The sequence below is a fragment of the Streptomyces sp. SD15 genome (genome assembly GCF_054462255.1).
In genome coordinates, this window is record NZ_JBTLMO010000001.1 from 342,349 (window position 1) to 398,993 (window position 56,645).

Below are 56,645 nucleotides of genomic sequence, written 5' to 3' on the forward strand. Positions count from 1 at the left end.
AGGAGGCAGGAGATGACGCCGGGGCCGCTGCCCGCGTCCACGATCAGCTCGGGATCGGGCCGCTGCTCCCTCAGCCAGGCCGCCGCCTCGGTATACAGGGGGGTGAACAGTTCCGCCTCCTGCTCCAGCATGGGGAGCATCTCGGCGAAGTCCATGTAGGTGTGGTCGTGGTGACCGTGATCGTGACCGGGATTGTGATCGTGATCGTGCGTGTGCGACATGGTGGCGAGCCTCTCGTTCCGGGTGTGGACAGCGTGCTCCGCCACTCCCGGAAACGGCCAGTCGTATTGCGTAAACAGCAAATCGCTCCGACGGTGAAGCGACAGTGGAACGCGACTGCTCGGCGGTGGAGTTCGCGAACCGCCGGGGGTCGGCCCAGGAGGCTGACCCCCGGCGGATCACCAGGTCACACGGTCACCGTCACACGGTCACGGTTACAGCGGCGGATAGGCGTTCGTCATCAGCTGCTGGAACTGCGCCGAGAACCAGTGCCCCGACAGCGGAGAGTTCGGCAGCGCACCGGACATGTTGTTCCCGTTGCGGGGGTTGCCCGTGTACGTCGGGTCGCACATCCGGTCGAAGCCCTTGCCCTCGTCGTTCGGGATGGCCGAGCTGGAGCCGTCGGACTCGCCCGGGGGCTTCATCCAGACGTAGGCGTCGATGCCGGTGGCGGGGGCTGCCTGGGGGCGTTCACCGAGGCCGGCACCGGACTGGTTGCACCAGTTCCCCATGTGGATGCGGCGGTCGTAGCGTCCGCCGTCGATATAGGTGTCGACGCTGGTCGTCGCGCCCGGTCCGGCGGGCCGCGCCGTCCCGCCCCAGCCGTTCCTGGAGGTGTCGATCAGCATGCCGATGCCGGAGTTGAAGCCGACCGAGACGAGCTGGTTACGGAAGGCCTGGGCGAAGGACAGCTCGTCGACGTAGCGGTTCCAGTCGACCCACTTGGACTGGCGGACGGAGGTGCCGTTCACCGAGTCGTTGATGGTGAAGTTGTTCTCCTTCAGGGCGCTGTAGTTGGCGGTGTTGGTGATGAAACCGTGCACGTCGTTCACGGTGGCGCCCTCGGCGGTGGCCGCTTCCTTCATCACGTTCGCGCTCGGGCCGAAGTTGTCGTCCCAGCCGATCCAGCCGTGGTGCCCGGCGTCGATGTAGTTGTAGACGTTGGGCACGTCACCCAGTTCGCCGAGCGCGTAGCCGACGCCCTTCACGTAGTTGCCGTTGGCCTTCATCACGTCGCACTCCGGGGTGGCCGTCGGGCTGCTGCCGGTGTTGGTGACGAGGTTGGGCAGCGAGTCGATCTCGATGGTGGTGACGATCCGCAGCGAGGCGTACGCGGGGTCGGCGAGGATCGCGGCGATCGGGTCGATGTACTGGGTCTTGTAGCGGTCGATCTCCGTCGGTCCGAGCTCGCCGTTGGACGCGAGCGCCGCGCAGTCGCGGCCCGGCAGGTTGTAGATCACCAGCTGGACGACGAGTTCGCCGGAGCCCTTCTGCTCCAGGGCCTCATCGAGATGGTCGCGCAGGCCCATGCCGCCGTTGACACCGTTGATGGCGGCGATCCGGTCGAGCCAGACGCCGGTGGGCTGGTTGGAGATACGGCTGCCGCCCGGCTCTGCGGCGGCCTTCGCGGACCACTCCGGGTTCACATACACCTTGGCACCGGAGTACGGGTTGTCGACCCGTGGGCCGCTCGGGTCGGGATCGGGATCACCGCCGCCTCCGTCGTCGACGTTGCAGGTCACCCCGTCGAGTGTGAAGGTGGTGGGCAGGGCGTTGGTGCCGCTGTACGAGGCGTTGAAGCCGAAGCTGACCGAACCGCCGGTCGCCAGCGTCCCGTTGTAGGACTCGTTGGCCGCGGTGACGGCCGTGCCGCTCTGGCTGATCTTCGCGTTCCAGCCGCTGGTGACCTGCTGGTTCCCGGCGTACGACCATTTCACCGCCCAAGAGCTCTTGGCGGCGCTGTTGTTGGTGACGGTGACGGCGGCGGTGAAGCCGGTGCTCCACTGGTTCTGCACCTTGTAGTCGACGGTGCAGGGGACGGCGGCGATGCCGGTGTCCGCGGGGACGGCCGCGGCAGCGGTGCCGGTGCCGCCGGCGAGCAGGGCGAGTGCCGCTAACAGGGCTGTTCTGGTACGGCTCATGAGTGCGGGTTCCTCTCTGTTGGAAACTAGGACCTGTCCGGTCGATCACGGTGGAGGAAAGCAGCGGTGCCTTTCCGATGCCGGTGAGCGGGGTGTGGTGCGTGCAGCTGCAAGGCGGACTTGGGGGAGTCGGCAACCGACGACAACGCCGCAGATGTGCGTGCCCCACCCCGCGTCTCCGCCGTGATCGACCGGACAGGGCCTAACCGTTGAGGGCGCGCAAGTGGTCGCGCAGCCCGATTCCGTACGACGTGGGGGTGCCGTCGTAGCTGGAGATCAGGGACGGCCCGGAGGAGCAGTCCCAGGTGTTCCAGGTCCAGCCGAGGTAGGAGAGCCCTCGGTCGTCGAACCACTTCATGACGGTGTCGGTGAAGGAGTGGGAGCAGGTGTTCTCGCCGATCTCCCCCGCCACGAGCGGGACTTGAGCGGCCACCGGGGCGAGCGTCGAGTTCCAGCAGCTCTCACTGGCGCAGGAGTTGAAGTTGTAGACGTGGTACGCGGCGGCGAGATTGCCCGTCGGGTCGCTGGGCTTGTACGTCAGCCACTGACTGAGGTCGTTCGCGTACGCGAGCCCGCCGGCCAGGATCAGGTTCTCGGCGCCGGTGCCGCGCACCGCGTCGACCAGGTCCTGCATGCCGGCCACCTCGTATCCGATGCCTGGGCAGCTGCCTCCGTCCTTCCAGCACGTCCACGCCTGGGTGGTGGTGGACGTCGCCCGGTCCGGGTAGGGCTCGTTGAACAGGTCGAACACGACGGCCCGGTCGTCCTTGAAAGTGCTGGCGACCGAGGTCCAGAAGGACGGGGTGTACTGCATGTTGGGCATCGGCTTCTGGCAGCTGGCGTGCACGTCGGAGCAGCCCGACGAGTTGCCGGTGTACTGGCCGTAGGACCAGTGCAGTTCGACCATCGGCGTCATTCCGTGCGCCTCGACCTTCGCCACCAGGTCCTTGACGGCGGCGATGTAGTTGGCGCCCGCGTACTCCGGCTTGATGTTGGACAGGCCCAGCCAGCACTCCTCGTTCAACGGAATGCGGACCGTGTTGGCCTCCCAGTCGGCGATGGCCTTCACCGACGCGTCGTCGACCGGGCCGTCCCACATGCCGCGGCCCTGGACGCACATGAACTCGCCGCCGGAGCGGTTGACGCCGAGCAGCCGTCGGGTGGCCCCGGCGGAGTCCACCAGCTTGTTGCCCGAGACGTGCAGCTCGGGCGCCTCACCTGTGGCCGGCGGCTCGGTCGGCGAAGGCGTGGGCGTGGGAGACGGCTCCGTGTCCACATTGCAGGTGGTGCCGTTGAGCTTGAAGTTCGTCGGCGCCGCGTTGCTCCCCGACCACGAGGCCAGGAAACCCGCACCGACGCTCGAGCCGGAACCCAACGAGCCGTTCCAGCTCTCATTGGCCGCGGTGACCGTGGTGCCGGACTGGGACCACTTGGCGGTCCAGCCCTGGGTGACCTTCTGGCCGCCCGTGAAGTCGAAGGTGAGACTCCAACTGCTCAGAGCGGCCATGTTGTTGGTGATGCTCACGGCGCCCTGGAAGCCGGTGTCCCACTGGCTCGTGACGGAGTACTCGACCGTGCACGCGGGTGCGGCTCCTGAAGCCGTGACGACCGGCGCGATCGCGGTGCCCACGAGGGCGACCGCGGCGCCGACCACTAAAAGACCTGAACGAGGCGGGTGTCGCATGAGCGACTCCTTGCAGCTCGGGCACGTCGTGACGGACGCGCCGACTGATGGAATCGCTCCCACTGGTGTCAGTGAAGCTAGCGCCAAGTGTCGGTAAAGGACAGAGGAGTTGCACTGTTGATCAATCGAACAAATTCGACTCTTCAAGCACCTTGACCCCTTCGACCCCCCTCCTCAATATGGGAGCGCTCCCACTGGTTCAAAGCTTGTTGCTGCTCCGCCCCCCTTCTCCGAGTCGCAAGGAGGAACCAGCACATGCACCCCAGTTCCAGAAGGAGACGCCGCGCACCCTTATCCGGATCGCCTCCAGGGCGGCTCTGGACCGCCGTGGTGGTCGCCCTCGCCCTCCCCCTGTCCACGCTCACCACTCTCGCGACCAGCGCAACTCCAGCTCAGGCAGCCGCAGTTCAGTGCAACGTCGACTACAAGGCCAACGACTGGGGCTCGGGCTTCACCGCTGAGCTGACGCTCACCAACCGGGGCACGGACCCGATCGACGGCTGGACCCTGACGTACGACTACACCGGCAACCAGACGCTCACGAACGGCTGGAGCGGCACCTGGTCCCAGTCCGGCAAGACGGTCACCGCGAAGAACGCCCCGTGGAACGGGACGATCGCCGCCGGGGCCGCGGTCACCACCGGTGCCCAGTTCACCTACAGCGGCACCAACACGGCGCCGGCCACCTTCGCCGTCAACGGCACGACCTGCGTCGGAGCCCATCAGCCGCCGATCACCGTACTGACCAGCCCCACCGCGGGCGCGACCTACACCCAGGGCGCCGCCGTCCCGCTGGCCGCGACCGCCGCGGCCGCCGACAACGCGACCATCAGCAAGGTCGAGTTCTACGACGACACGACCCTGCTGGGCACGGACACCAGCTCCCCGTACACGCTCTCGGCCAATAGCTTGACCGTGGGCAGTCATTCACTGGTCGCCAAGGCGTACGACAGCCTGGGCGCGTCGGGAACATCCACACCGGTCGGCATCACGGTCGCCTCGGGTCCCGCCGTGGTGACAACGCCGACCCAACTCGGTGTTCAGCAGGGCAAGTCGGGCACGTTCGACGTGAAGCTGTCGACGCAGCCGACGGCGAACGTGACGGTGAGCACGGCCCGCACGGACGGCAACACGGGTCTGTCCGTCACCAGCGGGTCCAGTCTCACCTTCACCCCGTCCAACTGGAACACGGCCCAGCCGGTGACCATCACCGCCGACGCCTCCGGCACCGGCACGGCGACCTTCACGGCCTCCGCGACAGGCCACGCCAAGGCCACGGTCACCGTGACGGAACTGGCGGCGTCGAAGGCGTACGACGCCCGATTCCTGGACCTCTACGGCAAGATCACCAACCCGGCGAACGGCTACTTCTCCCCCGAGGGCGTCCCCTACCACTCGGTGGAGACACTGATCGTCGAGGCGCCGGACCAGGGCCACGAGACGACGTCGGAGGCATACAGCTACCTGATCTGGCTGCAGGCCATGTACGGGAAGATCACCGGCGACTGGTCGAAGTTCAACGCCGCGTGGACGACCATGGAGACGTACATGATCCCCACGCACGCCGACCAGCCGACGAGCTCCTTCTACAACGCCTCGAAACCGGCGACGTACGCCCCCGAGCTGGACACTCCGAACGAGTACCCGGCGAAGCTCGAACCCTCGGTCTCGGCCGGCTCGGACCCGATCGCGGCGGAGCTGAAGAGCGCGTACGGCACGGACGACGTGTACGGCATGCACTGGCTGCAGGACGTCGACAACGTCTACGGCTACGGCAACTCGCCCGGCAAGTGCGAGGCGGGTCCGACGGACACCGGCCCGTCGTACATCAACACCTTCCAGCGCGGCGCGCAGGAGTCGGTGTGGGAGACGGTTCCGCAGCCGACCTGTGACGCCTTCAAGTACGGCGGCACGAACGGCTACCTGGACCTCTTCACCCGGGACGCGTCGTACGCCAAGCAGTGGAAGTTCACCAACGCGCCGGACGCCGACGCGCGGGCCGTGCAGGCCGCGTACTGGGCCGACGTGTGGGCCAAGGCGCAGGGCAAGGGCGGCGATGTGTCGGCGACCGTCGGCAAGGCCGCGAAGATGGGCGACTATCTGCGCTACGCCATGTACGACAAGTACTTCAAGAAGGTCGGCAACTGCGTGGGGCCCTCGACGTGTCCGGCCGGCACCGGCAAGGACGCCTCGCACTATCTGATGTCCTGGTACTACGCCTGGGGTGGCGCCACCGACACCTCGGCGGGCTGGTCCTGGCGCATCGGCTCCAGCCACACCCACGGCGGCTACCAGAACCCGCTTGCCGCGTACGCGCTCAGCTCGTACGCGGACCTGAAGCCCAAGTCGGCGACGGGGCAGGCGGACTGGGCCAAGTCGCTGGAGCGGCAGATCGAGTTCTACCGCTGGCTCCAGTCGAACGAGGGCGCCATCGCGGGCGGCGCGACCAACAGTTGGGCGGGCCGCTACGCGACGCCTCCCACCGGCACGCCGACCTTCTACGGGATGTACTACGACCAGCAGCCGGTCTACCACGACCCGCCGTCCAACCAGTGGTTCGGCTTCCAGGCGTGGTCCATGGAGCGGGTCGCCGAGTACTACCAGCAGACGGGGAACGCGAGCGCGAAGGCGGTCCTCGACAAGTGGGTGGACTGGGCGCTGTCCAAGACCACGATCAACCCGGACGGCACCTACCAGATTCCCTCCACGCTCCAGTGGTCCGGTGCCCCGGACACCTGGAACGCCTCAAGTCCGGGTGCCAACAACGGACTTCATGTCACCGTCGCCGACTACACGAACGACGTCGGGGTGGCGGCCGCGTACGCCAAGACCCTGACGTACTACGCCGACCGCTCCGGTGACACGCAGGCGGCGACGACGGCGAAGGCGCTGCTCGACGGCATGTGGGAGCACAACCAGGACGCGCTGGGCATCGCCGTCCCGGAGACCCGCGCCGACTACAACCGTTTCGACGACAACGTGTACGTGCCGAGCGGTTGGAGCGGCACGATGCCGAACGGCGACACGATCAACTCCTCCTCGACCTTCGCCTCGCTCAGGTCCTTCTACGAGGACGACCCGGCCTGGTCGAAGATCGAGAGCTATCTGGCGGGCGGAGCCGCGCCCTCCTTCACGTACCACCGGTTCTGGGCCCAGGCGGACATCGCCCTCGCCATGGGCTCGTACGCGGAGCTCCTCGAATAGTCCCCGCCAGGCCCTTTTGGGCCTGGGGCTCCGTGTACCGGGCCGGGCGGTTCCTCATCCGCACTGAGGGCCGCCCGGCCATCGTGCCGTTCTCCTCAAGAGAGGACCCCCCACCCGTGCGAAGAACCCGTATCCTCACGGCCGTGCTGGCGCTGGCCGCCGGCTTACTGGCGGGCAGCCCGCCCGCCCTCGCCGCGAGCACCCCGAAGGCAGCTCTCGCCGCCGACACGTACACCTGGAAGAACGCCCGGATCGACGGCGGCGGCTTCGTCCCCGGCATCGTCTTCAACCGCTCCGAGAAGAACCTCGCCTACGCCCGTACCGACATCGGCGGCGCCTACCGCTGGGCGGAGTCGACGAAGACCTGGACTCCCCTGCTCGACTCGATCGGCTGGAACGACTGGGGCCACACCGGAGTGGTCAGCCTCGCCTCGGACTCTGTCGACCCGAACAAGGTGTACGCCGCGGTCGGCACGTACACCAACAGCTGGGACCCCGGTAACGGGGCCGTGCTGCGTTCCTCCGACCGGGGCGCGAGCTGGCAGAAGGCCGACCTGCCCTTCAAGCTGGGCGGGAACATGCCGGGCCGCGGCATGGGCGAGCGGCTCGCGGTCGACCCCCACAAGAACAGCGTGCTGTATCTCGGCGCGCCGAGCGGCAAGGGTCTGTGGCGTTCGACGAACTCGGGCGCTTCGTGGTCGCAGGTGACCAACTTCCCCAACGTCGGCAACTACGTGCAGGATCCCACCGACACCAGCGGCTATGCCTCCGACAACCAGGGCATCGCCTGGGTCACCTTCGACGAGTCGACGGGTACCCCCGGGAACGCGACCCAGACCCTCTACGTCGGGGTCGCCGACAGGGACAACGCGGTCTACCGCTCGACGGACGCGGGAGCCACCTGGTCCCGCCTGGCGGGCCAGCCCACCGGCTATCTCGCCCACAAGGGTGTCCTCGACGCCACGAACGGCTACCTCTATCTCGCGTACAGCGACAAGGGCGGGCCGTACGACGGCGGCAAGGGCCAGCTGTGGCGGTACGCGACCGGCACCGGGACCTGGACGAACATCAGCCCGGTCGCGGAGGCCGACACCTACTACGGCTTCAGCGGGCTGACCGTCGACCGGCAGCACCCCGGCACCGTGATGGCGACGGCGTACAGCTCCTGGTGGCCGGACACACAGATCTTCCGCTCCACGGACAGCGGCGGCACCTGGACGAAGGCCTGGGACTACACCTCGTACCCCAACCGCTCGAACCGCTACACGATGGACGTCTCGTCGTCGCCGTGGCTGACCTTCGGCGCGAACCCCTCACCGCCCGAACAGTCCCCGAAACTCGGGTGGATGACCGAGGCGTTGGAGATCGACCCGTTCAACTCGGCCCGGATGATGTACGGAACGGGCGCGACGATCTACGGTACCGAGAATCTGACGAACTGGGACAGCGGCGGCCAGTTCACCATCAAGCCGATGGTGCAGGGCCTGGAGGAGACGGCGGTCAACGACCTCGCCTCTCCGCCGTCGGGAGCCCCGCTGCTCAGTGCGCTCGGTGACATCGGCGGCTTCCGGCACACCGATCTCACCAAGGTGCCGTCGATGATGTACACCTCGCCGAACTTCACCTCGACGACCAGCCTGGACCACGCCGAGTCGAACCCGAACACGGTGGTGCGCGTCGGCAACCTGGACTCGGGTCCGCATGTGGCGTTCTCGACGGACAACGGCGCCAACTGGTTCGCGGGCAGCGACCCTTCGGGCGTGAGCGGCGGCGGCACGGTCGCGGCGGCGTCCGACGGCAGCCGCTTCGTGTGGAGCCCGGCGGGCACCGGTGTGCAGTACACGACGGGCTTCGGTACGTCCTGGTCGGCGTCGAGCGGCATCCCGGCGGGCGCGATCGTGGAGTCGGACCGGGTGGACCCGAGGACTTTCTACGGCTTCAAGTCGGGGAAGTTCTATGTCAGTTCGGACGGCGGGGCCACCTTCACCGCCTCCGCGGCGACCGGCCTGCCCAATGGCGACAGTGTGCGCTTCAAGGCGCTGCCCGGCACGAAGGGCGACGTCTGGCTGGCGGGCGGTGCGAGCGACGGGGCGTACGGCCTGTGGCACTCGACGGACGGTGGCGCCACCTTCGCCAAGTTGTCGAACGTCGAACAGGCCGACACGATCGGCTTCGGCAAGGCGGCGACGGGAGCCTCGTACCAGACCCTGTACACCAGCGCGAAGATCGCCGGCGTACGCGGCATCTTCCGTTCCACGGACAAGGGCGCGACCTGGACCCGCATCAACGACGACACCCACCAGTGGGGTTGGACGGGCGCGGCGATCACAGGTGACCCTCGGGTGTACGGCCGCGTGTACGTGGCGACGAACGGCCGCGGGGTGATCTACGGTGACTCCTCCGACAGCGGCGAAGGGGACGGCGGCACGGATCCGACGCCGACACCGACCGGCGCCTGCGCGGTGACGTACACCATCACCAACCAGTGGTCGGGCGGTTTCCAGGCCGATGTCCAGCTCAGCAACACGGGGACGGGCGCTTGGTCGGGCTGGTCCCTGAACTGGACGTTCCCGAACGGACAGACGGTCTCCCAACTGTGGAACGCGGACTACACGCAGTCGGGTGCGGCGATGACGGCGAGGAACGTCGGCTGGAACGGCAACGTGGCGGCGGGTTCGTCGGTGAGCTTCGGATTCACCGGAAGCTGGTCGGGATCGAACACGGAACCGACGGCTTTCCAGCTGGGCGACCAGACCTGCACGGTGAGTTGAGCTCCGAGGGCGCGCGTCGTTTCCAGGAGCCGCAGAGCCGGTGCGAGGAGAGCCGACCGGGTGGGTGCGTGCCGCATGAACGAGGCACGCACCCACCGTCGTTCACGGCGTGTAGACCGTCGGCCGCGGTGCCGTCGGCATGCCGTTGCCGAGGAAGAAGCTCGGGTGCGGCGGCTGGTTGTAGGCGGTGTTTTGCCAGGCCAGACCCGTGCGGTACATCGTGTCGTGCAGCAGGGTCGTGATCTTCGTGCTGGTCTCGTACGGCGTCGAATAGATCCTCAGTGCCGTGTTGTCGCTGGTCGGCCAGACGACCTCCTCGCGCCAGTCGCCGAAGAGGTCGCCGGACAGGGACGGTGTCGCCTTGGTGCTGTTGTTGGAGTGGACCGAGGCTCCGGTCAGCAGGCGGGTGTCCGACGACGTGCCGTACTTGTCGATGTGGGTGCCGTCGAGGAGTTCGCGGACGGTGTCGCCGTCCCACCAGGACAGGAAGTTGGCGGAGGACGGCTCCCGGCCCTTGGTGGCGCCGGCCTCGTCACGGATGGAGGTGTCGGAGGCGGACCACACCTCGGCACCGTCGTTGCCCGCGTAGATGTCCCCGGCGACTCCGCGCCCGTTGTCGCAGCAGGCCGCGAGGCTCCAGTTGACCGTACCGTTGGCCGGGTTGATGTAGAGCTCGGCCGGCTGGGAGGTCGACTCCGAGACCTTGAAGTACTCCAGGCCCGCGTGCGACGGGTCGAGGTCACCCAGGTGCTGGGCGTCGCCGTGCCCGGTCCTGGTGGTCCACAGGGCGTTGCCGTTGTCGTCGACGGCCATCGCTCCGTAGACGATCTCGTCCTTGCCGTCGTTGTCGACGTCCCCGACGGACAGGCTGTGCGAGCCCTGACCGTCGTACCCCTTGCCGGTGTTGGTCGAGGAGTTGGTGTCGAAGGTCCAGCGGCGCGTGAAGGTTCCGTTCCGCCAGTCCCAGGCGGCGATGACGCTACGGGTGTAGTAGCCCCGCGCCATGATCAGGGACGGTCGGGCGCCGTCGAGGTAGGCGGTTCCGGCGAGGAAGCGGTCGACGCGGTTGCCGTACGAGTCGCCCCAGGAGGAGACCGTGCCGCGCGCCGGGACGTAGTCGACGGTGCCCATGGCCGCGCCCGTCTGACCGTTGAACATGGTCAGGTACTCGGGCCCGGACAGCACGTACCCGCTCGAGTTCCGGTAGTCGGCGGACGAGCTGCCGATGACCGTGCCCCGGCCGTCCGTCGTCCCGTCGGCCGTCTTCAGGGCGACCTCGGCCTTGCGGTCGCCGTCGTAGTCGTACACCTGGAACTGCGTGTAGTGCGCACCCGAGCGGATGTTCCGGCCGAGGTCGATACGCCACAGCCGGGTGCCGTCGAGCTTGATGCCGTCGATGATCGTGTTGCCGGTGTAGCCGGACTGGGAGTTGTCCTTGGCGTTGGTGGGCTGCCACTTGAGGACGAAGTCGAGCGCGCCGTCGCCGTCGAGGTCGCCGACGGAGGCGTCGTTGGCCTCGTAGGTGTAGGCGACTCCATCGGGGGTGGTGCCGCCCGCGGGCGGGGTGATGGGCACGTCCTTGTATCCGGTGCGGAACTGGATCGCGTGGACGGAGTCGGCCTGCTCCACGCCGCCCACGATCGCGCGGACCGTGTAGTCGGCCTGCGCGGGCGCTCCCGCGTGGAAGTAGTTCGTGGAGCCGGTGATCGGGGTCGAGTTGACCTTCGTACCGGCTCGGTAGACGTTGAACGAGACGTCGTTCGCGTCGGTGCCGAGCCAGCGCCAGCTGACCAGGTTGCCACTGTCGGTGTGGACGCTGACGACGCCCCGGTCGAGCGCCTCGACCTGCCGGGCGGTGGCCGCCTGGGCGGTTCCGGTGCCGAGGGCGGTGAGCCCGGCGGCGATGAGCGCGGCCGTCGCCGCCATCGCCGACCCGATCACGCGTCTGCGGTGCTGCCTTTGCGGGTGCTGCACGGTGGTTACCTCCTGAGAGGACAGACTGCTTCTGTTCCCTCAGTCGCCGCCGCGGGCAAAGAAGTTGCCGCCTTTTAGCAAGCGCTCTCTACGTATACAGGCGAGCCAGCGCGGCGACGGTGCGCGCGATGCGGTTCCGCAGCTCGGCCGGCTCCAGCACCTCGATCGCCGCGCCCAGGCGCAGGAACTCGTCGTGGGCATGGTCGACGGACTCGATGGGGACGGTGGCACGGGTCCAACCGTCCGCCTCCGTACGGCCGTTGGTCTCGACGGCACGGGCCGCCGGACCGGTGAGCCCGGTTCCCGGCGCCACCCGGACCACCGCCTCACCGCGGTGCAGCCGGTCATGGAAATCTCGTTGGTACGCGGTCCAGTACGCGGCCAGATCGAAGTCGGCGGGACGGGTGAACTCCTCGCCGAAGGTGGCGAGTTCGAGGATCTGGTCGACACGGAACGTACGTGGTCCGGGTCCCGCCACGGCGTACCAGCGGCCCGCCTTCAGGACGAGGCCGTACGGTTCCAGGCGGCGCTCCACGTCGGTGGGTTCGCGCCAGCGGCGGTACCGGACGTGCAGGACGCGGCAGTTCCATACGGCGTCGGCGACGGCGGGGAGATGCGGGGTCACGTCGGCGTCCGCGTACCAGCCGGGCGCGTCGAGGTGGAAGCGGCCGCTGATCCGGTCGGCGTGCTCACGCAGCTCGCGCGGGAGGGCGGCGCGCACTTTCAGCTGGGCGGCGGCAAGCACCGACCCGAGGCCGAGCTCGGCGGCGGGGCCGGGGACGCCCGCGAGGAAAAGGGCCTCGGCTTCGTCGGTGGTGAGGCCGGTGAGGCGGGTGCGGTAGCCGTCGAGGAGCTGGTAGCCGCCCGCGTGGCCCGCGTCCCCGTACAGCGGGACGCCCGCCGCGTGCAGCGACTCCACATCCCGGTACACCGTCCGCACCGACACCTCCAGCTCGTCGGCGAGCTGGGCGGCTGTCATGCGGCCACGGGTCTGCAGGAGCAGCAGGATGGACACCAATCGGCTGGACTTCACTGACACAGGATGTCAGTGAAGCGGGCCTAGCGTCCTGCCATGCCGTTCACCGAGAAACTCCTGACCGCGCCGCCGCCCATCGAGGTGGCGGGGCGGCACATCAAGCGCTACCACGTCACCGCGGACCCGGCCGGGATCGCGCCCGACGTCGAGCGGGCGGCGTACGCGATACTGCCGAAGCTGCTCCCGGAGCCGGACGGCACCCCGCCCGCGACCTTCGTCGTGCTGCACCGGGGCGGCGACGACGGCGCATACCTCAACGCGTACAGCTGGGTGTGGGACAACGTCCTGCACTTCCGGGGCGCGGCGGCGGGCCAGCCGGTGCTGGGCTGCCCGGACCGGGACCCCTCGCACTTCGTCACCCCCGACCTGCCCTGGATCGGCTGTGTCTGGGAGCTGCCGCCGATCCTGCACGAACGCGACGCCTGGGTGCGGCACATGCTCGCGCCCGACACCCCCGACCTCGACGCCTACCTCGCCGACTCGCTCCCCGACGGCACGACGGGAGACCGCTCATGAGCACCGCACACGACTTCGACTTCCTTCACGGCGAGTGGGACGTCCACCATCGCCGTCTGACGGACTTCCTCGATGCCGACAGCGGCTGGGAGGAGTTCTTGGCCACAAGCCGCTGCTGGAGCCTGTTCGAAGGGGCCGCGAACATCGACGAGTTGACGGTGCCGGGTCAGGGATGGGCGGGGCTCACCCTGCGGCTCTTCGATCCCGCGGCGCGGCAGTGGTCGCTGAACTGGTCCTCCAGCCGCAGCGGGAAACTGTTCCCGCCGGTGGTCGGGCGGTTCGAGCCCGACGGGCGCGGCGTGTTCCTCGGGGACGACACGCACGCCGGGAAGGACGTGCGGGTGCGGTTCGTGTGGTCGGGGATCTCGGCGTCCACGGCCCGCTGGGAACAGGCCTTCTCCGTGGACGGGGACAAGACGTGGGTGACCAACTGGGTCATGGAGTTCACCCGGCGGAAGGCGTCCTGAGCGCGCGGGATCGGGAGGCTCAGGCCCTAGGGGGCTTCTGATGGATCTCCGCGGCGTCGCGACGCCCGGCACGCCCTCTCGCCGCACCGGACAAAAGCCCTAGTAGCTCCGCTACGAGGGCTTCCGCCCGGCACGCCGAGAGCACGCACCGAACGCCGCTCCTTCTCCCACGGAGATCCATCAGAAGCCCCCTAGCGGAACGCCCGCAGGGTGAACTCCGGTTCCGGGCGGGGTGCGTCCGGGTGCGGCAGCGCCTCGATGCGGTCGGAGAGCGCGGTGCCGCCGGCCGCGTGGACGACTCCGCCGCGGACGCGGCGGGCGAAACGGCGTGGGATCCTCCCCTGCCCCTCGCAGCAGGTGAGCGGGGTGTGGTGCGTGCAGCTGCAAGGCGGAGGAGGGAGTCGACGCGGAGCGATGGGGGTCCCCCCGCGCGAGCGAAGCCGAGCGTGGGGGAGAGTGACGACAACGCCGCAGATGCGCGCACCAGACCCCGCTCACCTGCGCCGACAAGGCGGAGCACGGCGTCCGCGGCCGCGGCGGCCCGGGGTTCACCGCTCGTAGTCCAGCACAGGAGTCAGCTTGCACCGTGATCCTGAGAGAGTGCCTCCACCCTGCGGGCGAGATGGAAGTCGAGCTCGGTGACGGCGCCGCCGACGCTGTGCGTGTTCACGGTGAGGGAGACCGTGTTGTAGCCGAGGGTGAGGTCGGAGTGGTGGTCGAGCTCCTCCTGCACCTGCGCGATGTGCACGACCATCGCGGTCGCCGCGAAGTGCGAGGCGAGCCGGTAGGAGCGGGCGAGGCGGTCTCCGTCCAGCGACCAGCCGAGCAGCTCCGTCAGCCGCTCCTCGATCTCCTGTTGCGACAGCGGTTCGACGGGCATGGCCTCGCTCCTTTCCTACGTCTTACGCTCTACGGTGCGACTGATCTTCAGCCTGCCACAGGGTGGCCGCCCGGTCGCGGCAACGATCAGCGCCGTACGCACTCCGTGGCGAAGTCGTCCGCCAGTGCGGCGATCTGTGCGCGGCCCTCGACCCGCTCCAGCCAGTCGTGCGGAAGCCCGTGGTCGCCGTGGCGGGCGCCCAGGAGGTTGCCGCAGATGGACCCGGTGGAGTCGCTGTCACCCGAGTGGTTCACGGAGAGGAGGAGGGCGTCGCGGACGCGGGGTGTGGCAAGGGCGCAGTACACCCCGATGGCCAGGGCCTCCTCGGCGATCCAGCCGGCGCCCAGCGTCTCCACCTTCTCGGCGCCGGGGTCACCCTCGCCGGCCAGGTCCAGGGCGCGTCGCAGGGCGGCCGTCGTCTCCTCGTGACCGGGGTGCCGGGCCAGCAGGCGCATCGCGCGCAGCACCGCGCCCTCCAGGGAGTCACCTGCGACCAGATGGACGACGATGGCGGCCAGAGCGCCGGCGGCGTAGTAGCCGGTGGGATGTCCGTGGGTCATCTGGGCGCAGCGGGCGGCGAGGCCGAACGCGAAGTCGTCCGACGCCGGGGCGAGCCCGAAGGGCGCCGAGCGCATCACGGCGCCGCACCCCTTGGAGTCGGGGTTGATCCTTCCGGGCGGGCCCAGTTCGAGGAGCGGGTCGGGGACGTAGTCCTCCTGCGCGAGCCCGGAGAGACAGGCGTTGCCGGGGGCGCGACGGGCGTACAGCCAGGATTGGGCGACGAGACCGCCGGTGGGGCCGGCGTACGTGCCGGACCCGTGGGCGGGTGTGCCGGCAGTTCGCGCAACGGCCATCGCGCTCGCCTCCGGTCCCGGCTTCTGTTGTGTGTGCAGCCAGCGCTCGTACGCCCACCGTGCCAGCCGCGCCGCGCCGCCGCCGATTCCCTTGAGGCGCTCGCGCCGGTGGGCCTGGGCGACGGCTTCGGCGGTGAACAGGGTCATCTGGGTGTCGTCGCTGACGCGCCCCACGACGCCCTCGCCGTCGGGCACCAGGCCCGTGACGCCTTTGGGGCCGTGGTCGACGCGGATGCGGTCCAGGGACGCGAACTCGATCGGGTAGCCGAGCGCGTCACCGATCGCCCCGCCGAGCAGACAGCCGCGCACGCGTGCCCGGTAGACGGCCTCGGCCTCCCAGGACAGGCGACGGTTCCACAGGTCGTTCACGCACCACTCCCTCGACTACGGTCCTCGTATGGCCATTGTCGCGTCCGGTCCCAGCACGCCCCCAACCAGCCCTGCCGGCAAGGGCGTCGGCCCCCTGCTGCGCGGCTGGCGGGAGCGGCGTCGGGTCAGCCAGCTGGAGCTCGCGTCGCGAGCCGGCTCCTCGGCCCGGCACATCAGCTTCATCGAGACCGGCCGCTCCCGCCCCAGCGAGGAGATGGTGCTGCGTCTGGCCGAACACCTCGACGTCCCGGTGCGGGAACGCAACGCGCTGCTGCTGGCCGCCGGCTACGCACCCCACTACCCGGAGACCCCGCTCGACGACCCGTCGATGGAGGCCCTGCGCCAGGGCGTGGAGCGGCTGATCCAGGGCTACGAGCCCTACCCGGCGCTGGTGGTCGACGCCACGTACACCGTGCTCGCCGCCAACCGGGGCATCGCCATGCTCCTGGACGGCATCCCCGAGTCGCTGCTCGCGCCGCCGCTCAACGCGATGCGGCTGACGCTGCACCCGGAGGGTCTGGCGCCGCGGATCCGCAATCACCGCGAGTGGCGCGACCACCTGCTCGCGCAGATGGAGCGCCAGATCGCCCTGCACCGCTCCGAGCCGCTGCGCGCGCTGTACGAGGAGGTGGCGGCGTACCCGGTAGGAGATCCGGATCCGACCGAAGAGGCAGCCAACGAGCCGACCGCCTATTTCGCGCTGCCGATGCGGATCGAGCACGAGGGTCGGATCCTGTCCTTCACGTCGTCGATCTCCACCTTCAACACCCCCATGGACGTGACGGTCGCCGAGCTGGCCATCGAGACGTTCCTGCCCGCGGATCCAGCCACGACCAAATACTTTCAGTCACTCGTCTCTTGACGGAGCGTCGCTGATCCGTTTGAGTCAATGCTTCCGTCGGACCCATGAGAGTCCGAGGGGAACATGACACACTGCGCGGAGTTTTTCGGCGCGTGGGGAGGGCGTTGCGTGAGTGAGCGGCGGGCTGCGCCCACCGTGGGTCAGGTGGTGCTCGGGCGGCGGTTGCAGGAGTTGCGCGAGGCCACCGGGCTCAAGCGCGAGGAGGCCGCGCGTGTGCTGCGCGTCGCCCCGGCGACCGTGCGGCGGATGGAGATGGCGGAGGTCTCCCTCAAGATCCCGTACCTGCAAGTGCTGTTGACGACGTACGGCGTGGCCGACGACGAGGTCGCCGCCTTCGTCGCGCTGGCCGAGGAGGCGAACCAGCCGGGCTGGTGGCAGCGGTTCCACGACGTGCTGCCGGACTGGTTCAGCATGCACGTCAGCCTGGAGGGAGCCGCCCGCCTGATCCGGTCGTACGAACCGCACTTCGTGCCGGGGCTGCTGCAGACCGAGCAGTACGCGCGCGCCGTGCTGAAGGCCGGGACGGTGGGACAGGCGGGGCCCGACGCCATCGAGCGGCATGTGACACTGCGCATGACCCGGCAGCAGCTGCTGCTGGGGCGGGAGAATCGGCCCCGTCTCTGGGTGATCATGGACGAGACCGCGCTGCGGCGGCCCGTGAGCATTCACGGCGAGGTCATGCGGGACCAGATCGACCGGCTCCTGGACGAGATGGAGAGCGACGACATCACGCTCCAGATCGCCGAGTACGCGAGCGGCCCGCACCCGGGGACATACACGTCCTTCGCTCTGTTCCGCTTCGCCGAGCCGGAACTGCCCGACATGGTCTACAGCGAGTATCTGACGGGCGCGCTCTATCTCGACTCGCGCCGTGAGGTGGCCATGCACCTGGAGGTCCTGGACCACATGGCGGCCCAGGCCGCCTCCGTCCCGCGCACCAAGGACATCCTCCGCAAGCTCCGCGACGAGTACTGAGCCGCAGGGCCGCGGCCCTGCCCCCGTACGCCCGCGGCCCCTTCACGTGCCGGTCGTGCCGCCTCTCGCCTCCCTCTCGTCGTCGATGATCTCCGCGTCCACCACGCCTTCCTCCTCGGCCGGGGTGTGCTCGGCGGGCGGCTCCTCCCGGGGGGTCTGCTGGGTCTGCGCGTACATCGCCTGGCCCATCTTCTGGCTGACGGTGGCGAGTTTCTCGACGCCGGCCCGCAGGGCGGCCGTGTCGGTGGCGGAGTCCGCCAGGAGGCGCTTCAGGTCGGCGATCGCGGACTCGACCTCCGGTTTGGTGTCGGAGGGTATGCGTTCGTCGTTGTCGCGGATGAACTTCTCGGTCTGGTAGACGAGTTGCTCGGCCTGGTTGCGGGTCTCCACCGTCTCCCGGCGCTTGCGGTCCTCCTCCGCGTACTGCTCGGCGTCCCGCATCATGCGGTCGATGTCGTCCTTGGGCAGCGCCGAACCGCCCGTCACCGTCATCTTCTGCTCGCGGCCGGTCCCGAGGTCCTTCGCGGAGACGTGCATGATTCCGTTGGCGTCGATGTCGAAGGCGACCTCGATCTGCGGGACCCCGCGCGGCGCGGGCGGCAGACCGGTGAGGTCGAAGACGCCGAGCTTCTTGTTGTACGCGGCGATCTCGCGCTCGCCCTGGTAGACCTGGATGCCCACCGAGGGCTGGTTGTCCGCGGCGGTGGTGAAGATCTCCGAACGCCGTGTCGGGATCGTCGTGTTGCGCTCGATGAGCTTGGTCATGATGCCGCCCTTGGTCTCGATGCCGAGGGACAGCGGGGTGACGTCGAGGAGCAGCACGTCCTTGACGTCGCCGCGGATGACGCCCGCCTGGAGCACGGCGCCCACGGCCACCACCTCATCGGGGTTGACGCCCTTGTGCGGGTCCTTGCCGGTGAGCTCCTTGACCAGGTCGGCGACCGCGGGCATCCGGGTCGAGCCGCCGACCAGGATGACGTGGTCGATCACGGCGATCTTCACGCCCGCGTCCTTCACCGCCTGGTGGAAGGGGGTCCTGCAGCGGTCGAGCAGGTCGGCGGTCAGCTCCTGGAACTGAGCTCGCGTCAGTCTCTCCTCCAGGTGCAGCGGGCCGTCGGCGGTGGCGGTGATGTAAGGCAGGTTGATGCTGGTCTCGGAGGAGCTGGACAGCTCGACCTTGGCCTTCTCGGCGCCCTCGCGCAGCCGTTGCAGCGCCATCTTGTCGTGGCCGAGGTCGATGCCGTACGACGCCTTGAAGCGTTGCGCGAGGTGTTCGACGATCCGCTGGTCCCAGTCGTCGCCGCCGAGCCGGGTGTCGCCGTTGGTGGCCTTGACCTCGATGACGCCGTCGCCGATCTCCAGGAGCGAGACGTCGAAGGTGCCACCGCCCAGGTCGAAGACGAGGACGGTCTGCTCCTCACCGCGGTCGAGCCCGTACGCGAGGGCGGCGGCCGTCGGCTCGTTGATGATCCGCAGAACCTTCAGGCCCGCGATCTCGCCGGCCTCCTTGGTGGCCTGGCGCTGGGCGTCGTCGAAATAGGCGGGCACGGTGATCACGGCGTCCGTGACGTCCTCGCCGAGATAGGCCTCCGCGTCCCGCTTCAGCTTCTGCAGCACCCGCGCCGACAGCTCCTGGGCGCGGTAGCGGGTGCCGTCGACGGAGCCCTGTTCGGGAAACCGCCAGCTCGCGTCGCCCATGTACCGCTTCACCGAGCGCGCGGTGCGCTCCACGTTCGTCACGGTCTGCCGCTTGGCGACCTCACCGACGAGCACCTCGCCGTTCTTGGCGAAGGCCACCACGGAGGGTGTGGTGCGCGCACCCTCCGCGTTGGCGACGACGGTGGGGTCGCCGCCTTCGAGGACGGCCACCACCGAGTTCGTCGTACCGAGGTCGATCCCGACCGCACGTGCCATGTCCGTCCCCTTCCGCCAGGGCGCTGCCCACTCTCAGCACAAAACTTGAGTGCCCACTTGTCAATGGGGCGTGCCCCCGCGCGGGCCTGGACATGACAGTGCCGCGCCCTCCCGGGGAGAGAGCGCGGCATGGGGTACGGACGCGCGTCAGGCGAGCTTGGCCGACAGGGTGATCGTCGTGCCGGTCAGGGCCTGGCTGACCGGGCAGCCCTTCTTCGCGTCCTCGGCCGCCGCGACGAAGCCGTCGTTGTCGAGGCCCGGCACCGTGCCCTCGACGGTGAGGTGGATGCCGGTGATGCCCTCGCCGGGCTGGAAGGTGACGTCGGCGTTGGTGACGAGCTTGGTGGGCGGGGTGCCGGCTCCCGCAAGGGCGTGCGACAGCGCCATGGAGAAGCAGCTGGAGTGGGCGGCCGCGATCAGCTCCTCGGGGCTGGTCTTGCCGTTCGCGTCCTGGGCCCGCGACGCCCACGTCACCGGCTGCTGGCCGATGCCGGAGGAGTCGAAGGTGACGACGCCGTTGCCCTCGAGCAGGTTGCCTTCCCACACGGTGTGTGCGGTGCGCGTGGTTGCCACGATGAATCCCTTCGATGAGGTCCCGTTTTCGGGGTCCGTATCCACCATCCGATCACACCTGGGCTCAGCGCACCCGGAAGACCGGTCCGCGCGCGGTGAACGGGAGCCGCGCGCCCTGCGGAAACAGGTACGCGTGCTCGCGCCGCACCCGCAGCACGTCGCACCAGCCGTCCGTGATCACCAACACGGGCGCATCCGGCGGGAAGCCGTCCGCGCGGTGCAGCAGGTCGATGCCCGGCCGCAGGACCGTACCGCCGCGGCCGCGCACCCGAACCCTCCCCCAAGCTCTCGACTCCGCTCGACCAGGGGGCGCCCCCATGGCGCTCTCCGTGACCGGCAGACAGCCCGCGTCGTGCGGCGCCGCCTCGCAGAACACGACGCGTGCGGCCGGCACGTCCACGGGTGGATGCCGTTGGCGGCAGCCCAGTTGAGCCAGTCCTTCGGCGACGCCTCCAGATGCACATGGGCGAGGCGGTTGATGAGCGCGGAGGCGATCGGGCGGGCCAGAGCGTTGTCCGTCGCGCGGTTGCCCGCGCCGATCACGATCGAGCCCGCGGGCAGCTCGTAGTTGCCGATGCGGCGGTCCGGGATCAGGGAGTAGAAGGCCTTCTGCACTCCGGCGTCGCCGCGTTCAACTCGTCCAGGAACAAGCAGTACGGCTCGTCGCGGGCGATCGCCTCCGGCGGGCAGAACACCGAGCGCCCGTCGCAGATCTGCGGGACGCCGATGAGCCGGGGCTCAGGCGGCGCGCTCGTCCGAGCTCACCGGCAGCGGCACTTGGGGTCCGTCGCACTCGCGCAGCCAGCGCCGCAGCACCTGGTGCACCTGCTCGGCGCCGACCAGTTCGGCTTCGTCCTCGACCGGCGCGGACAGCGCCACCGGCGACAGCAGGAAGGGGCGTCCCTGGGGGCCGCCGAGGCCGCCGTGCGAGCCGATCTGCTCCTCGAAGGCGAGGACTTCGCCCTCCTTCGGGTCGTACCAGGAGTTGACCATGATGTCGGCGACGTGCGGGAAGGAGTGCGTCCGTCGTACGGCCGCCGCGGCACCCGGGCCGAAGTCGGCGAGCGGCCCCGGGTGCTCGTCGTCGAGCTCGTCCACCGACGCCTCCGCCCCGTGCGCACCGAGCACGAGTCCGCCGTGCTCCTCGCTGCGCACGAGCACGAAACCGACGCCCGGATGGTTGGCGAGCGTGGACAGCAGCGCGGGGTGGCGCCGGTCGATCTCCTCCCGGCTCATCCGGTGCGGCACATCGGGGAAGGAGATCAGCCCGAGGTTTCCGGAGGCCAGCACGATGGGCTCGGAGCGGCGCGAGGGGCGGTGCCGCTCGCCGCCCTCCTCGACGGGCCTGCGCAGCGCGGCCCGCACCGCCGCCCGCGCCTCGGCTCCACTGTGCGTGCGCTGCGCCTTGCGCGGTACGGGCAGCCCACAGCCGGCCCGGACCAGATTGCCGAGGCTGAGGCCGTAGCGGGTCAGGAAGGTCTCGCCGGGGCTCTGGCCATGGTCCGACAGTACGACGATCCGGTACGGCCGCGGGGCGTGCTCGGCGACCTTGGCGATCAGCGCGAGCGAACGGTCGAGCCGCTCCAGCACCTTCTCGGCGTCCCGGCCGCACGGCCCCGAGTGGTGCGCCACCTCGTCGTACGCCACCAGGTCCGCGTAGATCGCGTTGCGCCCGGCCAGCATGTCGCCGATCACCGCGGCGGCGACGACGTCCCGCTCGACGACGGTCGCGAAGGCGCGGACGAAGGGGTACAGCCCGCCGCGGCTGACGCGTGGCCGCCGCTTCTTCAGCCGGGCCCGGACGGACTGGCCGATCTCCCGGAAGACCTCGGCGACGAAGGACATGGCCGTACGGACGGCGTTGGCGGGATCGCAGAAGTACGCGAAGTAGCCCGACCGGGAGCGGTTCTCCTTGCCCCGTCGCGCCGCCATGGACAGCACGAGGGCCAACTGGTCGGCGCCGCCGCTGAAGAGGTTGCCGCGGCTGGCGCCGTCGACGGTGAGCAGTCCCCCGTCGCCGGTGTACTCGATGGCCCGGCGCTGGAGTTCGGCGGCGCTGGAGGGACGGTTGCAGACCATGACCTCGTGGCTGTCCTTCTCGTACCACCGGAAGGCCGGGATGTCGTGATTGCTGCCGTGCAGGATGCCGAGCTGGCTGGCGCCGGTCTGACTGGACCAGTCGGTGCGCCAGGGGGTGAGCCGGTGCGTGGGGCGTCGGTTGAGGCGGTCGCCGTCGAGCCATCCCGCCACGGTCGGCATGAGCCCCTTGCCGACAGCTCCCTCGAGGACGTCGTGGCCCACACCGTCGAGCTGGAGGAAGACCGAGCCGGGGGTCACGGGCCCGGCCTGTCCGGCGCCGCGCCCGCGGCGCCGGTCGGCGAGCCGGTAGAGCCTGCGCCGGTACGCGTCGTCGTCCCGTACGGCGAGGGCGCCACCGGTGGCCGAGGCCACGGCGGACATCACGGCGGCGACGACCACGGCGGTCTCGGGCGCTGCCTCGCCCTGTCCGGAGGGGGTGACGCGCAGCGCGACCAGCAGCAAGGAGCCGTTCAGGAAGAAGACGAGCAGCCCGAGCACGAGCGCGGGCACCAGGAGCAGCGCCCGCACCAGCAGCGGCCACACGAGGGACGACAGCAGACCGAAGGCGCCCGCGCCGACGGCCGCGGTGATAGCGATCTGCGTGGCGCTGTCCCCGTCGTCGGACTGCAACTGGAAGTCGGGCAGCGCACCGGCGAGGACAAGCATCGTGACCGTGGACACGGCCCACACCGCGATGCTCCGCCAGACTCCGCTGAGGACCCGCCGCCAACGCCCTCCACCCACGCCCTGTCCACCTCACGTCCCGGCCCGCCCGGTCCGCGTGGCCTGTTCCCACCCTGTCACAACGTGCGGGCAGGGCCTGATGTCCCCGTCACCACGTGCGGGGAGAGCCTGATGTCCCCGTCACCACGTGCGGGCGGATCTCCCCCGGTCACGGTTCAGCGGCCGTCGTACCCCGCGGTCGGCATCGACAGGCGGCGATGGACCCGGGCCTTCATCTGGGCGTCGTACGACGGTTCCGCGCTCCCGACCGTCTCGATCCGTACGCCGCGGCGGGCGCACTCGGCGGTGAACTCGTCGACAGAGGCGAGGGCTCGCTCCAGGACGCGGTGACTCGGCGCGACGAACAGGTCGACGAGGCCCGCCTCGACATCGGCCCACAGGGTGTGATGGTCGGGGCGCAGACCGCGGACGAGCAGCTCCCGGGTGACGACATAGCCGCGCTCGGCGGCCCAGCGGGCGCACATCGCGTGCTGGCTGCGGGAGTCGACGAGGAAGGGGTCCACGTCGAGTTCCTCCAGGGGCGTCAGGCTCGCGATGGTCGTGACGCGGACTGTGGTGGGCATGGCGGAGGCGCTGCGCGCGTTGGTCATGGCGTCCCCCTCACCTCCGGGTTTCGCCGCCGACCCTACTCCTGCCCGTAGGCTCGGGGGGAGTCGCGCGAAGGAGGCAAAGAAGTGCCGGTGCAGATCACCTGGTGGGGGCACGCCACCTGCACGCTGGCGGACTCCGGCACACGCGTGCTCACCGACCCGCTCTTCGCACGCCGGCTCGCGCATCTGCGGCGCAGGCGCGGGGCGCCGCCCCCGCCCGAGGCGGCGGTCGCGGACGCGGCATTGGTCTCGCATCTGCACGCCGACCATCTGCATCTGCCGTCCCTGCAGCAGCTCGCGCCGGGCACGCTGCTGCTCGTGCCCAAGGGCGCGCCGCTCGCGGTGCCCGCACTGCGCAGGCTGGACCATCTGCGGCTCACCGAGGTCGCACCCGGGGACCGGACACAGGTCGGTGACCTGGTGGTACGTGCCGTATCGGCGCGGCACGACGGACGGCGACTGCCGGTCGGACCGCACCGCGCACCCGCGCTGGGCTTCGTGATCGAGGGCGAGGCACGCACGTATTTCGCCGGGGACACCGGTCTGTTCGAGTCGATGGCCGAGGAGGTCGGACCGGTCGACGTGGCGCTGCTGCCGGTCGGCGGATGGGGACCGTTTCTCGGCGAGGGGCACCTGGACGCGGGGCGGGCCGCGCAGGCGCTGGCCCAGCTGATGCCGAGGAGCGCGGTGCCGGTGCACTACGGCACGTACTGGCCGATCGGGATGGACGGCGTGCGCCCCCATGAATTCCATGCGCCGGGCGATGAATTCGTGCGCCTGGCCGCCGAGTATGCGCCCCAGGTGGCGGTGCACCGACTCGAGCATGGCGAGAGCGTACGGCCGGAGGTCGCGCGGTGACACTGCTGCCCGCGTTCTCCGCGCTGTCCGCCACGAGCGCGACCCCGGTGATATTCGTGTCGGCCACGGGGGCGGCCGTGACGCCGGAGAGCACCCAGCAGGCGATCGGCTATCCGTCGCTGTTTCTGCTGGTGCTGATCGGCGCGCTGGTGCCAGTGGTGCCGACGGGGGCGCTGGTGAGTTCGGCGGCCGTGGTGGCCTTTCACCAGACGGCACCGTTCGCGCTGCTGCTGGTCTTCTTGGTGGCCGCGCTCGCGGCGTTCCTCGGCGACGTCGCGCTCTACTGGCTCGGCCGGCGCGGCATGGGTTCCAAGAACGGCTCACGCTGGCTGGAGGCCATCCGCGTGCGCGCTCCCGAGGAGCGTCTCGCCCAGGCCCAGCAGAAGTTGAGCGACCATGGCGTCACCGTCCTCGTCCTCTCCCGTCTCGTCCCGGCGGGCCGCATCCCGGTGATGCTCGCCTGCCTGATGGCGAAGATGCCCCTGCGCTCCTTCGCCCGCGGCGACATCCCGGCCTGCCTCGCCTGGGCGGCGACCTACCAAGTCATCGGCATCCTCGGCGGTTCCCTCTTCAGCGAACCCTGGGAGGGCGTGGTGGCAGCGGTCGTACTGACCGTGGCGATCAGCGTGGCACCGGGGGTATGGCGCAGGGTTCGCAGAACGGCGCCTGGATAGGAGCGCGGGCAACAGCGCCCCGTCAGGGGCGCGGGCTGTGACATTTTGCGGCTCCGCCGCGTCGGCGCGTCCAGGTGGTCGTGGTGGTTGTGGCTGATGACGACCGCGTCGATGCGCGGCAGCGCGCTCCAGGCCACGCCGACCGGCGTGACCCGGGCCGGGGTGCCGAGGAGGACGCCGGATCGTCGCCGTCCTGCGTGCTCGTGCTCGTGCTCGTCGTCGACTGGGACTGCTGCGTCATCGAGGAGGCTCCCATCGCTGAGCGTCGTCGCGGAGATCGTCGAACACCGACCCCAGGAGGGTCAACGCGCGTTGCATCTGCGGCAGTTCCAACGGTGTGGGAGACGTGAGGCATTCCTCCCGCTCCTCATCGGTCGCCCCGAGCAGCGGCCCCGTCCCCAGCCGCACCCGAAGCGCCCCGAGGTCGTCCCCGAAGCGGTGGCCGCCCGGCGCGGGCATACCGAGCCGGGCGGTGAGGAAGTCCTCCAGTTCCTGTGCGTCGCCGACGTCGTGCGCGGTGAGCGCGGAACGCAACGGGCCGAGATCCACGTACAGATGTCTCCCGGCCTGCGGCGGCCGCGCGAGGGCCCCGGCGCCGACCACCGCGCGGTGCGCGGCGATGGCCACGCGCGCGTGCAGGCGTACCGCGGCCGTCAGTCGTTCGGTGATCCCGTCGGGCTCGCCGAGCGCGTACCCGGCCGCCGCGGCGACCGGTTCGGCGACCCGGGCGCCCAGCGCGGTGAGAACGTCGAGGACGCGGGCGCGCAGCCCGGCGCCCGCGTCGGTGTCCGGGAAGCGGGCCACGGCGGCGGGCCAGCTCTCCGGCAGGAAGGCACCCGAGAGGTCCGTGACGACGGTGACCTCGTCGGGGAGCATCTCGGCGGGGCTCAGCAGCACGGTGTCGTGCGGCTGGTGCAGGGTGTCGCGCCAGGTCTCGTCGCTGACCACGTGCAGTCCCTCGCCCATCGCGGCCTCGACGGTCTCGTGCACCACCTCGGGCGGCGCGACGGTGGCGGTCGGGTCGTCGGCGACGGAGAGCACGAGCAGGCGCGGGTCGCCGCCTTCGGCACGGACTCTGCGGACGGTCTCCAGGAGAGCGTACGGATCCGGCAGGCCGCCGCACTCCGCGGGCGTCGGGACATGGAACGCGGACCTGCCGAGCAGGCGGACCTGCGGAGCCCACCACGCGGCGCAGGGGCGCGGCACGAGGACGTCGCCGCCGAGTGCGCCGGTCAGCGCGAGGAGCAGTGCGGGGGCGCCGGGGGCGGCGACCACCCGGTCGCGTTCGGCGGCGAGGCCCCGTCGGGTCCAGTAGCCGCAGGCGGCGTCGAGGAGCGCGGGGCCGCCGCCGGAGGGCGCTGCCTCGGCGCGGTCCGCAGCCGCGGCGAGTACGGCCCGCAGCTCCGGCAGCACGGGCAGGCCCTGATCGGGAATCGGCGGGCCGTAGCGGACCGGCCCGTGCCCTTCCGGAACCGTCCGCCGCATAGGTGCCTCCGCGCAGTCCGTGGTGCCGTGCCCTGTCGCCAGTGCGTTCACTCAGTGTCCCGTGCCGTGCCTTCGTCCCTCGTACGGTCCCGGCCGCGCCCGTCACCGGGTCAGCGGTCGGCGGACGCGCGCTTGTGGAGCACGCGGTGGACGGCCGCGGCCAGCGCGCCCGCGATGAGGACACTTCCGGCGACCAGGGCCGGGACGGACCCGGTGAAGGCGGCGCCCTCACCGGCGCGCACCCCGTACTGGACACCGACGGGACGCTCCTCCGTGCCGGGACGCTCCTCCGTGCCGGGACGCTCCTCCATTCCCGGTCGCTCCTCCGTGCCCGGTCGCTCTTCTGTTCCGGGACGCTCCTCCGTGCCCGGGCCCTCCTCCGTTCCCGGGCCCTCCTCCGTTCCCGGGCCCTCCTCCGTTCCCGCTCCCTCCTCCGTTCCCGCTCCCTCCTCCGTTCCCGCTCCCTCCTCCGTTCCCGCTCCCTCCTCCGTTCCCGCTCCCTCCTCCGTTCCCGCTCCCTCCTCCGTTCCCGCTCCCTCCTCCGTTCCCGCTCCCTCCTCCGTTCCGGGACGCTCCACCGTTCCCGTTCCCGTTCCCGCTCCCTCCTCCGTGCCCGGGCCCTCCTCCGTTCCGGGACGCTCCTCCGTGCCCATTCCCTCCCCCGTTCCGGGACGCTCCTCCGTGCCCATTCCCTCCCCCGTTCCGGGACGCTCCACCGTTCCCGCTCCCTCCTCCGTGCCCAGCCCCTCCCCCGTTCCCGGGCCCTCCTCCGTTCCCGCTCCCTCCCCCGTGCCCGGGCCCTCCTCCGTTCCCCCTCCGGGACGCTCCACCGTTCCCGGTCCCTCCACCGTTTCTTGGGCGGCACTGGAGGGGCGCGCCACGGTGTACGAGGCGGTCCACGGCTTTTGCCGGCCGCCCGGCTCCACGGGACACACCCCGTCGACGCCCCACTCGGACTCAGGACCCACCGCGTCGGAGCCGCCGTCGGCGTTCCCGCCGGACGGGATACGGGCCGTACCTCGGTACTCCGTGAGCGCCGCACTCGCCGCACTCGCCGCGCTCTCGTTGTCCCCCGTGACCCGGCGCAGCTGGATCGTGCCCTCCTCGAAGCCCTGCGAGGTGGCGTCGATGAATTCGGGCGGTGGTTCGCCGATCGCGTCGCAGGTGACGGAGACGGTGACGATGCCGCCCGGTTCGACGGAGCGCGGTTCGACCTCCGCGCCCGGATCCGCGAACGCGGCCGAGGCGGCGGCGCCCAGCGCGACACCGGCCAGGGCTGTGGCGGTCAGGACACGGGCGGTGCAAGGCATGGGCTGGGCTCCTTCGGAGTGACTCTGAAGGGGGGCACAGCCGTCGTGCCCCCGGGCCCATCACAGCCCGCCCACCCGTCGGGCGCGCGCGGCCGGGCACCATTCGCGGGACACGGACGCCCGAGTGGGTGACATGGGGTCGGTCAGTTCGACAGGGAGACCAGTTCCCCCTCCAGGCCGCGTCCGCGCTTGTCCACGACGGCCGAGGCGACGTCGGACAGTTTGCGCTGGGTTCCCTGCGAGATGCGGCGCAGCACCCCGAAGGCCGCGTCCGCGTCGCAGCCCAGGACATGCATGACGATGCCGCACGCCTGGTCGACGACGGGCCGGGTGCGCAGCGCGGTGCCCAGCTGGTCGAGCTCGGTGAGCGCGGCGCGGTAGGAGCGGTCGCGGACCAGGCAGGTCACGGCGAGGTCGCCGAGGGCGCGGGCGGCGCCGTGCGGGGCGTCGTCGAGGGCGCCCGGCCGGAAGCTGTAGAGGCTGAGGGTCACGGTCAGGCCGGAGCGGCGGAAGGGGATCGTCACGCTGGAGCGCACGCCCGAGTCGAGGGCCATCGCGCGGTACGCCGGCCAGCGCTTCTCGCGCAGCAGGTCCGCCGAGTCGACGGGCCCACCGTGTTCCAGCGCGGCCGGTATCGGCCCGTCGCCGGAGCGGAGCTGGACCGAGACGAGTCCGGCGAGGTCGGGGTGGGTCACCGCGGCGGGCCGTTCCGGACCTTCCTCGGAGACCAGGCAACTGGCGCCGCAGCAGTCGGGTGTGCAGCGGGTGGCCTGTTCGGCGAGCTCCGACAACCGCCTTCCCTGCTCAAGTTGACCGGTGTCCTGCATGGTTCACACCTCCTCTCCCCGCACCTTCCCGCTCACCTGCGCAGAAAACGACTTCCGCGGGTTACGCTCGTCCCGCACCCGGAACCCGTCCCTCGGGTTACGTTCATCCCATGGCACAGACGGACGAATTCGGTGAAGAACTCGCGGATTTCGTACGCCGCGTGGCCGAGCTCAAGACGGCGCGTGCCGTGCCGGCCGACGACCTGCCGACGGTGCTCGACGCGGCGATCTTCGAACTCGACCATGTGGCCGGCCAGTTGTGGCCCTGGTACGAGCGCCTGTCCGCGGGCGGTCCGCCCGGCGTCGCCTCGGTCGACCGCCAGGAACAGCAGCTCCTCAAGGCCCTCTTCCAGCGGGTTCCGGTGCCCGTCGCGCTGGTGGACCGCGAGACGGTGGTGCGCAGGCTGAACTTCGCGGCGACCTCCTTCACCGGTGTCCGGGCGGGCTATGCGACGGGCCGGCCGCTGACGGGGTTCCTCGCGCATGCCGACCGCGCCGCGTTCCGCTCGCAGGCGGCGGCGGTGGCGCGTGGCGAGGGCGACCGCAGCCTCACCGTGCACGTCCAGCGACACCCCTCGGTGCCGGTGCGCGCGACCCTCACCGCGCTGCGGCCCAGCGGCGAACCCCGGACCGCCGTCCTCGTCGTCCTGCAGCCCGCGAGCTCCCGGGTGCCGCCGGACGAGAACGTGCCGGGTCCGGTGCCGAGCCTCACCGAGACGACACGGCACGCGGCGCTGATGGACCTGCTGGACGCCATGACCACGGCGCTGCTCAGCGCCCCCGCCGGGGATCCGTCCTCGGTGCTGGACCGGGCGGCCGGGGTGCTGCACGGGCGGTTCGCGGACTGGGTGGTGGCCGACTCGGGTTCGGCGCGGCTGACCCGTACGACCGTGCTGGGCCCTTCCGACGGTGCCGAAGGGGTGGCGGCGGTGGCCGCACAGGATCCCGCCGCGTGCCCTCTCGTCGTCGAGGCGGCACGCGGCGGATCCACGGCGCTGCAGGTGCGCCCCGAGGATCCGGACGCCTTCGGCCGTGACACCTCGGGCGCCCCCGTACTCGTACGCGCGAATGCGACGTCGCTGCTGTGCGTGCCCCTGATCACCGCGTCCGGCTCCGTGCGGGGGGTGTTGACGCTGTTCCGCAGCGGCGCCCGGCTGGCGTTCTCGATGGCCGAGGCACAGGCGATGGACATGATGTCCCGTCACATAGCGCTGGCGATGAACGAGCGGTAAGGGGGCGCCCCGTCAGGGGCGCGGGGAACGGCGCGACGAGCCACAACGGCCCCGCACCCTCCCCGCACCCCCTCCCCCACCCCGGCGGAGCCCCTACGCCGCGTCGCGCATGACCTCGTTGCGCAGCCGCCTGCAACTGCGGCTGATCAGCCGCGAGACATGCATCTGGGAGATGCCGAGCTGTTCGGCGATGCGGTTTTGGGTCATGTCGCCGAAGAACCGCATGTAGAGGATGGCGCGTTCGCGCTCGGGCAGGGCCCGCAGCCGGGGCTTGACGGCCTCGCGGTCGATGACGACGTCGAGGGCCGGATCGGGTGAGCCGAGGGCGTCGCTGAGTGAGTATCCGTCCTCGCTGCCCGGCAGTTCGGCGTCGAGGGAGAGCGCGGCGAAGCTCTCCAGGGCCGCCAGGCCGGTCAGGGCGTCCTCCTCGCTCATCCGGGCGTGCTCGGCGATCTCGGCGACGGTGGGCCTGCGGCCCGACACGGTCCCCGACAGTTCCTGGCCGGCGGACCGCACGCGGTTGCGCAGGTCCTGGACGCGGCGCGGCACATGGACGGTCCACATGTGGTCGCGGAAGTGCCGTTTGATCTCACCGGTCACGGTCGGCACGGCGTAGCTCTCGAAGGCGCTGCCGAGCTCGGGGTCGTATCGGTCGACGGCCTTGACCAGGCCGAGCGCGGCGACCTGGCGCAGATCCTCTAAGTTCTCGCCGCGGCTGCGGAACCGGCCCGCGAGCCGGTCGGCCATCGGCAGCCAGGACTCGACGATCTCCGTACGGAGTGCGTCGCGCTGTCGGCCCGGGGGGAGCTTGGCGAGCCTGCGGAATGCCTCCGCGGTGTCGGGGGCGTCGTCGTGCGGATGATGCTTCGCACTCACTCGATTTCCCATGGTGCCTCGTAACTCCCTTGCAGGTGCCTTGGGTTGGACGGTCACCGTGGGAGCACGCGGGGGCCCGGACGGGCACACCCGTGGCGAGGACTTCCCCGCTCCCACGGACGTGCCTCCTGTCCGAAGCACTGTGATGGCACCTGCCCCGCCGTATGCGCGGCAAACAACGGGCGCGGCACTCGTCCGCGGCGGCATGGGCCGCGGACTCGGGGGTACTGCGGGCGACGGCAGCCGATACATCCGTACCCCCGGCAGCCGGGGAACTCAGGAAAGGCCCACAGCCATGGCTGATTTCGTGAGGGAAGTCATGACGCCAGGCGTCGTCGCGGTCCGCCCGGACGCCTCGCTCGTCGAAGCCGCGCAGCTGATGCGCGCCCAGGACATCGGCGACGTCCTGGTGGCCGGCGACCACCAGGTCATAGGGGTGCTCACGGATCGCGACATCACGGTGCGCGCCGTCGCGGACGGTGCCGATCCGCTGACCGTGAGCGCCCACGCGGTGTGCACTCCCAACCCGGTGGTCGTCGGGCCCGACGACGCCGTGTCCGAAGCGGTACGGCTGATGCGCGAGCACGCCGTGCGCCGGCTGCCGGTCGTCGACGACGGGCACCCGGTGGGCATGGTGAGCCTCGGCGACCTGGCCGTCTCCCAGGACCCCGGCTCGGCGCTCGCCGACATCAGCCGCGCCGAGCCGGAGGGGTGGCCGGGCACGCCCCTCGCGTGAGCGGCACCGGGCGCGGTCGCCGCCTGTGCGAGGCCGCACCACCGGGCCCCGGCGGTGGCACCTTCCGGTACGGCGCGATGCACTGCGCCGCGCTGCGACGCGCGGGCCCGGGCGGCAAGTGCGGCCGCGCCGAAGGGGTGTTCTTCGCGCCGGTCAGTCTTCTCCGGGTCCCCGCTCCCGGGCTCCCTCGCGCGTCCGGCCCGCCGTGACCGGACGGCGTGGATGGCGGCGCAGGTACTCGCCCTCCAGCTGCGCCATGCGCAGGTTGTGGGTGCGCAGCGCGTCGTTCGAACCGTGGAGCAGCGTGTCGTGGCGCGTGCGGTGGATCGTCTCCAGCTCTTTCATCAGCTGCTGGTCGTCCAGCCGTTCAGGGTCGACTCCGGTCATCGTGATACCCCGCTCGTCGTGTCCTGCGGCGCGGTCCGGTGCCCGAGGGGGAGGCGCTGCCCCGCGGGGTACCCGAGCGGCGTCCGGGAGGGAGCCATGGATCTCGCCGTCCTCCCTCCACTCTACGAACATCCGGGGTCCCGGGCCTCCGGGAAGTGCCCGCGAGCCCAGGACTACCGGGCCCGCTCCACGCGCCGCTCGTCCCACACCGGCTCCGTCGTCTCCCGGAGCCGGCCGTCGGAGCCGAAGACCAGATAGCGGTCGAAGGAGCGGGCGAACCAGCGGTCGTGCGTGACCGCGAGGACCGTCCCCTCGTACGCCTCCAAGCCCTCCTGGAGGGCCTCCGCCGACTCCAGGTCGAGGTTGTCGGTCGGCTCGTCCAGCAGCAGGGCCGTGGAGCCCTCCAGCTCCAGCAGGAGGATCTGGAAGCGGGCCTGCTGGCCGCCCGAGAGCTTGTCGAAGCGCTGCTCGGCCTGGGCGGTCAGCTCGTAGCGGCGCAGCCGGGACATGGCGGCGCCGCGGTCCTGGGCGTGCTCGGTCCACAGGATGTCGAGGAGTGCGCGGCCCTCCAGCTCCGGGTGGGCGTGCGTCTGGGCGAAGTGCCCGGCGACGACCCGCGCGCCGAGCTTCCACTCGCCGGTGTGCGCGACGGTGCCGCCGGCGAGCAGGCGCAGGAAGTGCGACTTGCCGGAGCCGTTGGATCCGAGCACGGCGACCCGTTCGCCGTAGAAGACCTCCAGGTCGAACGGGTTCATCAAGCCGGTGAGCTCAAGTCCCTTGCAGGTGATCGCCCGTACGCCCGTACGCCCGCCGTGCAGTCGCATCCTGATGTCCTGCTCGCGCGGCGGCTCCGGAGGCGGGCCCGCCTCCTCGAACTTCCTGAGCCTGGTCTGCGCGGCCTGGTAGCGCGAGGCCAACTCGTGGCTGATGGACGCCGCCTGACGCAGATTCAGCACCAGCTTCTTCAACTGTGCGTGCTTCTCGTCCCAACGCCTGCGCAGCTCCTCGAAGCGCGCGAATCGCTCCCGCCGGGCCTCGTGGTACGTCGCGAAGCCGCCGCCGTGCACCCAGGCGTCGGCGCCGGTCGGGCTGGGCTCGACGCTCACGATCTTCTCGGCGGCGCGGGCGAGGAGCTCGCGGTCGTGCGACACGAACAGGACGGTCTTGCGGGTCTCCTTGAGCCGCTCCTCCAGCCAGCGCTTTCCGGGGACGTCGAGATAGTTGTCCGGCTCGTCGAGGAGCAGCACCTCGTCCGTGCCACGCAGCAGCGCCTCGAGCACGAGCCGCTTCTGCTCTCCTCCGGAGAGCGTCCGCACCTGGCGCCACTGCGCCTTCTCGTACGGGATGCCGAGCGCGGCCGTGGTGCACATGTCCCAGAGCGTCTCGAACTCGTACCCGCGGACCTCGGCCCAGTCGGAGAGGGCCTGGGCGTAGCGCAGCTGGGCGGCCTCGTCGTCGACGGTCATGATCGCGTGCTCGGCCACGTCGACGGCTTTCGCGGCTTCCTGGATCCGGGGCGACGCCACGGACACGAGCAGGTCCCGTACGGTCGTCTCGTCCCGGACCGACCCCACGAACTGCCGCATCACTCCCAGTCCGCCTCCGACGGTGACCGTCCCCCCGTGCGGTTTCAGCTCCCCCGAGATCAGCCGCAGCAGCGTCGTCTTGCCGGCGCCGTTGGGGCCCACCAGGGCGACGACGGCCCCTTCTCCCACCCGGAACGACACGTCGCCGAGCAATGCCCTCCCGTCGGGGAGGTAGTACTCAAGGTGCGCGGCTTCGAGGTGTCCCATGGGGAGGCATTCTCCGGGGAGGCGGGGGTACTGGGCAAACTCATATCCGGGGGCGCTCTTCGGGGGCGCTCTCCGGGGGTGTTTCCTCGCCCCCGCCGCCCCTACCCGTCCCATCCCCGGGGGCTGCCGCCCCCAGACCCCCGCTTCGGCCTGGACGGCCTCGTCCTCAAACGCCGGACGGGCTGGATATCCGGCAATCTTCAGCCCGTCCGGCGTTTGAGGACGAGCCCTTCGGGCGAAGGCGGGGGTCCAGGGGGCGCAGCGCCCCTGGCGGGGGTTTGGGGGCGGAGCCCCCAAGGGACGGGAATGGGTAGGGGCGGCGAGGGCGGAAAACCCGGTACCTTCGTGGCCACGGGGTATCCAACGCGCCTGCCCCGGAGGGGACTCGTGGGGATTGAGAGCGACCAGCTCGTGTTCGACTATCTGAGCCGCGTCGGCGACCTGGCCCAGCAGCGCCAGCTGCCGTCGGCGACCCGCATGCGGCTCGTGTCGGAGCTGCGCAACGAGATCGACCGCCGCAGGGCGAAGACCCCGGTCGACAGCCCGGCCGCCGTCCGCCGCATCCTCTCCCGTCTCGGCACCCCGGACGAGATCGTCACCGGCGCCCGCGAGGGCGCCCCCGAGGCCGGAACGGACACGCGGGCCGCCGTCCCCACCCAGCGCGCCGACGGCGAGCGCCAGGACCGTCCCAAGGGCCTGCGCCGAGTCGTCCCGAGGGCGCGCCCGGCGGAAGAACCGAAGCCCGTCCGCACCACCGCCGACGACGCCCCGTCCCCGCCGCACCTCGCGAGCACGCACGAACTGGGCGACAGCTCCGCCCCACCGGACTGGTGGCGCGTGGACAGCAGCCCGTTCGGGCTCGGCGACAGCGTGCCGGGCTTCGTCGGAGGCGTGGAGATCCCCGATCTGCTCAAGCCGCCGCCGGAGCGGAAGGACGCGGACGAGGACGACGAGGACGACGAGGACGACGCGCACGACGCAAAAGCGAGCCCGACGAAGAACCCGACGAAGAACCCGACGAAGAACCCGACGGGGAAGGCGAAGAAGGCCGCCAAAGCCGTCCCCGCCGACGAGGCCGCGCCCCGTCGTCGCCTCCCCCGCCCGGGCAACTGGAGCAACCCCCTCCTCCTGCTCGCCGCCGTCCTCCTCGTCGTGGGCGCCGTGCTCGGCAACTGGTTCGCCCTCGGCCTCGGCTGGCTCATCGCCTACGCCTCACGGCGGCTGAGCCCCGCGGAGTCGAAGTGGGCGGTCCTCGGCATGCCCGGCGTGGTGGCCATGGCCGCCGTCGTCTGGCTGTGGGGTCGTACGGACGGCCGCTGGGGCGACCCGATCGCCAAGGGCCACATGAACGACGCGGTCACGGAAACCTGGCCGTGGGTGGTGCGCGGCGCGGCGCTGGCCTCGGCGCTGTACCTGGTGTGGCGCTCACAGCGCAGACGCTGAGCAGGCGCTGAGGGGCACTGAGGGCGCACGAGGGGGCTCCGCGCAGGGGCGCGGCTGCCGGTCTCCTCCGCTGGGCACAATGGCCCTTATGCATACGACCTCGCGCCCGCTGACCGTCGGCTTCGATCTCGACATGACCCTGATCGACTCCCGCCCTGGCATCCACGCCTGCTACCAGGCGCTTTCGGCGCGCACGGGGACGTACATCGACTGCGATCTCGTCGTGACGCGGCTCGGGCCGCCGCTGGAGGAAGAGCTGATCAACTGGTTCCCGGCCGAGCGGGTGGCCGCCATCGCCGATCTCTACCGCGAGATGTACCCCGCCCACGCCATCACCGGCACGCTCGCGATGCCCGGCGCGCGCGAGGCCGTCGAGGCCGTGCGGGCGGCGGGCGGGCGTGCCGTCGTCGTCACCGCGAAGTGGGAGCCCAACGCCAAGCTGCACCTCGAGCACCTGCGCATCGACGCCGACGCGGTGGTCGGCAACCTGTGGGCCGAGCAGAAGGCGGAGGCGCTGCGCGAGCACGGCGCGAGCGTGTACGTCGGCGACCACACCGGCGACGTACGCGGCGCACGCACCGCGGACGCGTACTCCGTCGCGGTGGCCACCGGCCCGTGCGACGCGGCGGAACTGCGCACGGCGGGCGCGGACGTGGTCCTCGGCGACCTGACGGAGTTCCCGGCGTGGCTGGGCGACTACCGGGGGGCGGGGGAGGCGGCGCGGGCCTGACGTCGGCCGGCCGCGACCGATTGAAGCACCCCCGCTCCGGCCAGCAGGAAGCCGACGCCCATGAGCATGCTCAAGCCGAACATGTACGTCGGAAAGGGCGTCGTATCCAGCAGCAGTGGGGCCACGGTGACGAGTGTGGCCAGAGCTCCGATGAAGAACACAAGGGCACCGGCACGGATCAGCCGGTCCCCTGGTTCTGTGGAATTCGCTTGGGTTTTGTCACGCACCGGACCAGGGTAGTTCCCAGCGCGTAGGAACAATCCGGCGACGTCTTGTCACCGGCCTGTGGACCATTAGCCTTGGTACCGGCGGGTCAGACGACCCGCTGTAGTGCTATCCAGAGCAGTTTTCAGAGCAGTTTCCGACGAGTACGAGGACGAGGACAGACGTGCCTACCGGCAAGGTCAAATGGTTCAACAGTGAGAAGGGCTTCGGCTTTCTCTCCCGCGACGACGGCGGCGACGTCTTCGTTCATTCCTCGGTCCTGCCTGACGGAGTCGATGCTCTCAAGCCCGGCCAGCGCGTGGAGTTCGGCGTCGTCGCAGGCCAGCGCGGCGACCAGGCGCTCTCGGTGACCATCCTGGACCCGACCCCCTCCGTCGCGGCAGCCCAGCGCCGCAAGCCGGACGAACTGGCCTCCATCGTCCAGGACCTGACGACCCTTCTCGAAAACATCACGCCGATGCTGGAGAAGGGCCGCTACCCGGACAAGGCCTCCGGCAAGCAGATCGCGGGCCTGTTGCGAGCGGTCGCCGACCAGCTCGACGTATGACGTACGACGTCTTGGTGATTCTTCAGGGGAAGTTCAGCGCATCGGGGCCGAGGGGCGGCACCAGCCCCTCGGCCGCCGCGCGTGTGAGCAGACCCCGGATCGCTGCGTACCCGTCCTCGCCGAGGTCGGCCGTGAACTCGTTGACGTACAGACCGATGTGCTGGTCGGCGACGGCGGGGTCCATCTCCTGGGCGTGTTCGAGGACGTACGGGCGGGAGGCCTCGGGGTCGTCCCAGGCGGCGCGGACCGAGGCGCGAATCGTCTCGGCGAGGCCCTTCAGCCGCTCCTCGCCCAGCGAGCGCTTGGCGATGATCGCGCCGAGGGGGATGGGCAGTCCGGTGGTGTGTTCCCAGTGCTCGCCCATGTCGGCGAGCTTGTGCAGGCCGTAGTTCTGGTAGGTGAAACGGGCCTCGTGGATGACGAGTCCGGCGTCCACCTTGCCGTCCCGCACGGCCGGCATGATCTCGTGGAACGGCATGACCACGATCTCGCCGACCCCGCCGGGGATCGTGTCCGCGGCCCAGAGGCGGAAGAGCAGATACGCCGTCGACCGCTCGCTCGGGACGGCGACGGTACGGCCCGTGAGGTCGGCGTCGGCCTCCCTCGTCAGCACCAGCGGGCCGCAGCCCCGGCCCAGCGCGCCGCCGCAGGGCAGTAGCGCGTACTCGTCGAGGACGTACGGCAGCACGGCGTACGACACCTTCAGGACGTCGAGCTCGCCGCGCTCGGCCATGCCGTTGGTGATGTCGATGTCCGCGAAGGTGACGTCGGGGGCGGGCGTGCCCGGGACGCGGCCGTGGGCCCAGGCGTCGAAGACGAAGGTGTCGTTCGGGCAGGGGGAGTAGGCGATACGAACGTTCTCAGGCTCAGGACTCATGTGGGTTCCAACTCTCCAGGACGGGCGCGAGCTTCCCGAAGGCCCCGGTGAGGGCCGCGAGAGCGTCGCCGATGCGCCAGGCGGCACGGTCGCGCGGGCCGACGGGGTTGGAGACCGCGCGCAGTTCCAGTACGGGCACACCGTGCGCGGCGGCCGCCTCGGCGACCCCGAAGCCCTCCATGGCCTCGGCGAGCGCGCGGGGGTGCCGGGCCCGCAGCTCGGCGGCACGCTCGGCGGTACCGGTCACGGTGGACACGGTCAGTACGGTTCCGGCGCGTCCACCCGTCGCCGCCACGACGTCTCGTACGAGTGTTTTTGGCGGGCGGTGGTTGACGACTCCGAAACCGAGCTCGGTGACGGGGAGGAACCCGTCCACGGTCTCGGCGCCCAGATCCGCCACGGTGATCGCGTCGGCGACGACGAGGGACCCGACGGGGGCGTCCGGCTGGAAACCGCCGGCGATACCGGCGCAGACCACGAGGTCGTACGGGGCGCCTTCGAGGGCGCGCGCGGTGAGCGCGGTGGCCGCGGAGGCGGCGGCGAGGGCGGGTCCGACGCCGGCGGCCAGCAGATCGAGGGTCAGGCCGGCGGCGGAGGGGGCCGCAGGTGCCGGGGACAGCCGCTCAAGGGCCAGTCCGGGCAGCGTCACCTCATGGCGCGGGACCGCGAACGCTCCAGCCACCGCGTCCCGTTCGACCGGAACGGCGGTGGCCACAAGCACTCTCAGCCCAGCGGCAGCGATCAGGCGTCCTTCTTGAGCTTGAAGGACCACAGACCGGTCACCGTCTCGTCGCCCTCCTTGATGGAGACGAGCGTGGAGTTTCCGCTGGCGCCGTACTGGGCGTTGAAGAACACGCTCCCCGGGATCGTCCGGTACGTCTTCTTGCTGGAGTCGGTCAGCGGCTGACCGTTCATCAAGATCGTCCAGCCCTCGTCCGCGATCTCCGGATCCACGCCGAACCGCACGGTCTCGTCGGGGTCGACCGAGATGGACTTGATGTCCTTGGCCTTGAGGCACTTGGCCAGATCCGCAGCCTTCACCTCCTTGCCGTCGTTGTAGCAGTCGGTCTCGGAGCTCACCGAGTTGCTGCCGACCGTGATGGTGGCCAGCGGCGACGGCTTGTCACAGGCGGACAGGGCGAGAAGCCCGGCGGATACGGCGCCGGTGACGGCGACGGCACGACGACGGCGGCGCGCAACACTGAGTCCATTAGCGGCTCTGCCGCGGGGCAGGGAGGTCATGGCCGAAGGCTATCGGGCACGTCCAGCGCTCTCCCCACGTGGGGTGCGGCGTGCCGCGGGCGGCCCCCGCGTGGCCGTGCGTCCCGGCCCTATGACACCCGCTGCCGGGCCGGTCCTCCGTGCCGGGCGGCGCCGAGCAGTCCGCGCACGGTGGTGAGCCACCCGGTGGCGACGATCGCGGCGGCCACGGACAGGCCGAGCGTTCCGTTGAGGGGCAGCACGATGCCGATCGCGCCGCCGATCACCCAGGCCACCTGCAGACAGGTCTCGGAGCGGGCGAACGCGGACGTACGGACGGACTCCGGCACGTCCCGCTGGATCAGCGCGTCCAGGGACAGCTTGGAGAGGGCCTGGGAGAACCCGGCGACCGCCGCCAGACAGGCCACGAGGAGCGCCCCGAAGAACAGGGCGGCGGTGATCGCGGCCCCCAGCACGCACGCGACGACCGTCACGATGATGATCTCCGGAGCGCGTGACTTGAGCCAGGCCCCGCACGCCGTGCCGAGCGCGTTGCCCGCGCCCGCCGAGACACCCACTATCCCGAGCGAGACCGCCGCGCTCTCGCCGGTGAGCGGGTGCTCGCGCAGGAGGAAGGCGAGGAAGAAGATCAGAAAGCCGGAGAGGCAGCGCAGGGACGCGTTGGCGGCGAGGGCGTGCGTGACGGCCGTACCGACGGTACGCAGTCCGGGGCGTGGGGTCTTCTTCACGCGCGGCCCGTGCAGATGCTCCTCGTCCGCGGCCAGCAGCGCCTTGTCCTCGCCCTTGGCCGAGTCGACCTTGGGCGGCAGTGTGAACGACAGGAACGTACCCGCGATGAAGATCACAAAGGCGCCGTAGAGCGGGTAGCGGGGCCCGAGGGCCTGCAGCCCCGCCCCGATCGGCGCGGCGACGCCGGTGGCGAGGAGTCCGCCGAGAGTGACCCGCGAGTTGGCCTTCACGAGGGAGAACCGGGGCGGCAGCAGCCGTGGCACGACGGCACTTCTCACCACCCCGTACGCCTTGGACGCGACCAGCACGCCCAGCGCGGCGGGATACAGCTCGATACCGCCGGTGACGACCGCGCCCGACAGCAGCAGCGCGAGCATGGCCCGGGCGAACATCGCGCCCGCCATCGCGGCCCGGCGGCCGTGCGGGAGGCGGTCCAGGAGCGGGCCGATCACGGGGGCGAGGAGGGTGAAGGGCGCCATGGTGATGGCGAGGTAGAGGGCGACGCGGCCGCGGGCCTCGTCCGTGGGCACGGAGAAGAACACCGTGGAGGCGAGGGCGACGGTGATCATGACGTCGCCGGCGCCGTTCACCGCGTGCAGCTCGATCAGTTTCCCGAGCCCCGACTCGCCTGCCCCGTGCGCGTGCGTCGCCTTCCGGATTCCGCGGGCCGGGCCCGTCACCGGGAAGTGCAGGGCACGCCCTACCGCGCGGACGGATCCGGTCCTCCGGCCCGTACCGCCACTTCGGATGCTCCCCTTGTCACCACCGATACCCGTGGCTCCTTGGGGCGACCTCGCGGCTGCCACTCCGCAATAGTGCCCCGAGAAGGACGTACATAGTGCGGTTACCGCGCGTATAGCGGCCGAGTGGGGTCGCTGGGGAGGGGCGGAATCGTCGGCCGGGAGGGACGGCTGGGGTTGGTGCCAGGTGGACGAGAGAGGCGGAGGGGGCATTCCGGTCGACCGGAGAGGCCGTAGGGATCTTGTCTTGGTCGATCGAGGGGTGCGGTAGGGATTCTGGGCCGGTCGATCGAGGGATGCGGTGGGGGTCCTGTCCTGGTCGGTCGAGGGATGCGGTAGGGATTCTGGGCCGGTCGATCGAGGGATGTGGTAGGGATCCTGTCCTGGTCTACCGAGGGATGCGGTAGGAATCCTGTCCTGGTCTACCGAGGGGCGCGGCGGAGATCCTGTGCCGGTGGGCCGGGAGCCGCGATAGGGGTTCTTTCCGGTCGACCGAGGGGTTGATGGGGATCCATTCCGGCCAACCGCGAGGGTCGGGAGGGGCGATTTTCCCTCTGGTTTCCCGCCCGTCGAGACGGGTGTACGCGTGGGAAACGGCGCCGCGGACAGGCGGAGAACCCTGGCACCGAGTGCAGAAGCGCCCCGCCGGTGTGGGCCCAGGCGCCAGGAGAAGGTAGCGTGCGTAGCGCGCCTGCGGCGGTTGTTCTCGGCCGCGCGCCTCTCGGCCATCCCGCAGAATGGATGGCGTAGGTGCGCCCGAGCGCGATCGGGCGCGGACGTCGACGCGGCCCACCGGTCCGCTCCGTCCGCACCTCCGCCGAGGGATGGCGCACCCGTGAGACGGCGTAGGAGAGAAGCGATACCTGTGAGCGCAGCGACAACGCGAAGCCGCACCCCCGACCGCCTGTGCGCCGAGGCCGTCGACCTCGCGCGCGGCGCCGCCGAGGAGGCCGCCGCCCCCGGCGTCGTCGGCGAGCACGTGGAACTGGTCTCCGAGGGGGACCGCGTTGTCACGCACTTCTTCGAGTGCATGGAATTCGGGTACCGCGGCTGGCGCTGGGCCGTGACCGTCGCCCGTGCCTCCCGCGCGAAGGTCGTCACCCTCGACGAGGCGGTGCTGCTGCCCGGCCCCGACGCCCTCCTCGCCCCCGAGTGGGTGCCGTGGAGCGAGCGGCTGCGCCCGGGAGACATGGGTCCCGGCGACCTGCTCCCGACGGACGCCGAGGATCTGCGTCTGGAGCCCGGTTTCTCCGGCGAGGACGAGCCCGCGCCGAACTCCGCGGTCTCCCATGACATGGCCGAACTGGTGGAGGCGGAGGACGCGGAGGTCACCGCGGGCAGCCCCGCGAACCTGCCGGTCGCGCCGAGGCGCGGTTCGATCGCGGCGGTCGCGGAGGAGCTCGGTCTGCGCCGCGCCCGCGTCCTCTCCCGCTACGGCCTGCACGTCGCGGCCGACCGCTGGGAGGAGTCGTACGGGCCCAAGACGGCGATGGCTCAGGCGGCGCCCGCGGCGTGCGTGAGCTGTGGCTTCCTGAACCCGATCGGGGGCTCGCTCGGTCAGGCGTTCGGAGTATGTGCGAATGAGTTCTCGCCGGCTGATGGGCGTGTCGTCTCCCTCTCGTACGGCTGTGGCGGTCACTCCGAGGCCGCGGTCATGCCGAAACCGCCGCGGCCGGCTCCGCCGGTGATCGACGAAACCCGGGTCGACCCGTTCCCGCTTCGTCCTGCCGCGGACTCCGGTTCGGTCTCGATCGTGACGGACGAGACGGCGGAACTGGGCCACTCGTAGGCCGAGGCTTTTTCTCGCCCCCGCCGCCCCTACCCGTCCCGTCCCTGGGGGCTGCCGCCCCAGACCCCCGCTTCGGCCTGGACGGCCTCGTCCTCAAACGCCGGACGGGCTGAGATGCCTGGCGGGGGTCCAGGGGGCGCAGCGCCCCTGGCGGGGTCTGGGGCGGAGCCCCAGACGGATGGGACGGGTAGGGGCGGCGGGGGCGTGCAAACCCCACCCCACCCCCCGCGCGGTACCTTCATGCGGCGGTCGAGCCCAGCGTGCAGTCGCGGGCCGCGAGAAGGAGAGTGAACCCGTGAGCAAGTTCGTGCGGCCGGCACCCGAGGGCGCGGACCCGTTCGGGACGGCCCGCCTGCGACGCGGCGTGCTGGATGCCTGGGCCACCAGCCCGGCCCGGTTCCGCGAGGACGCCAACGCCGAGGAGGACCTCGTCCTCGGCGGCTACCGCGACCGCCTGGTCGTCGAGCTCGCCCAGAACGCCGCCGACGCCGCCGCCCGCGCCGGAGTGCCGGGTCGCCTCCGGCTCACCCTCCGCGAAGGCGTGCTCGTCGCGGCCAACACCGGCGCCCCCCTCGACGCGGCCGGCGTCGAATCGCTCTCTACGCTCCGCGCCTCCGCCAAGCGGGACACGCACGACACCGCCGTCGGCCGTTTCGGCGTCGGATTCGCCGCCGTCCTCGCGGTGAGCGACGAGCCTGCCGTCGTGGGCCGGCACGGCGGCGTCCGCTGGTCCCTCGCCGAGGCCCGCGAGCTGGCGGTGGACACCGCCCGCCACAGCCCGGGGCTGGGGGACGAGATCCGCCGCCGCGACAGCCATGTGCCGCTGCTCCGGCTGCCGTTCGCCGCCCAGGGCACCGCCCCGGACCCCTACGACACCGCCGTCATCCTGCCGCTGCGGGACACCGCGGCCGAGGATCTCGCGGAACGCCTGCTGCACGGCCTGGACGACGCCCTCCTGCTCGCGCTGCCCGGCCTCGAGGAGGTCGTCGTCGAGATCGGCGACACCCCGGCCCGGACGCTGCGACGCCGCACGGAGACAGCCCCCGACAGCGCGCCACAGCCCACCGAAAGCAGCACCTCCGCCCTCACCTCCACCGTCCTCCTCGAAGACTCCCGGGACGGCACCACCCGCTGGCGCACCGTCTCCCACCACGGCCCCCTGGACCCCGCCCTCCTCGCTGACCGCCCCGTCGAGGAGCGCCTGCGCCCGCACTGGTCCGTGACCTGGGCCGCACCCGTCGACGCCGACGGCACCCCGGCCCGCCCCCGTACCAGCCCGGTCGTGCACGCGCCGACCCCCAGTGACGAGCCCCTCGGCGTCCCGGCTCTCCTCATCGCCTCGCTCCCGCTCGACACCACCCGTCGGCACGCCGCCCCCGGCCCGCTCACCGACTTCCTCGTGGAGCGCGCGGCGGACGCGTACGCCGAACTGCTCGCCGCCTGGCGCCCGGTGGACGCCGGGATCATCGACCTCGTGCCCGGCCCGCTCGGCAAGGGCGAGCTGGACGGCGCGCTGCGCCAGGCGATCCTCGACCGGCTGCCGCGTACCGCCTTCCTGCCGCCCGCCATCCCGCCGGAGGAAGGCGACCAGAACGCCCCCACCGACTGGCCCGACACGGACGCCGCCCAGACCCCCGCCGCCCTGCGCCCCCGTGACGCCGAGGTCGTCGAAGGGGCGGGCGCCGAGACCGTCCAGGTCCTCGCCGAGGTGCTGCCCAGCTTGCTGCCCGCCGGGCTGGAACGCCGGGTGGAGCTGCGGACCCTGGGTGTCGCCCGCGTCCCGCTCACCGAGGCCGTGGACCGGCTGGCCGGTCTGGAGAAGGACCCGGCCTGGTGGCACCGCCTGTACGACAGCCTCGCCGGTGTCGACCCCGACCGGCTGTCCGGGCTGCCCGTACCCCTCGCCGACGGCCGTACGACGATCGGCCCCCGCCAGGTCCTCCTGCCCACCGCGGAGGGCGCCCAGGCGGCCCCCGACACCCTCGCCCGCCTCGGCCTCAAGGTCGCCCACCCGGACGCCGCCCACCCCCTCCTGGAGAAGCTGGGCGCCCTCCCGGCCACGCCCCGCGCGGTCCTCACCACCCCGCAGGTGCGCGCGGCCGTCGCGGCATCCCTCGACGACGAGGGCGGCTGGAGCGGCCTGGACGACTGGGACGGCAGCGCCCCGGACGCCGAGGAGCTCGCGGACACCGTGCTCACCCTCGTCCGTGACGCCGCCCTCGACCCCGGCGACGAACCCTGGCTCGGCGCCCTCGCCCTCCCGGACGAGGAGGGCGAACTCGCGCCCGCCGGTGAACTGGTGCTGCCCGGCAGCCCGTTCGCCCAGGTCATGCGCGAGGACGAGCTGGCCTTCGTCGACACCGAGTGGGCCGAGCGCTGGGGCGAGCAGCCCCTCGCCGCCTGCGGTGTGCTGGCCGACTTCACGCTCGTACGCGCCACCGATGTCGTCCTCGACCCGGACGAACTGGAGCCGCGCGACTCCGACTTCGCCGAACCCGACGACGCGGGTCTGCTGGACGCCGTGGACGTGTGGTGCGAGGACGTTCTGGACCGGTTGCCCCACGCGGCGGTGCCGCCGGTCGCCACCGAGATCGTCGCCGTACGGGACCTGGACCTCGTGGACGACGAGCGGTGGCCGCAGGCGCTCGCGCTGCTGTCCCGGCCGCCGCTGCGGGACGCGCTCACCCAGCCGGTGCGGATCCTGCTGCCGGACGGCACGCACGAGATCGCCCGGCCGTACACGGCGTGGTGGCTGCGCGGCCATCCCGTCCTCGACGGGCGCCGCCCCGCCGGGCTGCGCGCCGCGGGCGGCGACCCGCTCCTGCACGGCCTGTACGACGAGGCGGACGCGACCGGCTTCGACGACGAGCAGGTGCTGCGGGCGCTCGGCGTACGCACCTCCGTGGCCGCCCTCCTCGACGAACCCGGCGGCGCGGCCGAGCTGCTCGACCGGCTCGCCGACCCCGACCGCGAGGTGTCGGGCACCCAACTGCACGCCCTCTACGGCTTCCTGGCCGACCTCGAGCCCGAGCAGGTGACCCTGCCGGACGAGTTGCGAGCCGTCGTCGACGGTGAGGTGGTGGTCGTGGACGCGGCCGACGCCGTGGTCGTCGACTCGCCGGACCTGCTGCCCTTCACCGGCGGCATGCTGCTGCTCCCCGTACGGCCGTCCCGCGCCGCCGATCTCGCCGAACTGTTCCAGGTGCGGCGGCTCAGCGAGTCGGTGACCGGCGAGGTGACCTCGCAGGGCACCGAGCACGACGTACCGGAGTCCGTACGGGTCCTGCTGGGCCCCTCGACCCCCGCGTCGTACGTCGAGCACGAGGAGCTCGTCGTCGACGGCACCGAGCTCGACTGGCGGCGTACGCGGGACGGTGTCCTGCACGCGTCCACGCTGGAGGGGGTCGCGGCGGGCCTCGCCTGGGCGGCCGGGCAGTGGCCGCGCCGCTTCGAGGTGGCGGCCCTGCTGGAAGACCCGTCCCGAACGGAGGAGTTGGCGCGGGACCGCTGGTTCGACTGAGACCGGCGGCGCGCCCTGGGGTCGTACACGGTGAGGATGTACGGCCCCTCCGGCAGGCCTGTGCTGTGACCTTCGTCATACCTGTACAAAGGCTCCCCCACTCGTACAACCATTCACTCCCGTCGTAGATCTGATCACCCGAGTCAACAGACTCCACGATCACTTGGGCCCCGTACGTGACCACGAGCCGTGGAAAGACGAGCCTCGGGGCCCCATCTCGACCTGGGGAACACATGCGTATGCGTGCCACCCTCGGCGTTGTCACCGGCGCCCTGGCCCTCTCCGCCTTCGCGGTACCTGCGGCGCAGGCCGACGAGGTCGAAGGGGACACCACGATCTCGAACGTCGTGGTGAACGGCGGCAAGCCGGTCGTCGTCGGTGCGACCACGAAGAAGACCATCACCGTCAGCTTCACCGTCAAGGACGGCTCGGGCGTCGACTGGGCGCAGGCGATCCTGTACCACGGCACGGACATCGAGTCGTCCGACAGTGGTGCCGTCGCCAACGGCAGCAGTGGCCGTGCCACTTGCACCGTGGTCAACGCCACGACGTCGACCTGCAAGTCGACCTTCGACCTGACGCCGGGCTCCAACCTGATCAACTCGGTGGCCGGCGGCTGGAAGGTCTGGGCGATCGCCGCAGGCAAGGACGCCGACTACGTGCAGAAGGACAACGCCAAGAGCTTCCTGGCCCAGCGCCTGTCGAAGCTGACGGTCAACGCCTCTCCGGAGCCGGTGAAGAAGGGCAAGACCATCACGGTCACCGGTGCCCTGACCCGTGCCAACTGGGAGTCCGGCAAGTACGCGGGCCTCTCCGGCCAGTCGGTGAAGCTCCAGTTCAAGAAGAAGGGCACCACCACCTACACCACGGTCAAGACGATCAAGTCGACCACGGGTGGCGCCCTGAAGACGACGGTCACGGCGTCGGTCGACGGCAACTACCGCTACTCCTACGCGGGCATCGCGAGCACCCCGGCGGTCAGCGCCGTGGGTGACGCCATCGACGTGCAGTAATCACCGCTTCTCTCCTCTGCATCTCCAGCTCCATCTGTATCTCCATCTCCGTTTCCAGGGGGAATCCATGCGCAAGCGCACCACCACCGTTGCCCTGATAGCGTCCATCGCCGCCGCCGGAGCCGTCCTGGCTCCCGCGGCCCACGCCGACGGCGTCCAGGGCGACACCAAGATCACCAAGGTCGTGGTGAACGGCGGCAAGAACGTCGTCATCGGCGCGACCACCGTCAAGACGTTCACGGTGTCCGTCACGGCCACCGACAACAAGGGCATCGCCTCCGCCGAGATCGACCTCTACGGCCCGAACTACGGCATGCTCACCACGGCCTCCGTGAAGTGCGTCGCCGCCAACACCACGACGTCGACCTGCTCCGGCAGCTTCACCGTCGACCCGCGGGTGTACGACGTCGTGAACGACGAGGCGGGCACCTGGTACGTCGACGCCTGGGTCGACGCCAAGGGCGACGACTCGAACTTCATCTGGAAGGAGAAGGCGGGCAGCTTCAAGCTGCAGCGCGCCTCCAAGCTGACGGTCAACGCCTCTCCGGAGCCGGTGAAGAAGGGCAAGACCATCACGGTCACCGGTGCCCTGACCCGTGCCAACTGGGAGTCCGGCAAGTACGCGGGCCTCTCCGGCCAGTCGGTGAAGCTCCAGTTCAAGAAGAAGGGCACCACCACCTACACCACGGTCAAGACGATCAAGTCGACCACGGGTGGCGCCCTGAAGACGACGGTCACGGCGTCGGTCGACGGCACCTACCGCTACTCCTACGCGGGCATCGCCTCCACGGCAGCCGTCAGCGCCACGGGTGACGCCATCGACGTGCAGTAACCCGCACGACCCGTAACACGACCCGTAAGAGAACTACGCGGGAAAGCGGCGGTCGACCCACTTCCACAGGAACTCCAGGGTGGCCGCCGCCACCGCGGCGATACCCACCGCGATCCACGGCATCGTCGTGCCCACCAGCTTCAGCGCGAAGAAGTCCTGCAGCCCCGGCACCACGAGCACCAGCAGGAACCCCGCGCCCATCGTGGCGACCAGGGCGAGCCGCCACCAGGTGTACGGCCGGGCGATGATCGCCAGCACCCACATCGAGATCAGGAACAGTGTCAGCGTCGCGGCGCTCGTCTCCGCGTCCAGCTGCTCTTCCCCCGTGTAGTAGTGACGGGCCACCAGATAGGTCACGAAGGTGGCCGTGCCCGCGATGAGGCCGCCCGGTATCGAGTACCGCATGACCCGCCGCACGAAGTGGGGTTTTGCCCGCTCCTTGTTGGGGGCGAGCGCGAGGAAGAACGCCGGAACGCCGATCGTCAGGGTGGACAGCAGGGTCAGGTGCCGTGGCAGGAAGGGGTACTCGACCCGCCAGCACACCACCAGCACGCCCAGCAGTACGGAATAGACCGTCTTCACCAGGAACAGGGTCGCGACCCGCGTGATGTTGCCGATGACCCTGCGGCCCTCCGCGACCACCGAGGGCAACGTCGAGAAGCTGTTGTTGAGCAGCACGATCTGCGCCACCGCCCGGGTCGCCTCCGACCCCGAGCCCATGCTGACGCCGATGTCGGCGTCCTTCAGGGCCAGCACGTCGTTCACACCGTCGCCGGTCATCGCCACCGTGTGACCGCGCGACTGCAGCGCGCCCACCATGTCGCGCTTCTGCTGCGGAGTGACCCGCCCGAACACCGTGCCCTTGTTCAGCGACTTCGCCATCTCCTCCTTCTCGTCGGGGAGGTGACGCGCGTCCACGACCTTGCCGGTCAGCCCGAGCTTGCCGGCCACCGCGCCGACCGAGACCGCGTTGTCGCCGGAGATGACCTTCGCCTTGACGTTCTGCTCGGCGAAGTAGCGCAGGGTGTCCGCCGCGTCCGGGCGCAGCCGCTGCTCCAGTACGACCAGGGCGGCGGGCCGCGCGCCTTCCGCCACCCCGGGATGGTCGAGGTCCTTCGACGCCCGGGCGAGCAGCAGCACCCGCAGCCCCTCCTCGTTCAGCCGCTCGGTCTCGGCGAGCGCCGGGTCCGCGGCGGGCAGCAGGACGTCGGGGGCGCCGAGCAGCCACGTACTCGTCTCCCCGTTCCCCTCGCTGAAGGACGCGCCGCTGTACTTGCGGGCGGAGGAAAAGGGCAGCGACTCGGTGCAGCGCCACTCCTCGCTGTCGGGGTAGGCGTTGATGATCGCCTGGAGGGAGGCGTTCGGCCGCGGATCCGACTCGCCGAGCGCTCCGAGGACGCTTCGTACGTATGTCTCGTCGGCGCCCTGGAGCGGCCGCAGCTCGGTGACGTCCATGCCGCCCTCGGTGAGCGTGCCGGTCTTGTCGAGGCAGACGATGTCGACGCGGGCGAGCCCCTCGATGGCGGGAAGTTCCTGCACAAGGCACTGTTTCCGGCCAAGTCTGATGACGCCGATCGCGAAGGCGACGGAGGTGAGCAGGACCAGGCCCTCCGGGACCATCGGCACGATCCCGCCGACCGTCCGCGCGATGGCCTCCTTGAAGCCGTGCTCCTTGACCACGAGCTGGCTGATGACCAGGCCGATCGCGGTCGGGATCATCATCCACGTCACGTACTTGAGGATGGTGGAGATACCGGACCGCAGCTCGGACTGGACCAGCGTGAACCGTGACGCCTCCTCGGCGAGCTGCGCCGCGTAGGCCTCCCGGCCCACCTTCGTCGCCGTGAACGCGCCGCCGCCCGCGACCACGAAGCTGCCTGACATCACCTCGTCGCCGCGCTGCTTGATCACCGGGTCGGCCTCACCGGTGAGCAGCGACTCGTCGATCTCGAGCCCGTCGACCTCGACGCACCTGCCATCGACGACGATCTTGTCCCCTGGCCCGATCTCGATCACGTCCCCGAGCACGATCTGAGACGTACTGACCTCGGCGGCGACTCCGTCCCTGCGAACCGTCGGTTTCGCCTCGCCGATCACCGCGAGCGAGTCCAGGGTCTTCTTGGCCCGCCACTCCTGGATGATGCCGATCCCGGTGTTGGCGATGATCACGTATCCGAAGAGGCTGTCCTGGAACGGCGCCACGACCAGCATGATCAGCCAGAGCACGCCGATGATCGCGTTGAACCGGGTGAAGACGTTGGCGCGGACGATCTCGCCCATGGAGCGGCTGCTGCGCACCGGGACGTCGTTCACCTCGCCGCGCGCGACCCGTTCGGCCACTTCGGCGGCGGACAGTCCGTGCGCCCGCGCGGGGGCGGGCAGGGGCACGGGGTGCACAGGATCGAGTTCGGCGCCCGCGTCGATGTGGGTCATGCATTCGACGGTACGTGCGGAAATAGGGCTTCACATGCCGAGTGACCCAAAGATCCGACCAGGGGAGGACGGGAGCGGCGGACAGTGATGCCGTGGTGGTAGGCGGGGCTGGTTACTCCGCAGCAGTGGCCGACTGCTCCGGGTCACTCGCGGCACCCGCGTCGGCCGCCGCGGCTCGCTTGAGGGCCGCGTCCCGCTTGCGGACGTACCAGATGCCGATCAGTCCGAGGCCCGCGCCGGCCAGCGGGGTCCACACCCACCAGAGGTGTCCGTGGTCGTCGAACCAGCCGTAGAACGGCAGCTGCGCCAGGAAGAGGACGAACCAGAGGATCGTGCCGCCCGTGATGGTGGCGACGACGGGCCCCTCCAGGGGCTCCGGCGCCTCGTGCTTGGGGGTCCACTTCGCCATGAGCACAGCTTACGAGGCCCTGGCCGGGGCTTCGCCCGACCCTGTCGGCTCCCTTGTATACCAAGGGTCTACGCGCGGAGATGGCGATTTCGGACTCATATGTTCATACTGAAACGGCCTGAGCCTGGCTACTTCTGTTCGTACGAAACACCAATGGAAACATTCAGGAAACCTCCTGGTGATCGCTCGACAGCCAGACTCGATCAAGTTCCCAGCCGCGCGCCGTCCCGCCCGGCGCCCTCTGGCCACCACGGCCCCGCACGTATGAGGTCACGCATGTCCACCTCGGCCCTCACCAAGGCCCCCACCCCGGAGCAGCCGGAGCCCGGCCCCGGACAGGGTGCCCTGGACCGCTACTTCAAGATCTCCGAGCGGGGCAGCACGCTGTCGCGCGAGATCCGCGGCGGTTTCGCCACCTTCTTCGCGATGGCCTACATCATCGTGCTGAACCCGATCATCCTGGGCAGCGCGAAGGACATGTACGGGAACCAGCTGGACAACGGCCAGCTGGTCACCGCGACCGCCCTGACCGCCGCCTTCACGACGCTGCTCATGGGCGTCATCGGCAATGTGCCGATCGCGCTGGCCGCCGGCCTCGGCGTGAACACGGTCGTCGCCCTCCAGCTCGCCCCGCGGATGTCCTGGCCGGACGCCATGGGCATGGTGGTGCTGGCCGGCTTCGTCGTGATGCTGCTGGTCGCCACCGGTCTGCGTGAGCGGGTCATGAACGCCGTGCCGCTGGGTCTGCGCAAGGGCATCGCGATCGGCATCGGCCTGTTCATCATGCTGATCGGCCTGGTCGACTCCGGCTTCGTCACGCGCATCCCGGACATCGCCCAGACCACGGTCCCGCTCCAGCTCGGCGCCGACGGTCACCTCAACGGCTGGCCCGTCCTGATCTTTGTCCTGGGCACGCTGCTCACCCTCGCGCTGATGGTGCGCAAGGTGCCGGGCGCGATCCTGATCTCGATCGTCGCGATGACGGTCGTCGCGGTGATCATCAACGCCGTCGCGACGATCCCGTCCTGGGGCCTGACCACCCCGAAGTGGCCCGGCAACCCGGTCGCCACCCCGGACTTCGGTCTCGTCGGCCAGGTCAGCCTGTTCGGCGGCTTCGACAAGGTCGGCCTGCTGACCGGCATCCTCTTCGTCTTCACCGTGCTGCTGTCGTGCTTCTTCGACGCGATGGGCACGATCATGGGCATCGGCGACGAGGCCAAGCTGACCGACGGCCAGGGCAACATGCCCGGCATCAACAAGGTCCTCTTCGTCGACGGCATCGCCGTCGCCGCGGGTGGCGCCACCTCCTCCTCGGCCACCACCTGCTTCGTGGAGTCCACGGCGGGCGTCGGCGAGGGCGCCCGCACCGGCTTCGCCAACGTCATCACCGGCTCGCTCTTCGCCGTGGCCCTCTTCCTGACCCCCATCGCCACGATGGTCCCGTCCCAGGCCGCCACCCCCGCGCTCCTCGCGGTCGGCTTCCTGATCATGTCCCACTCGGTCAAGGAGATCGACTGGGCGGACTACACGATCGCCATCCCGGCCTTCGTGACGATGATGATGATGCCGTTCACCTACTCGATCACGAACGGCATCGGCATGGGCTTCATCACCTTCGTGGTGCTGCGCCTGGCGGCGGGTCGCGGCCGCGAGATCCCGGTCGCGATGTACGCCGTCTCGGCGGTGTTCGCCTTCTACTACCTGATGCCGGCGCTGGGTCTGACCTGACAGCCAGGGGTCACGTGACCCCGTAGAACTTCTCCGTCTCCTCGACCGCGGTCTGGAACCGCTCGTCGAAGTCGTCGCGAATGAGCGTCCGGACCACATAGTCCTGGACGCTCATTCCGCGTTTGGCGGCATGGTGCCGGAGCCGGTCGAGCAGCTCCCCGTCTATCCGCAGGCTGAGCACGCTGGTCCCCATGGAGTCGAGGGTCGCCGGACACCGGCGGGGGACGGGTCACTTTCTGGACCCGCCTCACTCGTATGAGTGATGTAGGGGTTCGGTGGCCTGGATCACGGGCACCCGGTGGCTCTTTAGCGAGAGTAATGAGTTACCCTAAGGACATGGCTGACCTCACCCATGGCGACGACGCTGCCGCCGTGAACGCTCTGCGCTCCGCAGTGATGCGGTTGTCGCGTCGACTCAAGCACCAGCGAGTCGACGAATCGCTGAGCCCCACCGAGATCTCGGTGCTCGGCACCCTCTCCCGCTGTGGCACCGCCACGCCGGGCGAGCTCGCCCGCAAGGAGCATGTGCAGCCGCCCTCGATGACCCGCATCGTGGCGCTGCTCGAAGCCAAGGGCCTGGTCAGGCTGGAACCGCACCCCGAGGACCGGCGCCAGAAGGTCGTCACACAGACCGACGAGGCGGAAGTGATGCTCGAAGAGAGCCGCCGCAAGCGGAACGCGTGGCTGGCCGGCCTGGTCGAGGCCCTCGACGACGACGAGTGGGCAAAGCTCCGCGAGGCTGCTCCTGTCCTGGAGAAACTCGCGCATCTGTGACACCCCGGCGGCCCTCCCTCACGAGGGCCGCACCCATGACGCCGACGCCCTCCCGGACGCGACGCCGGCGAAGCCAAGGAGGCGAGCCCTTTTGAGTACGGGACCCGGAGCAGACTCCGCCCCCGGACCAGCCACCCCCGACACCCTGCCCACCCCCGACCCGATCTCCGAGCGCCCTTCCCGCTCCTCCTCGATGTTCAGCTCCCTGAAGGTCAGGAACTACCGCCTGTTCTTCATGGGCCAGGTCGTCTCCAACACCGGCACCTGGATGCAGCGCATCGCCCAGGACTGGCTGGTACTGAGCCTCACGGGCTCCTCCGCCGCGGTCGGCATCACCACCGCGCTGCAGTTCCTGCCGATGCTGCTCTTCGGGCTGTACGGCGGCGTCCTCGTCGACCGCCTCCCCAAGCGCCCGACCCTCCTGGCCACCCAGACCGCCATGGGCGTCACCGGCCTCGCGCTCGCCCTCCTGACCCTCTCCGGCCATGTCCAGGTCTGGCACGTGTACCTCGCGGCCTTCGCCGTAGGCCTCGTCACGGTCGTCGACAACCCGGCCCGCCAGTCCTTCGTCTCCGAGATGGTCGGCCCGGACCAGCTCCAGAACGCGGTCAGCCTCAACTCCGCCAACTTCCAGTCCGCCCGCCTCATCGGCCCCGCCGTCGCGGGCGTGCTGATCACCGGTGTGGGCACCGGCTGGGCGTTCCTCTTCAACGGCCTGTCCTTCGTGGCCCCCATCGCCGGACTGCTGCTGATGCGCGCCCGCGACCTGCACGCGATCGAGCGGGCACCCCGCGGCAAGGGCCAGCTCCGGGAGGGCCTGCGCTATGTCGCCGGCCGCCCCGAGCTGATCTGGCCGATCGTCCTCGTCGGCTTCATCGGCACCTTCGGCTTCAACTTCCCGGTCTTCCTGTCGGCGTACGCGGACGACATCTTCCACGCGGGCGCCGGCGCGTACAGCCTCTTCAACACGCTGATGGCACTCGGCTCGGTGACCGGCGCGCTGCTCGCCGCCCGCCGCGGCACGGCCCGGCTGCGCGTTCTGATCGCGGCGGCCGTGGCCTTCGGCATCCTGGAAGTGGTGGCGGCCGCGGCCCCCTCCCTCTGGCTGTTCTCGCTCCTCATGGTCCCGATCGGAATCTTCGGCCTGACGGTCAACGTCACGGCGAACACCGCGGTCCAGATGGCCACCGACCCCGCGATGCGCGGCCGCGTCATGGCGCTGTTCATGATGGTCTTCATGGGCGGTTCGCCGCTCGGGGCGCCCCTCGTCGGCTGGGTCACCGACACCTACGGCCCGCGCGTCGGCTTCGCCCTCGGCGGGCTGGTCTCGGCCGCCGCGGCGACCACCATCGGCCTGGTCCTGGCCCGCATGGGCAACCTGCGCGTCTCGGTCGGCTGGCACCACGGCCATCCCCAGGTCCGCTTCGTGCCGAGGGAGCAGCTGGCCGCTGTGGCGTGAGTACGGCGGCCGGCCCAGGGCCTGTATGTATCCGGCGAGCACAGGCATGCGGACGTCCCCCGTCGACGTATCTCGATCGATCCATGGTGCGGGGACGCTCGCCCGCTGATCCATTCCCTGGAAGGGTGACGTCATGAGACTCTTCGCGGCCGTGCTGCCACCGGAGGATGCGGTACGTGAACTCGGCGCAATGGTGGACGAGTTGCACCGCCTGCCGGGCGCGGCCGACTTGAGGTGGACGGGCCGCCCCGGCTGGCACTTCACCCTGGCCTTCTACGGCGAGGTGGACGACGAGACGATCCCGGACCTCTCCGACCGCCTGGCCCGCGCGGCCCACCGCACCGCCCCCTTCCCGCTCGCCCTCCACGGCGGCGGCCACTTCGGCGGCCGGGCGCTGTGGACCGGGGTCTCGGGAGACGTCCGCACGATGCGCCTGCTGGCCGACCGCGCGGAGGCGGCGGCCCGGAAGGCGGGCGTCCCGATGGGCGAGCACCGCCGCTACCGCCCCCACCTGACGGTCGCCCGCAGCCGCACCACCACGGACTTCGAGACGTACGTCACCACCCTGTTCGCCTTCGCCGGGCGGGAGTGGACGGTGGCGGACCTGTGTCTCGTCCGCAGCAATCTGCCGAAGTCGGGGGTGCCGGGGGAACAACCGCGGTACGAGACGGTGGCGCGGTGGCCACTGGAGGCGGGCGCCTGAAGACGGTTTGCGGCGGCCGGTTAACCTCGATGGCGTGAACCCGAAGACCCGAAACCGGATCATGGCCAGTGTGCTCGTGCTGATGTTCGTCGTAGTGGCGCTGGCGGGGGCGGTCAAGTAGCCGACCACCCCCGCCGTGCCGCACTACGAGTGCCCTACCAGGCGAACGCCTCCGGGGACGGCCCCGTCCCCGGGAAGATCTCGTCGAGCCCGGCCAGCAGCTCCACGCTCAACTCCAGCTCGACGGCCCGCAACGCCGACTCGAGCTGCTGCGCGGTGCGCGGGCCCACGATGGGGCCGGTGACGCCGGGCCGGGTCAGCAGCCAGGCCAGTGCGGCCTCGCCGGGCTCGATCCCGTGCTTGTCGAGCAGATCCTCGTACGACTGGATCTGCGCGCGTGCGGAGGGGTTGGCGAGGGTGTCGGCGGCCCGGCCGCTCGCCCTGCGTCCGCCCTCGACCTCCTTCTTGATGATCCCGCCGAGCATTCCGCCGTTCAGCGGCGACCAGGGGATGACTCCGAGCCCGTACTCCTGCGCGGCCGGGATGACCTCCATCTCGGCGCGGCGCTCGGCGAGGTTGTAGAGGCACTGCTCGCTGACGAGGCCGATGGTGCCGCCGCGCCGGGCGGCGATCTCGTTGGCCTGGGCGATCTTGTAGCCGGGGAAGTTGGAGGACCCGACGTAAAGGATCTTCCCCTGCTGCACCAGGACGTCGATCGCCTGCCAGATCTCCTCGAAGGGAGTGCTGCGGTCGACGTGGTGGAACTGGTAGATGTCGATGTAGTCGGTCTGGAGCCGCTGGAGACTGGCGTCGACCGCCCGGCGGATGTTGAGCGCGGAGAGCTTGTCGTGGTTGGGCCAGGGGTCCCCCTCCCCGGCCATGTTCCCGTACACCTTGGTGGCGAGCACGACCTTGTCGCGCCGCTCGCCGCCCTTCGCGAACCAGTTGCCGATGATCGATTCCGTGCGGCCCTTGTTCTCGCCCCAGCCGTACACGTTCGCCGTGTCGAAGTAATTGATGCCCGCGTCCAGCGCCGCGTCCATGATGGCGTGGCTGTCGGCCTCGTCTGTCTGCGGTCCGAAGTTCATGGTGCCGAGGACGAGCCGGCTGACCTTGAGTCCCGTGCGTCCGAGCTGCGTGTACTTCATGACCCCCTAGCCAACGGGGTGGAGTGCGCTCTAGGCAAGGGAGAAACCCCGTGTGGCGGGTCAGTCGCGGGGGAACTCTTCGGTTTGGAGGGTGAGGCCGACCACGGTGGTGGCGAGGTCCACGGGGTCACCGAAGACGATCTTCGCCTCGACTGTGTAGTCGCCGCGCTTGGGCTCGGTGAAGAGGTGACACCTGCCCTGGTAGGGGTCGGCGATGAGGTAGACAGGGACTTCGGCGAGGGCGTAGGTGAGCTTCTTGGGGCCGTAGTCGTTGGCGGCGGTGTCCTTGGAGATCACCTCGGCCACGAACTCGACGTCCTGGTAGCGCCAACGGCCCCTGCTGTCCTTCACCGATCGCTCGGCCATCGCGGCCACGTCGCAGGCGAAACCGTTCAGGTGTCCGGGGAAGTCGATGCGTACGTCCGACGCCAGCCGCTTGCGCGGGTACTTGCCACGCAGTTGTTCCACGATGTCGAGGATGATCTCCCAGTGGTGCTGCCGCTGCGGTGACATG

Annotated in this window: 48 protein-coding genes and 4 pseudogenes (2 of these 52 only partly in view); 22 read left to right on the forward strand and 30 right to left on the reverse strand. The window is 70.6% G+C overall.

Annotated elements, in window-relative coordinates; all coding sequences use genetic code 11:
- The 3 genes from ACX28W_RS01485 to ACX28W_RS01495 all read right to left on the reverse strand — a co-directional run.
- A protein-coding gene (locus ACX28W_RS01485; RefSeq protein WP_458996908.1) for a class I SAM-dependent methyltransferase crosses the window boundary here: on the reverse strand, positions 1–221 show its 5' portion. The gene continues 682 nt to the left of window position 1, outside the view; 221 of the gene's 903 nt are visible here — the first part of the coding sequence; its start codon is at positions 219–221; its stop codon lies beyond the left edge, outside the window.
- Positions 222–434: 213 nt separating this feature from the next.
- Complete coding sequence (locus tag ACX28W_RS01490; protein WP_458996909.1) at positions 435–2,141, reverse strand: glycoside hydrolase family 6 protein; 1,707 nt, start codon at positions 2,139–2,141, stop codon at positions 435–437.
- Positions 2,142–2,343: 202 nt separating this feature from the next.
- Positions 2,344–3,825 carry a cellulase family glycosylhydrolase gene (locus tag ACX28W_RS01495; RefSeq protein ID WP_458996910.1) on the reverse strand — a complete coding sequence of 494 codons (1,482 nt, stop codon included), beginning with the start codon at positions 3,823–3,825 and terminating at the stop codon, positions 2,344–2,346.
- A 255-nt stretch (positions 3,826–4,080) separates the two neighbouring features.
- On the opposite strand from ACX28W_RS01495, the gene ACX28W_RS01500 reads away from it, so the two are divergent.
- Both ACX28W_RS01500 and ACX28W_RS01505 read left to right on the forward strand, forming a co-directional pair.
- The gene (locus tag ACX28W_RS01500) at positions 4,081–7,029 is read left to right on the forward strand and encodes a glycoside hydrolase family 48 protein (protein WP_458996911.1); all 2,949 of its coding nucleotides are present in this window, start codon (positions 4,081–4,083) and stop codon (positions 7,027–7,029) included.
- A gap of 116 nt (positions 7,030–7,145) precedes the next feature.
- Positions 7,146–9,800: a cellulose binding domain-containing protein gene (locus ACX28W_RS01505; RefSeq protein WP_458996912.1), complete on the forward strand. Its 2,655-nt coding sequence runs from the start codon at positions 7,146–7,148 to the stop codon at positions 9,798–9,800.
- 102 nt (positions 9,801–9,902) lie between these two features.
- Here ACX28W_RS01505 and ACX28W_RS01510 read toward each other — a convergent pair whose 3' ends face one another.
- Together ACX28W_RS01510 and ACX28W_RS01515 are read right to left on the reverse strand one after the other, a co-directional pair.
- A complete protein-coding gene (locus tag ACX28W_RS01510; RefSeq protein ID WP_458996913.1) occupies positions 9,903–11,774 on the reverse strand; it encodes a rhamnogalacturonan lyase in 1,872 nt (623 codons plus the stop codon).
- Between the two features lie 88 nt (positions 11,775–11,862).
- Positions 11,863–12,807 carry a helix-turn-helix transcriptional regulator gene (locus tag ACX28W_RS01515; RefSeq protein ID WP_458996914.1) on the reverse strand — a complete coding sequence of 315 codons (945 nt, stop codon included), beginning with the start codon at positions 12,805–12,807 and terminating at the stop codon, positions 11,863–11,865.
- A gap of 39 nt (positions 12,808–12,846) precedes the next feature.
- Between ACX28W_RS01515 and ACX28W_RS01520 the strand changes: the two genes are divergently transcribed.
- Together ACX28W_RS01520 and ACX28W_RS01525 are read left to right on the forward strand one after the other, a co-directional pair.
- Positions 12,847–13,326 (forward strand): hypothetical protein, encoded by a 480-nt coding sequence (locus ACX28W_RS01520; protein WP_458996915.1) that lies wholly within the window; start codon positions 12,847–12,849, stop codon positions 13,324–13,326.
- Entirely contained in the window at positions 13,323–13,793 is a 471-nt protein-coding gene (locus ACX28W_RS01525) for a hypothetical protein (protein ID WP_458996916.1), read from the forward strand. The genes ACX28W_RS01520 and ACX28W_RS01525 overlap by 4 nt, the downstream gene beginning before the upstream one ends.
- A 574-nt stretch (positions 13,794–14,367) precedes the next feature.
- Here ACX28W_RS01525 and ACX28W_RS01530 read toward each other — a convergent pair.
- Both ACX28W_RS01530 and ACX28W_RS01535 read right to left on the reverse strand, forming a co-directional pair.
- Positions 14,368–14,673: a 4a-hydroxytetrahydrobiopterin dehydratase gene (locus ACX28W_RS01530; protein WP_362071040.1), complete on the reverse strand. Its 306-nt coding sequence runs from the start codon at positions 14,671–14,673 to the stop codon at positions 14,368–14,370.
- Between the two features lie 86 nt (positions 14,674–14,759).
- Positions 14,760–15,896, reverse strand: a complete 1,137-nt coding sequence (locus ACX28W_RS01535; RefSeq protein ID WP_458996917.1) for an ADP-ribosylglycohydrolase family protein — start codon at positions 15,894–15,896, stop codon at positions 14,760–14,762.
- Positions 15,897–15,924: 28 nt separating this feature from the next.
- Here ACX28W_RS01535 and ACX28W_RS01540 point away from each other — a divergent pair, with 28 nt between their 5' ends.
- On the forward strand, positions 15,925–16,758 hold the full coding sequence (locus ACX28W_RS01540) for a helix-turn-helix domain-containing protein (RefSeq protein ID WP_458996918.1): 834 nt from the start codon (positions 15,925–15,927) through the stop codon (positions 16,756–16,758).
- A gap of 108 nt (positions 16,759–16,866) precedes the next feature.
- Complete coding sequence (locus tag ACX28W_RS01545; protein ID WP_458996919.1) at positions 16,867–17,733, forward strand: helix-turn-helix domain-containing protein; 867 nt, start codon at positions 16,867–16,869, stop codon at positions 17,731–17,733.
- Positions 17,734–17,775: 42 nt separating this feature from the next.
- Here the strand turns inward: ACX28W_RS01545 and dnaK are convergent, their stop codons facing one another.
- The 6 genes and pseudogenes from dnaK to ACX28W_RS01575 all read right to left on the reverse strand — a co-directional run bounded on the left by dnaK (position 17,776) and on the right by ACX28W_RS01575 (position 23,633).
- The gene (gene dnaK / locus ACX28W_RS01550) at positions 17,776–19,647 is read right to left on the reverse strand and encodes a molecular chaperone DnaK (RefSeq protein ID WP_458996920.1); all 1,872 of its coding nucleotides are present in this window, start codon (positions 19,645–19,647) and stop codon (positions 17,776–17,778) included.
- Between the two features lie 147 nt (positions 19,648–19,794).
- Positions 19,795–20,220, reverse strand: coding sequence for an OsmC family protein (locus tag ACX28W_RS01555; protein WP_362086492.1), 426 nt, complete (start codon positions 20,218–20,220; stop codon positions 19,795–19,797).
- Positions 20,221–20,284: 64 nt separating this feature from the next.
- Positions 20,285–20,617: pseudogene (locus ACX28W_RS01560) on the reverse strand (hypothetical protein); the annotation flags it as partial.
- Positions 20,617–20,963 (reverse strand): annotated as a pseudogene (locus ACX28W_RS01565) (P-loop NTPase family protein); the annotation flags it as partial. The pseudogenes ACX28W_RS01565 and ACX28W_RS01560, both read right to left, overlap by 1 nt.
- On the reverse strand, positions 20,959–23,043 hold the full coding sequence (locus ACX28W_RS01570) for a phage holin family protein (RefSeq protein WP_458996921.1): 2,085 nt from the start codon (positions 23,041–23,043) through the stop codon (positions 20,959–20,961). The pseudogene ACX28W_RS01565 and the gene ACX28W_RS01570, both read right to left, overlap by 5 nt.
- A 155-nt stretch (positions 23,044–23,198) precedes the next feature.
- Entirely contained in the window at positions 23,199–23,633 is a 435-nt protein-coding gene (locus ACX28W_RS01575; protein ID WP_458996922.1) for a hypothetical protein, read from the reverse strand.
- An 84-nt stretch (positions 23,634–23,717) separates the two neighbouring features.
- Here ACX28W_RS01575 and ACX28W_RS01580 point away from each other — a divergent pair, with 84 nt between their 5' ends.
- A complete protein-coding gene (locus ACX28W_RS01580) occupies positions 23,718–24,491 on the forward strand; it encodes an MBL fold metallo-hydrolase (RefSeq protein ID WP_458996923.1) in 774 nt (257 codons plus the stop codon).
- Positions 24,492–24,538: 47 nt separating this feature from the next.
- Positions 24,539–25,165, forward strand: coding sequence for a DedA family protein (locus ACX28W_RS01585; protein WP_458996989.1), 627 nt, complete (start codon positions 24,539–24,541; stop codon positions 25,163–25,165).
- A 32-nt stretch (positions 25,166–25,197) separates the two neighbouring features.
- On the opposite strand, the pseudogene ACX28W_RS01590 reads toward ACX28W_RS01585, so the two are convergent.
- The 4 genes and pseudogenes from ACX28W_RS01590 to ACX28W_RS01605 all read right to left on the reverse strand — a co-directional run.
- Positions 25,198–25,520: pseudogene (locus tag ACX28W_RS01590) on the reverse strand (MBL fold metallo-hydrolase); the annotation flags it as partial.
- On the reverse strand, positions 25,403–26,650 hold the full coding sequence (locus ACX28W_RS01595) for an aminotransferase class I/II-fold pyridoxal phosphate-dependent enzyme (RefSeq protein WP_458996990.1): 1,248 nt from the start codon (positions 26,648–26,650) through the stop codon (positions 25,403–25,405). The pseudogene ACX28W_RS01590 and the gene ACX28W_RS01595, both read right to left, overlap by 118 nt.
- A 110-nt stretch (positions 26,651–26,760) precedes the next feature.
- Positions 26,761–27,960, reverse strand: a complete 1,200-nt coding sequence (locus tag ACX28W_RS01600) for a hypothetical protein (RefSeq protein WP_458996924.1) — start codon at positions 27,958–27,960, stop codon at positions 26,761–26,763.
- A 143-nt stretch (positions 27,961–28,103) separates the two neighbouring features.
- The gene (locus ACX28W_RS01605; protein ID WP_458996925.1) at positions 28,104–28,787 is read right to left on the reverse strand and encodes an ANTAR domain-containing response regulator; all 684 of its coding nucleotides are present in this window, start codon (positions 28,785–28,787) and stop codon (positions 28,104–28,106) included.
- 110 nt (positions 28,788–28,897) lie between these two features.
- Here ACX28W_RS01605 and ACX28W_RS01610 point away from each other — a divergent pair, with 110 nt between their 5' ends.
- Positions 28,898–30,019, forward strand: coding sequence for a PAS domain-containing protein (locus tag ACX28W_RS01610; RefSeq protein ID WP_458996926.1), 1,122 nt, complete (start codon positions 28,898–28,900; stop codon positions 30,017–30,019).
- Between the two features lie 93 nt (positions 30,020–30,112).
- Here ACX28W_RS01610 and ACX28W_RS01615 read toward each other — a convergent pair whose 3' ends face one another.
- Complete coding sequence (locus ACX28W_RS01615) at positions 30,113–30,907, reverse strand: SigB/SigF/SigG family RNA polymerase sigma factor (RefSeq protein ID WP_458996927.1); 795 nt, start codon at positions 30,905–30,907, stop codon at positions 30,113–30,115.
- Positions 30,908–31,190: 283 nt separating this feature from the next.
- On the opposite strand from ACX28W_RS01615, the gene ACX28W_RS01620 reads away from it, so the two are divergent.
- The gene (locus ACX28W_RS01620) at positions 31,191–31,631 is read left to right on the forward strand and encodes a CBS domain-containing protein (RefSeq protein WP_458996928.1); all 441 of its coding nucleotides are present in this window, start codon (positions 31,191–31,193) and stop codon (positions 31,629–31,631) included.
- A 153-nt stretch (positions 31,632–31,784) separates the two neighbouring features.
- On the opposite strand, the gene ACX28W_RS01625 is transcribed toward ACX28W_RS01620, so the two are convergent.
- Positions 31,785–32,018 (reverse strand): DUF6158 family protein, encoded by a 234-nt coding sequence (locus ACX28W_RS01625; protein ID WP_458996929.1) that lies wholly within the window; start codon positions 32,016–32,018, stop codon positions 31,785–31,787.
- 173 nt (positions 32,019–32,191) lie between these two features.
- Positions 32,192–33,811, reverse strand: a complete 1,620-nt coding sequence (locus ACX28W_RS01630; RefSeq protein WP_458996930.1) for an ATP-binding cassette domain-containing protein — start codon at positions 33,809–33,811, stop codon at positions 32,192–32,194.
- Positions 33,812–33,864: 53 nt separating this feature from the next.
- On the opposite strand from ACX28W_RS01630, the pseudogene ACX28W_RS01635 reads away from it, so the two are divergent.
- The 3 genes and pseudogenes from ACX28W_RS01635 to ACX28W_RS01645 form a co-directional block, all read left to right on the forward strand.
- Positions 33,865–34,026, forward strand: a pseudogene (locus ACX28W_RS01635) (cobyrinate a,c-diamide synthase); the annotation flags it as partial.
- A gap of 172 nt (positions 34,027–34,198) precedes the next feature.
- Positions 34,199–35,254: a hypothetical protein gene (locus ACX28W_RS01640; RefSeq protein WP_458996931.1), complete on the forward strand. Its 1,056-nt coding sequence runs from the start codon at positions 34,199–34,201 to the stop codon at positions 35,252–35,254.
- 88 nt (positions 35,255–35,342) lie between these two features.
- A complete protein-coding gene (locus tag ACX28W_RS01645; protein ID WP_458996932.1) occupies positions 35,343–35,984 on the forward strand; it encodes an HAD family hydrolase in 642 nt (213 codons plus the stop codon).
- Here ACX28W_RS01645 and ACX28W_RS01650 read toward each other — a convergent pair.
- On the reverse strand, positions 35,951–36,211 hold the full coding sequence (locus ACX28W_RS01650) for a hypothetical protein (RefSeq protein ID WP_458996933.1): 261 nt from the start codon (positions 36,209–36,211) through the stop codon (positions 35,951–35,953). The two genes, ACX28W_RS01645 and ACX28W_RS01650, sit on opposite strands and share 34 nt — an antisense overlap.
- Positions 36,212–36,372: 161 nt before the next feature.
- On the opposite strand from ACX28W_RS01650, the gene ACX28W_RS01655 reads away from it, so the two are divergent.
- Positions 36,373–36,756: a cold-shock protein gene (locus tag ACX28W_RS01655; protein WP_362067089.1), complete on the forward strand. Its 384-nt coding sequence runs from the start codon at positions 36,373–36,375 to the stop codon at positions 36,754–36,756.
- Positions 36,757–36,778: 22 nt separating this feature from the next.
- On the opposite strand, the gene ACX28W_RS01660 is transcribed toward ACX28W_RS01655, so the two are convergent.
- From ACX28W_RS01660 to ACX28W_RS01675, 4 genes are all read right to left on the reverse strand, one after another.
- Positions 36,779–37,633: a 1,4-dihydroxy-6-naphthoate synthase gene (locus ACX28W_RS01660; protein ID WP_458996934.1), complete on the reverse strand. Its 855-nt coding sequence runs from the start codon at positions 37,631–37,633 to the stop codon at positions 36,779–36,781.
- Positions 37,623–38,348 carry a futalosine hydrolase gene (locus tag ACX28W_RS01665; protein ID WP_458996935.1) on the reverse strand — a complete coding sequence of 242 codons (726 nt, stop codon included), beginning with the start codon at positions 38,346–38,348 and terminating at the stop codon, positions 37,623–37,625. Before ACX28W_RS01665 ends, ACX28W_RS01660 begins: the two co-directional genes overlap by 11 nt.
- 26 nt (positions 38,349–38,374) lie before the next feature.
- Positions 38,375–38,875 carry a DUF2771 domain-containing protein gene (locus tag ACX28W_RS01670; RefSeq protein WP_458996936.1) on the reverse strand — a complete coding sequence of 167 codons (501 nt, stop codon included), beginning with the start codon at positions 38,873–38,875 and terminating at the stop codon, positions 38,375–38,377.
- 89 nt (positions 38,876–38,964) lie between these two features.
- Positions 38,965–40,389, reverse strand: coding sequence for an MFS transporter (locus ACX28W_RS01675; RefSeq protein WP_458996937.1), 1,425 nt, complete (start codon positions 40,387–40,389; stop codon positions 38,965–38,967).
- Positions 40,390–41,188: 799 nt separating this feature from the next.
- Here ACX28W_RS01675 and ACX28W_RS01680 point away from each other — a divergent pair.
- From ACX28W_RS01680 to ACX28W_RS01695, 4 genes are all read left to right on the forward strand, one after another.
- A complete protein-coding gene (locus ACX28W_RS01680) occupies positions 41,189–42,112 on the forward strand; it encodes a DUF3027 domain-containing protein (protein WP_458996938.1) in 924 nt (307 codons plus the stop codon).
- Between the two features lie 295 nt (positions 42,113–42,407).
- Positions 42,408–45,632: a sacsin N-terminal ATP-binding-like domain-containing protein gene (locus ACX28W_RS01685; RefSeq protein WP_458996939.1), complete on the forward strand. Its 3,225-nt coding sequence runs from the start codon at positions 42,408–42,410 to the stop codon at positions 45,630–45,632.
- Positions 45,633–45,865: 233 nt separating this feature from the next.
- Positions 45,866–46,645 (forward strand): calcium-binding protein, encoded by a 780-nt coding sequence (locus ACX28W_RS01690; protein ID WP_458996940.1) that lies wholly within the window; start codon positions 45,866–45,868, stop codon positions 46,643–46,645.
- 67 nt (positions 46,646–46,712) lie between these two features.
- A complete protein-coding gene (locus tag ACX28W_RS01695; protein WP_458996941.1) occupies positions 46,713–47,477 on the forward strand; it encodes a calcium-binding protein in 765 nt (254 codons plus the stop codon).
- Between the two features lie 33 nt (positions 47,478–47,510).
- On the opposite strand, the gene ACX28W_RS01700 is transcribed toward ACX28W_RS01695, so the two are convergent.
- Together ACX28W_RS01700 and ACX28W_RS01705 are read right to left on the reverse strand one after the other, a co-directional pair.
- The gene (locus ACX28W_RS01700; protein ID WP_458996942.1) at positions 47,511–49,910 is read right to left on the reverse strand and encodes an HAD-IC family P-type ATPase; all 2,400 of its coding nucleotides are present in this window, start codon (positions 49,908–49,910) and stop codon (positions 47,511–47,513) included.
- Positions 49,911–50,022: 112 nt separating this feature from the next.
- Positions 50,023–50,319, reverse strand: a complete 297-nt coding sequence (locus ACX28W_RS01705) for a DUF2530 domain-containing protein (protein ID WP_458996943.1) — start codon at positions 50,317–50,319, stop codon at positions 50,023–50,025.
- A gap of 276 nt (positions 50,320–50,595) precedes the next feature.
- Here ACX28W_RS01705 and ACX28W_RS01710 point away from each other — a divergent pair, with 276 nt between their 5' ends.
- The gene (locus ACX28W_RS01710) at positions 50,596–52,047 is read left to right on the forward strand and encodes an NCS2 family permease (protein ID WP_458996944.1); all 1,452 of its coding nucleotides are present in this window, start codon (positions 50,596–50,598) and stop codon (positions 52,045–52,047) included.
- Between the two features lie 10 nt (positions 52,048–52,057).
- On the opposite strand, the gene ACX28W_RS01715 is transcribed toward ACX28W_RS01710, so the two are convergent.
- On the reverse strand, positions 52,058–52,240 hold the full coding sequence (locus ACX28W_RS01715) for a hypothetical protein (RefSeq protein WP_054235178.1): 183 nt from the start codon (positions 52,238–52,240) through the stop codon (positions 52,058–52,060).
- Positions 52,241–52,383: 143 nt separating this feature from the next.
- Here ACX28W_RS01715 and ACX28W_RS01720 point away from each other — a divergent pair, with 143 nt between their 5' ends.
- From ACX28W_RS01720 to thpR, 3 genes are all read left to right on the forward strand, one after another.
- Positions 52,384–52,821 (forward strand): MarR family winged helix-turn-helix transcriptional regulator, encoded by a 438-nt coding sequence (locus ACX28W_RS01720; protein WP_362072398.1) that lies wholly within the window; start codon positions 52,384–52,386, stop codon positions 52,819–52,821.
- Between the two features lie 91 nt (positions 52,822–52,912).
- Positions 52,913–54,280, forward strand: coding sequence for an MFS transporter (locus tag ACX28W_RS01725; protein ID WP_458996945.1), 1,368 nt, complete (start codon positions 52,913–52,915; stop codon positions 54,278–54,280).
- A 133-nt stretch (positions 54,281–54,413) separates the two neighbouring features.
- Positions 54,414–54,983 (forward strand): RNA 2',3'-cyclic phosphodiesterase, encoded by a 570-nt coding sequence (gene thpR, locus ACX28W_RS01730; protein WP_458996946.1) that lies wholly within the window; start codon positions 54,414–54,416, stop codon positions 54,981–54,983.
- A gap of 155 nt (positions 54,984–55,138) precedes the next feature.
- Here the strand turns inward: thpR and ACX28W_RS01735 are convergent, their stop codons facing one another.
- Positions 55,139–56,131 (reverse strand): aldo/keto reductase, encoded by a 993-nt coding sequence (locus ACX28W_RS01735; protein WP_458996947.1) that lies wholly within the window; start codon positions 56,129–56,131, stop codon positions 55,139–55,141.
- Positions 56,132–56,191: 60 nt separating this feature from the next.
- Positions 56,192–56,645: the 3' portion of a Uma2 family endonuclease gene (locus ACX28W_RS01740; protein ID WP_458996948.1), read on the reverse strand. 134 nt of this gene lie beyond the right edge of the window; the window shows 454 of its 588 coding nt (coding positions 135–588); its start codon lies beyond the right edge, outside the window — the gene reads right to left on this strand; the stop codon is at positions 56,192–56,194.

What these genes read in the sequence shown, in the direction of transcription:
- ACX28W_RS01715 (WP_054235178.1), bottom strand. Translation starts at nt 52,240, where the DNA reads ATGGGGACCAGCGTGCTCAGCCTGCGGATAGACGGGGAGCTGCTCGAC.
- ACX28W_RS01735 (WP_458996947.1), bottom strand. Translation starts at nt 56,131, where the DNA reads ATGAAGTACACGCAGCTCGGACGCACGGGACTCAAGGTCAGCCGGCTC.
- ACX28W_RS01525 (WP_458996916.1), top strand. Translation starts at nt 13,323, where the DNA reads ATGAGCACCGCACACGACTTCGACTTCCTTCACGGCGAGTGGGACGTC.
- ACX28W_RS01695 (WP_458996941.1), top strand. Translation starts at nt 46,713, where the DNA reads ATGCGCAAGCGCACCACCACCGTTGCCCTGATAGCGTCCATCGCCGCC.
- ACX28W_RS01660 (WP_458996934.1), bottom strand. Translation starts at nt 37,633, where the DNA reads ATGAGTCCTGAGCCTGAGAACGTTCGTATCGCCTACTCCCCCTGCCCG.
- ACX28W_RS01575 (WP_458996922.1), bottom strand. Translation starts at nt 23,633, where the DNA reads ATGACCAACGCGCGCAGCGCCTCCGCCATGCCCACCACAGTCCGCGTC.
- ACX28W_RS01645 (WP_458996932.1), top strand. Translation starts at nt 35,343, where the DNA reads ATGCATACGACCTCGCGCCCGCTGACCGTCGGCTTCGATCTCGACATG.
- ACX28W_RS01605 (WP_458996925.1), bottom strand. Translation starts at nt 28,787, where the DNA reads ATGCAGGACACCGGTCAACTTGAGCAGGGAAGGCGGTTGTCGGAGCTC.
- ACX28W_RS01630 (WP_458996930.1), bottom strand. Translation starts at nt 33,811, where the DNA reads ATGGGACACCTCGAAGCCGCGCACCTTGAGTACTACCTCCCCGACGGG.
- ACX28W_RS01540 (WP_458996918.1), top strand. Translation starts at nt 15,925, where the DNA reads ATGGCCATTGTCGCGTCCGGTCCCAGCACGCCCCCAACCAGCCCTGCC.
- ACX28W_RS01625 (WP_458996929.1), bottom strand. Translation starts at nt 32,018, where the DNA reads ATGACCGGAGTCGACCCTGAACGGCTGGACGACCAGCAGCTGATGAAA.
- ACX28W_RS01490 (WP_458996909.1), bottom strand. Translation starts at nt 2,141, where the DNA reads ATGAGCCGTACCAGAACAGCCCTGTTAGCGGCACTCGCCCTGCTCGCC.
- ACX28W_RS01530 (WP_362071040.1), bottom strand. Translation starts at nt 14,673, where the DNA reads ATGCCCGTCGAACCGCTGTCGCAACAGGAGATCGAGGAGCGGCTGACG.
- thpR (WP_458996946.1), top strand. Translation starts at nt 54,414, where the DNA reads ATGAGACTCTTCGCGGCCGTGCTGCCACCGGAGGATGCGGTACGTGAA.
- ACX28W_RS01670 (WP_458996936.1), bottom strand. Translation starts at nt 38,875, where the DNA reads ATGACCTCCCTGCCCCGCGGCAGAGCCGCTAATGGACTCAGTGTTGCG.
- ACX28W_RS01690 (WP_458996940.1), top strand. Translation starts at nt 45,866, where the DNA reads ATGCGTATGCGTGCCACCCTCGGCGTTGTCACCGGCGCCCTGGCCCTC.
- ACX28W_RS01700 (WP_458996942.1), bottom strand. Translation starts at nt 49,910, where the DNA reads ATGACCCACATCGACGCGGGCGCCGAACTCGATCCTGTGCACCCCGTG.
- ACX28W_RS01615 (WP_458996927.1), bottom strand. Translation starts at nt 30,907, where the DNA reads ATGGGAAATCGAGTGAGTGCGAAGCATCATCCGCACGACGACGCCCCC.
- ACX28W_RS01620 (WP_458996928.1), top strand. Translation starts at nt 31,191, where the DNA reads ATGGCTGATTTCGTGAGGGAAGTCATGACGCCAGGCGTCGTCGCGGTC.
- ACX28W_RS01495 (WP_458996910.1), bottom strand. Translation starts at nt 3,825, where the DNA reads ATGCGACACCCGCCTCGTTCAGGTCTTTTAGTGGTCGGCGCCGCGGTC.
- ACX28W_RS01610 (WP_458996926.1), top strand. Translation starts at nt 28,898, where the DNA reads ATGGCACAGACGGACGAATTCGGTGAAGAACTCGCGGATTTCGTACGC.
- ACX28W_RS01710 (WP_458996944.1), top strand. Translation starts at nt 50,596, where the DNA reads ATGTCCACCTCGGCCCTCACCAAGGCCCCCACCCCGGAGCAGCCGGAG.
- ACX28W_RS01720 (WP_362072398.1), top strand. Translation starts at nt 52,384, where the DNA reads ATGGCTGACCTCACCCATGGCGACGACGCTGCCGCCGTGAACGCTCTG.
- dnaK (WP_458996920.1), bottom strand. Translation starts at nt 19,647, where the DNA reads ATGGCACGTGCGGTCGGGATCGACCTCGGTACGACGAACTCGGTGGTG.
- ACX28W_RS01500 (WP_458996911.1), top strand. Translation starts at nt 4,081, where the DNA reads ATGCACCCCAGTTCCAGAAGGAGACGCCGCGCACCCTTATCCGGATCG.
- ACX28W_RS01520 (WP_458996915.1), top strand. Translation starts at nt 12,847, where the DNA reads ATGCCGTTCACCGAGAAACTCCTGACCGCGCCGCCGCCCATCGAGGTG.
- ACX28W_RS01595 (WP_458996990.1), bottom strand. Translation starts at nt 26,650, where the DNA reads ATGCGGCGGACGGTTCCGGAAGGGCACGGGCCGGTCCGCTACGGCCCG.
- ACX28W_RS01600 (WP_458996924.1), bottom strand. Translation starts at nt 27,960, where the DNA reads ATGCCTTGCACCGCCCGTGTCCTGACCGCCACAGCCCTGGCCGGTGTC.
- ACX28W_RS01705 (WP_458996943.1), bottom strand. Translation starts at nt 50,319, where the DNA reads ATGGCGAAGTGGACCCCCAAGCACGAGGCGCCGGAGCCCCTGGAGGGG.